This is a genomic window from Actinomadura latina NBRC 106108, from assembly GCF_001552195.1.
GTDB lineage: Bacteria > Actinomycetota > Actinomycetes > Streptosporangiales > Streptosporangiaceae > Spirillospora > Spirillospora latina.
Genome location: NZ_BCQS01000047.1, coordinates 1 through 52,805, shown reverse-complemented (window position 1 = coordinate 52,805; position 52,805 = coordinate 1). Strand labels below are relative to the sequence as shown.

The window sequence follows — 52,805 nt, the reverse complement described above, 5'->3', positions numbered from 1 at the left end:
GAGGAAGCTGTACGGCCAGCTCGACTGGGCCTCTCAGGTCCAGCTCTGGTACGACAAGCTCCGCGAAGTCATCGACGGCTACCAGCCCGACATCATCTACCAGGACTTCAACCTGGGCCGGATCGACGAGTCGCAGCGCCTCAATTTCCTGGCCCACTATTACAACCAGGCGATCTCCTGGAACAAGGAAGTGGTCGCCACCTACAAGGACGGGTTCAACAACAGGGGCGAGGTCTACGACTTCGAGCGCGGCGGGCCGGCCGACATCCAGGCTCCGTACTGGCTGACCGACGACAGCGTCTCCAGCTCCAGCTGGTGCTACACCGCGGGCATCGGCTACTACTCGACCAACGCCATGCTGCACTCGCTGATCGACCGGGTCAGCAAGAACGGCAACATGGTGCTGAACATCGCACCGATGGCCGACGGCACCATTCCGTCCGGGCAGCGGGACATTCTGCTCGGCATCGGGGACCACCTCAAGCGCTTCGGCGAGTCCATCTACGCGACCCGGGCCTGGACGGCCTACGGCGAAGGCCCCACGCAGATGGGCGGCGGCCCGTTCTCCACGCCGCGGGAGGGCACCGGCAAGGACATCCGGTTCACCCGCAGCAAGGACAACACCGTCCTGTACGCGACAGTACTGGGCTGGCCTGGCGGCACGCTCGGCATCACCACGCTGGCCTCGAACCGGATCAACCTGGGCTCGCTGACCTCGGTACGGCTGCTCGGCCCCGCGGCCGGGGAGTCCCTCGACCTGCCCGACCGCAGCCAGGACGGGTCCGGCCTGCGCATCGCGATGCCCTCGGCCACCGCCCCGTTCAGCGCCCGGGCGTATGTGGTCAGGCTGACCTTCTCCGGCCGGATTCCAGCCCTGGACTCGGGTCCGGCTCCGACCGGCTGGGTGCGGATCGCCAACGTCACCAGCGGTCTCGTCCTGGACGGCGGCGGCAACGTGGCCTCCGGAGCCGTGCTCAAGCAGTGGAACTACGACGGCAGCACCAACCTGCAGTGGCAACTGGTGGATGTGGGCAACGGCTACCACCGCATCGTCAACCGCACCAACGGAATGGTCGCCGACAGCTGGGGCGACGCCACCAACGGCGCATCCGCCCGGCAAGCGGCGTGGAACGGCGGCGACAACCAGCAATGGAGGCTGAACGATCTCGGCAACGGCCGCTGCCAGATCGTCAACCGCGGCACCGGCACGGCCTTGGACGGCGCGGGCACCACCACGGTCGGCTCGACCACGATCCTCTGGGCGCCCAACTCCAGCACCAACAACCAATGGACCATCACCGCGGTCTGACACTGCACGGCCTGAGCGGCGGAGCGAATCGGTTCGAGGGACCGTCAGGAGGGCGAGCTCCCGGGGCGTGCGGGGGCGGTCGTGTCGCGCAAGGCGATGGGTGGAGCGACGAGGACGTGGCGGTGCGGGGTGGAGGGGTCGGCGATGCGCTGGATGAGCATCTCGACGGCCTGGGCGCCGAGGTCGTCGGCGGGCACGTCCGAGGCCGTGAGGGGCGGGTGGAGGTTCTCCGCCAGGTCCTGCGCGGCGACGCCGGTGATGGAGAAGTCGCCCGGCACCGTCCGGCCCGCCTTGGCCAGCGCGTGGTACATGCCCGGGATGGCGGCCTCGTTGATGGTGGCGACGGCGGTCAGGTCGGGATGCTCGGCGAGAAGCCGTTCCACGCAGGCCATCCCGGACTGGGCGTCGTCGGCGCAGCAGGTCTGCGCACCGTCCAGACCGCGTTCGTCGACCGCGCGCGCGAAACCGGCCTGGGCGCGGTGACCGGGACCGTACCCCGCCGCCACCAGCTCCGCGGAGCGGTTGACCAGGGCGATGCGGCGATGCCCCAGGTCGGCCAGGTGATGGACGCATCGGGAGATCAGCGTTTCGTAGTCGATGTCGACCCAGGACATCTCCTCCGGGCGGGCGGTGCGGCCGATGCCGACGAACGGCAGTCCGGACTCGCGCAGGCGGGTGACCCGGTCGTCCTCCAACCGGATCTCCATGAGGACGACGCCGTCCACGCGCCGGCCGCCGACCACGCGCTCGAACGAACGGTCGTGCTCGCCCCCGGACGGCGACAGCAGCACGTCCAGGTCGGCGCGTGCGGCGGCGTCGACGACGCTGGCCACGAAGCCGAGCTGCATGTCGGTCAGGCGCCGGCCGGCCGGCGGGATGACCAGGCCGAGGGTGTGGGACCGGCCCTCCTTGAGCGCCCTGGCGGCGGCGTTCGGCCGGTAGCCGAGCTCGTCGATGATGGCCTGGATGCGCCGCCTGGTCGCCTCCGACACCGGACGCTTGCCGCTGAGGGCGTAGGAGACGGTGCTGCGCGACACGCCCGACCGCCTGGCGATCTCCCCGATGTTCACCGGCGCTCCTCACCTGATTCGACACGTCCAGCCACATGGTAAGTCGAATCGAGTGCGCCTGGGGGCATCTCCTGGACTCCACCGGCTTCCACCAGACCCCATTGACGTGTGCGATGAGCGCGTTTATGTTCAAGCGAATCGATTCGATGCGCAGTGCGGACAGCTCAGCGGGAGGGTCACAACCATGGGATCAGTGACAGCGAGCCGGTCCACGGCCGGCCTGATCCTCGCGGTCATGGCGGCCGCGGGCGGCCTGACCGCGTGCTCCACCTCCTCGGGCGGCGGCCCGGACGCGGCCCAGGGCGGCACGTACACCGTCTGGGATCCCTACCCGCAGTACGACAAGGGCTCCGGCTGGGTGAAGCTGCTGGACGAGTGCGGCGCGCAGGCCGGGGTCAGCGTCAAGCGCACCGCCTACGACACCAGCGACCTGACGAATAAGGCCCTGCTGGCCGCCCAGCAGGGCAACGCCCCGGACCTGCTCATCGAGGACAACCCCGTCGTCTCCACACTGGCGGAGGGCGGCGTCCTCACGACCACGGAGGAGACCAAGCTCGACACCTCGGCCATCGCGCCGAACCTGCTGGCCGCCGGGCAGCGCGGGGGCAAGACGTACGGCATCCCGATCGGCGCCAACACGCTGGCCCTCTACTACAACAAGAAGGTCCTCGCGAAGGCCGGGGCGGACATAGCCTCCGTCAAGGACTGGGCGTCGCTGACCGCCGTTCTCGCGAAGGTGAAGGCCGCGGGCAAGAAGGGCATCACGTTCTCCGCGATCGGCACGGAGGAGGGCAGCTTCCAGTTCCTGCCGTGGTTCTGGGGAGCCGGCGCACAGCTCACCAAGCTGGACTCCCCGGAGGGCGTCTCGGCGTTGGCGCTGTGGGCCGACTGGCTCAAGAAGGGCTACGCGCCCAGCTCGGTCATCAACAACACCCAGACCACGAGCTGGCAGCAGTTCGCCACCGGCGACTACGCCTTCGCCGAGAACGGCACCTGGCAGCTGGCCAACGCCAGGAAGGCGGGCCTCTCGTACGGCATCATCCCGGTCCCCGGCCGGAACGGCGGCACCGCGCCGGCGCCGACCGGCGGTGAGTTCGTGAGCATCCCCGTCCAGAGGGACACCGGCCGCTACGCCACGTCCCAGAAGCTGGTGACGTGCCTGACCAGCACCGGCAACTCGCTCACCACCACGACGACGCTCTCGTACATCGCCCCGACCGCGCAGGTGCGAGCCCAGCAGATCGCCGCCGATCCGGGGCTGAAAGTCTGGGCGGACGCGGTCGAGGCCGCCAAGGGCCGCACCAGTGGCGACCTCGGCACCAAGTACCCGAAGATCTCCGAGCCGATGTGGGGTGCGGTCCAGGCGGCCCTGAGCGGGGCGAAAGACCCGCAACGGGCGATGACCGCCGCGCAGGCCGCGGCCGAGAGCGCGACGCGGTAGGGCCGGGACGGCACAGGATGAACCGAGCCGCACCGACGGCCGCCCGGCCCGCCGCCCGGTCCGCGCCGACGGCGGGACGCGGCGGCCAGAGGGCACCGCGCCGACCCCGGTCCGGGCAGTGGGCGGCATGGGGCTTCCTGACCCCGGTCGCCGTCTACCTGCTGGCCTTCTACGCCTATCCGCTCTACCGGAACCTCGACCTGAGCCTGCGCGACTACACGGTTCGCTCGTTCGTCCAGGGCGACGCGCCCTTCACCGGCTTCTCCAACTACGCCGAGGTGCTGGACGATCCGACGTTCGGGCCCGCGCTGTGGCACACGGCGGTGTTCACTCTCGTGTCGCTGGCCTGCCAGTTCGCGATCGGGCTCGCGCTCGCCGTCTTCTTCCACCGGAACTTCCGGCTGTCGGCCACCCTGCGGGCGCTGTTCCTGATCCCGTGGCTGCTGCCGCTGATCGTGTCGTCCTCGACCTGGTCCTGGATGCTGGACAGCGACTCCGGCGTCGTGAACGCGGCGCTGGGCGCCGCCGGGGTCGGCCCGGTCGGCTGGCTGACCTCGCCGGACTGGTCGCTGTGGGCGGTGACCATCGCCAACATCTGGATCGGCGTCCCGTTCAACCTGGTCGTGCTCTACGCGGGTCTGCAGGCGATCGACCCGGCCCTCTACGAGGCGGCCGAACTGGACGGCGCGAACGGCCGGCAGCGGTTCTGGCACGTGACCTTCCCGCTGCTGCGCCCGGTCTCGGCGATCACCCTCCTGCTGGGGCTGGTCTACACGCTGAAGGTCTTCGACATCATCTGGATCATGACCAGGGGCGGGCCGAGCACGTCCTCCACCACGTTCGCCACCTGGTCGTACCGGCTCGGGTTCGGCAACCTGCTGCCGGCGTTCGGCCCGGGCGCGGCGGTCGGGAACCTGCTCATCCTCGCCGCCCTGGCCTTCGGACTCCTCTACATCCGCGTGCAGCGAAGGCAGGTCCCCACATGAGCGCGTCCCGCCGCCGGTGGAAGACCGTGATCGGACTGGCGCTGACCGGAGTGATGCTGTTCCCGGTCTACTGGATGATCAACGTCTCGTTCACCCGCGACCAGGACATGCGCAAGAGCCCGCCCTCGCTGGTCCCGGTCGGCGGCACCCTGGACGGCTACCGGGCGGTCTTCGACCAGCAGTTGCCCTACCTGGGCAACAGCATGCTCGTGGGGCTGGGCACCGTGGCGCTGACCCTGCTGCTCGCGGCGCCCGCCGCGTACTCGCTGGCCAAGCTGCACCCGCGGGGCGGCGGAGCGCTGAGCTTCGCGCTGCTGATCGCCCAGATGATCCCGGGGATCGTCATGGCGATGGGGTTCTACGCCATCTTCCTCCGCGCCGGGGTGCTCAACACCGTGCCCGGGCTGGTCGTGGCCGACTCCACGCTTGCCGTCCCGTTCGCCGTCCTCGTCCTCACCGCGTTCATGTCGGGCATCCCGGAGGAGCTGCTGCAGGCGGCCCGGGTGGACGGCGCGGGGAACCTGCGGACGCTCTGGTCGATCGTCCTGCCGGTCAGCCGGAACGCGCTCGTCACGGTGTCGCTGTTCGCGTTCCTGTGGGCCTGGTCGGACTTCATCTTCGCCAGCACCCTCGACGGCGGGGGCCGCCGCCGGCCGATCACCCTCGGCATCTACCACTACATCGGCAACAACAACCAGCAGTGGAACGCGATCATGGCCACCGCCGTCGTCGCGTCCGTGCCCGCCGCCGTCCTCCTGGTGATCGCCCAGCGCTATGTCGCCGCGGGCGTCACGGCGGGCGCGGTCAAGCACTGACCCCGCCACCGTGACAGACCACCGCGACAGACCACCGCGACAGACCACCGCGACAGAAGGGACCCGCCTTTCATGGCCGTCGCCGCAGACGAGGCGTTCTCCCTGGAGGAGATCCCCTTCAGCTTTCGCGGATCCTGGTTCGGCTTCTCTCCGGTGGTGAAGGAGAACACGTACGCGCGGGACATCCACCTGGTGTCCCACCAGAACGGCATGCATCCGATCCTGAGGCTGGTCCCCACCGTGGCGGACGCCCGTGCCGAGACGACCGTCGCCGCCACGCCCTACATGCTCACCTGGACCTGCGGCTCCGGCCGGATCGACCTCGCCTACGAGACCCCGGACGCGGTGCGCGTGCGCGGTCGGGGCCTCGGCCTGCGCCTGCTGGCGGCCGACAAGGTCCTGACACCGTTCAGCGGACCGTACTTCTACCGGGACCCCGGTGACGGCTCCTGGGTGTTCACCGTGTACCAGTCAGGACGCCGCTACCGCATCACACTGCTGGCCGGATCGGTTGTCGGGGAACTGGGAGTGCAGGCTCTCGGCGCCACCGAACGCGGCCTCGTGCTGCCGGGCGACGGCAAGCCGTGGGAGCTCGCCATCGAGGAGTACGAGACGGCGCGCGTCCCGTACACGAGCGGCATGCCCTTCACCGGGGCGGTCGAGGCCGCCCGGACGGAATTCGAATCGTTCCGCGACGCGGTGGCACCCTGGCGCAGCGACCGGACGCCCGCCGCCGGGCTCGCCGCCTACGTCCTGTGGTCCGCCACGGTGCGGCCGGCCGGCTTCGTGACCCGGCCGGCCGTCCTGATGTCCAAGCACTGGATGGACAAGGTCTGGAGCTGGGACCACTGCTTCAACGCGATCGCCCTCGCCGACGGCCTGCCGGACCTCGCCTGGGACCAGTTCCAGCTGGTCTTCGACCACCAGGACGCCGCCGGCGCCCTGCCCGACTCGATCACGCACTCCGAGATCCTCTACAACTTCGTCAAGCCGCCCGTCCACGGCTGGGCCCTGCGGCGGCTCGGCCCGCCGCACGAAGGCGAGCGAGAGGCGGTCTACCGGAGGCTGGAGCGGTGGACCGAGTTCTGGCTGGCCTCCCGGCGCGTCCCCGGCCACGAGCTCGCCCACTACCAGCACGGCAACGACAGCGGCTGGGACAACGCGACCACCTTCGACCCCGGACGCGTCGTCGAGACCGCCGACCTGGCCGCCTTCCTCGTCCTCCAGATGCGCGAACTCGCCCGCCAGGCGGCCGGGCTCGCGCGTCCCGGCGCCTCGGCCCGCTGGACCCGGGCGGCCGACCGCATGCGCGACGCGCTGCTCGCCGAACTGTGGGCCGATGACCGCTTCGTCGCCCGCGCCGCGCACTCCGGACGGACCTGGTCGAGCTCCAGCCTGCTCGACCTCGTGCCGATCGTCCTGGGAGACGAACTGCCCGAGACGGTCCGCGCGGCGCTCGCGGCGGCGGTCGAGGCGCATCTGACCCCCTTCGGTCTCGCGACCGAGCTGCCCGGCTCGCCGCACTACCGGGACGACGGGTACTGGCGCGGGCCGATCTGGGCGCCCGCCACGGTCCTCATCGAGGACGGTCTCCGCCGCGCCGGGTACCCGGGCCTGGCCGACGAGATCAGTGCGCGCTTCCGCTCCCTGTGCGAGAAGTCGGGGTTCGCGGAGAACTTCGACGCACGCGGCGGCACCGGCCTGCGCGACCGCGCCTACACCTGGACGGCCAGCGCCTACCTCATCCTCGCCGCCGCCCATGAGCGCCGGGCGACGACGACACCGGGCTCCTCGAACGGCTGACGCGTCCGGCCCGGCGGCGGGACGGCCTCGCCGCCGGGCCGGCTCGCCTCCGAGGACCTAGGCTCCTCTGCCCCAGAGCCGCCAGGTCTGGTTGAGCGGACTGCTCTGGCCGACAGGTCTGCAGGTCCACTGAATGACCGGGGCATGCGCGGCCGTCGAGACGCCGCTGACGTCGACGCACTTGCCACTGTGCCGGGCGACGAGCTGGTAGTCGCGGAGATCGCTGCCGGAGTAGGCGACCCTCCGCAGGGTGAACTGCTGGTTCGCCGCTCCGTTGAGACAGGTCCACTGCTGGACGGCGGCTCCGTCGGCCGTGGACGCGCCGTTGACGTCGAGGCACTTTCCCGTCTGCCGGTTGACGACGGTGTAGGCGCCCTCGGCTCCCTGGACGGGGCGGAAGTCCCACAGTTGCTGGTCGCCGCCCTCGCAGTAGTACTGCTGCTGCTGGTTGCCGTCGGCAGTGCTCAAGTTCGTGTTGTCCAGGCACTGCTGGGAGTGCTGGGCGACCGCGACGGACTGGAAGCCGCTATCGGCGGAAGGAGGCAGGAGCGTGAGCGTGAAGGTGTCGTCGGCGTTGCTGTGCGGCAGATTGATCGTCGTACCGTTGTTCGACAGGGTCACGACACTGTCCTGAACGGTGACCGGGCCCTGGACCGCGCCGCCGCCGTTGTACGGAATGCGCTGAGCGACGACCCGTACCTGGTTGTTCCGCACGATGCCGCTCGTGGAGTCGAGGCGCCGCAGGGCGACCGCGAGGTTGCCCGTCGTGCCCCCTCCGCCGACCAGGATTTTTGCGGCTCCGTCCGCCTTGGTGGCGAACGCGTCGTACGCGGAGCTGGGCGTCACGTCGACGATCCGGCCGGTCTGCGAGCCGTAGAAGCGGTAGACCCACCACTCGCCCCTCGGCAGATGCCGGCCCGCCGAGTCGCGGACGAGCAGGTTCGCCAGGTCGTTGTGCAGGTTCGCGCCGCCCGCCCAGTTGGCGCGCAGGCCGTCGGCTCCGGCCCGCTCCAGCCGCGCGATGTACCAGGCGCCGTCGCCCGGGTTCTGCTCGCTGGACGCCCCGTACTCGTTGATCTGGTACGGGCGCGGGTGCGGGATGCCCCTCGAATCGAGGGTGGTGTTCGCCGCCGCGACATTGGCCACCGGGTCGCCCGGCAGGGCGTGCCAGCTGACGATGTCGGGCACGACGTTGTCGGCGCGGACGAAGTCGAGGAACTGGTTCCACCACGCGTACGTCGTCGACGGGACGCACGCGCAGCTCGGGCCCACGATCGGATGCGCCGGGAAGGCCGCCCGGACGCGCTGGTACGCGCGCCGCCACAGCTCGAAGTACTGGGACTGGGGGCGGTTCCAGAAGAGCGTGATGTTGGGCTCGTTCCAGAGGTCCCACTGCACCGGCACGCCCGTCGCCCGCACATCGTTGATCACGCGCGTGAGGAAGGCGTCGTAGTCGGTCCAGTCGCCGTTGTCCCCGGGGAAGCGGGAGATCGGATAGCCGTCGGCCCCCCACAGGTCGTGGACGAGCAGGACGAACTGACCACCCAGCGCCCGCGTGCGCAGGATCTGCGCGCGGGTCGCGTCCCACCGGCGGTCGTACTTGCCGGACACCCAGCCGCCCGGGCTGTCGAGCTGCGCCCCGCCGGCGCGCATGAAGCGGAACCCGACGTCCCGGTAGAAGTGGTCGGCGGGCGCCGACGCGTCCTCCGTCATCCCGTAGATCCAGCCGGACGCCCGGTAGGCCGGAGCCCCGCCCGCTGTGGAGAAGTCGACGGCGACGGACTCGTCCGCCCCGCGGGCCGGTGCGGCGAGGACGCCGACGGAAGCGGCGACGAGCGCGCAGATGGCCAGTACGGCGGCGAAGACACGGCGCCGTCCGACGAGTGTGGTGTCCACGCGGGTGACTCCTTCGCGATGGGAGCGTGGTCGGATCACGGGGCAGGCGATGAGGCGCCCGGCGGCTCGGGAGCGATCGGGCAGGGGGCCGGTGCGGGCGCGGGCCGGCGGCACCTCGGGGAGCGCGCGGACGGGCGTCCCGTCCGATGGCGGACGATATCGAATCGATTCGAGCGAAGCGTAGGTCTGGGCCCGGGGGATGTCAATGGCTCGCATGCACCGAGTGGCCATAGGCAAAGGCGGAACGGCCTCATGTCCACGGGCGGCCATGAAACTTTCGCATGCTCCGGTCGTCCGGGCGGCAGGACCGCCGCGGGCGCGGGGTGCACCACCAGGCGCGTTTCCATCGGTTCGCGGGGGCCGGCCGAGTCCGGGAAGCCCGCCATTGACCGCTCCTCAACCTGGCCGTAGCATCCGGGCGGATCCGGCGAATCGATTCGACGGATTCGACGACGCCCTCCGCCCGCCCACGAACCCCTGGAGCCGGGTCGGCCTCCGGTAGCCGACGTCGGTCAGAGGCGGTTAGTGGCGACGCGGCTCCCTCTCCTGCTCCCCCCTCGAAGGAGTCCGCATGACCCCGGCAGCACGACATCACATCCCCCTCCTGGCCGTCCTGGTACTCCTCGTGAGCGCCCTGGCCGGTGTGACCGCGGCCCGCTCCGCGCACGCCGCGGTCTCCACGTCGATCACCCTGGACGGCACCGGCCCCGGTCTGGTCTTCGACGGCGTCGGCGCGATCAGTGGCGGCGGGGGAAACTCCCGGCTGCTCATCGACTATCCCGAGCCGCAGCGCAGCCGGCTCCTGGACTACCTGTTCAAACCGGGGTACGGCGCCTCGTTGCAGACCCTGAAGATCGAGGTCGGCGGGGACACCAACTCCACCGACGGCGCCGAGGCCAGCCACGAGCACGTGCGGGGCGCCGTCGACTGCGGCCAGGGGTACGAGTGGTGGCTGGCCGAGCAGGCCAAGGCCCGCAACCCCGGCATCCGGCTCTACGGCCTCGCCTGGGGCGCGCCCGGCTGGATCGGCGGCGGCAACTTCTGGTCCCGCGACATGGTCGACTATCTGATGACGTGGCTCGGCTGTGCCAAGCAGCACAACCTGGACATCGACTACCTGGGCGGATGGAACGAACGCGGCTGGAACGCCGGCTGGTACGAGCAGCTCAAGTCGGCCCTCGTCGCCGGCGGCTACGGATCCGTCAAGGTCGTCGCGGCCGACAGCGGGTGGGACGTCGCCGAGGCCATGGCCTCCGACCCGGCCTTCAGGAACGCGGTCGACATCGTGGGAACCCACTACCCGTGCGGCTACATGACCGCGTTCACCTCCTGCCCGAGCACGTCCACCGCCCAGGGCCTCGGCAAACCGCTGTGGGCCAGCGAGAACGGCTCGGAGGACGCCGACGGCGGCGCCCCCGCCGTCGCCCGCGCGATCAACCGCGACTACATCGACGGGCGCATGACCTCCTACATCAACTGGCCGGTCATCGCGGCGCTCTATCCGAACCTCCACTACAGCACCGACGGCATGTCGGTCGCCGCGCAGCCGTGGTCGGGCCATTACTCCATCGGCAAGACGACTTGGGTCACCGCGCACACCACGCAGTTCACGAAGCCCGGCTGGCGCTACATCGACTCCGCCGGCGGCTTTCTCGGCGGCAGCCGGTCGAACGGCAGCTACGTGACGATGAAGTCGACGAACGGCTCCGACTACACCACCGTCATCGAGACGATGGACGCCACTGCGGCGCAGACCGCGGCGTTCACCGTCACCGGCGGGCTGTCCACGGGCCAGGTGCACGTCTGGTCCACCAACGTGAACTCCTCCGACCCGGCTGACCACTTCGTGCACGCCATGGACGTCACGCCCTCGGGCGGCAGGTACTCCCTGACCCTGCAGCCCGGGACCGTCTACACCATCACGACGACGACCGGCCAAGGCAAGGGCACCGCGACGTCTCCGCCCGCCGCCGCGCTCGCCCTGCCGTACTCGGACGACTTCGAGACCGCGGCCGCCACCACCTCGCCCAAGTACTTCTCCGACATGAACGGCGCCTTCCAGAGGGTCGCCTGCGGCGGAGGCAGGTCCGGCTCCTGTGTGCGGCAGATGGCTCCCACCACCCCGATCCGCTGGACCAACGAGTCCTACAACGCCCCCTATACGATCATGGGCGACGGCTCGTGGGGCAACTACACGGTCGCCGCGGACGCGATGCTGGAGCAGTCCGGCAGCGTCGAGCTGCTCGGCCGCGTCAACCTCCAGGCGACCAACAACAACGGCCTCAACGCCTACCATTTCCGGGTCAGCGATTCCGGGGCATGGTCGATCGTCAAGAGCGACACCTCGTGGCGCTTCACGACGCTGGCGAGCGGGACCACCACGGCGCTCGGGCTGAACCGGTGGCACCGGCTCTCACTGAAACTCCAGGACACGACGCTGACCGGCACCGTCGACGGGGTGACCGTCGGCAGCGCCACCGACGCCTCGTACACGATCGGGCAGGCCGGACTCGGCGTCACCGGCTACCAGACCGACCAGTTCGACGACCTCGCCCTCACGCCGGGCAGCGCGTCGCAGCCGCACATCGGCCCGGTCAGGTCGGGGCTGGCCGGCAAGTGCCTGGACGACGACGCCGGCTCGGCGGCCAACGGCACGCGCGTCCAGATCTGGGACTGCAACGGCGGCTCAGCTCAGGTGTGGTGGTGGGGCAACGGCATGCTGCGCCTCGGCGGAGCGGGCGGCAAGTGCGTCGACGTCACCGGCCAGGGCACGTCCAACGGAACGCTGGTCGAGCTGTGGGACTGCAACGGCGGAACCAACCAGCTCTGGAGCCCGCAGCCGGACGGCTCGTTGAAGGGCGTGCAGTCCGGACACTGCCTGGACGTACCCAACTCCAACACGGCCAACGGCACCCAGCTGGTGATCTGGGACTGCAACGGCGGGACCAACCAGAAGTGGACACTCCCCTGACGATCGCAACGGGCACCTGGCTCTCCCCGGTCGCCGGTCCGCCGGCGGCCGCGTGCGGCAGCCCAGCGGGCCGGGCGGATTCGCCCGGCCCGCTGGGCGTGTGTGACGCCGCCTGCACCATCCGTCTCTTCGGCCTCAGCGGGGGACGAAGTCCTGGTTGGTGCCGGGGGCGTTCTTGCACGGCCACTGGTCGAGCTGCTGGCCGAGGTCGGCGCCCGCGCCGTAAACGTCCAGGCACAAGCCGCTGTTCTGGTTCTGGAACGCGAAAGAACCGTCAGACTGCGCGACCGGCCGCCACAACGTGCTGGGCGCCCCGGTACGGGACTGCTGGACGATGTCCGGCACACCCGCGGACGTGGAGCTGTTCGTCACCCCGACCACCTGGCCGGAGTTCTGCGCCTGCAGCTCGCCGTATCCATTGGAACCCGGCAGGAACTGGAACCGCTGATTGGCCTGCCCGTTGCAGGTCCACTGATCGATCGCCGCGCCCGGCGCGGTAGTGTTGCCGTAGACGTCCAGGCACAGCCCGTTGTTGCCGACGACCAACTGGTGATAACCACTCGGGAAAGCGCCGCTGTTACCCGGAGTCCCATAGCCGGCCGCCACCAGATTGGCTTGGACTTCATTCTCGGTCGTGTCCGACGGGTAACCGGCGACCATCGCGCCTTCGTAGAAGGTGCCCGCGCTGAGGTTGGCGCCACCGCCGGGTTTGCAGCAGTCACCGCCGCTTCCCAGGACGATGGCCCCCTGCTTCTTCATGGGGCTGTAACCGCTGGGCAGCGAGCCGTCCCACAACGTGGTCAGACCGCCGGACTGGGTGTTGCCGCCTTTCAGCGCGAACCGCGATGTCCCGTTGTTCTTCAGCATCGCCGTGACGAATTTGCTGGTGAAGGCCCGCTGGTTCGGGTTCCACGTCTGGCTGCCGCCGGGATAGAGGCCCCATTCGAGGTCCGCCTGCACCCACGGCCCCGTTCCTGAGCAACCCCCGAACCAGCACGAGGTGCTGAAGTTGATCGCGTCCATCGCGCCGGGGCCGTCGGCGTTCCTCGTCGTCTCGCTGTTGCCGTAGTCGAAGCAGCAGCCACCGTTGACGTGCGTGCCGCTGGTCACCATGTACATGCCCTCGGGGGCGGCGCCGGTCGGCACTCCCGTCAGATGGCCGTCCCGCCAATAGCTATTGCCGGAGTTGATGTACAGCGAGTAGGCCTTGCCGCCCCCGACCGTCAGCGACTCGGAGGTGGCCCTGGCGGGGCTGCTCTGGCTCGAACCGGGAACCACGCTCGATCCCTGGTACCACAAGTCGTTGCCATGCCCCGACTGGTCATAGACGACCGTGATCACACAGGTGGTCCCGGCGCAGAAGGAATCCTGCGCCGCCGCGTCGGCGACGCCGCCCGGGCCCAGCGCGCCGATGTCGCGCGTGCCGTTGTCCGACGAACGCCTGACCTGGTAGAGGTCGCCGCTGTACGTGCCGTACAGCGCCCGGGTCGTGCTGTGCGCGGCGACGCAGGGGGTGCCGCCCGACGCGTAGATGTCGCACGGGCCCGTGACGGCCGCCGACGCCGGCCATGGCGCGACCATGGCCGCCACCAGCGCGGCCACCACCGCCACCATGAATGCGGCGACGGTCGCCCGCGAGCGCCCGCCGGCCGCACGGCCCGGCAGGAGAACTGAGAAAGGACGCACTGTTCTGACTCCCTAAGTGGGATAGGACGGAAACCAACCCATCGGCCTGTGCCCGAAAGCCCTCCGAGGGCCGGTGTTACCGACGACCAACTGGCGACAACCACTCGGGAAAGTGCCGCTCTTACCCGGAGCCCATAGCCGGTCGCCACCAGACCGGCCTGAGTCGCATTCTCTGCCGCGTCCGGCGGATAACCGTCCGAGGTGGCCCTCTTGAAGAACTCCCCACGCCGCTGTTGCTGTTGTCGCCGCCGGTAACGAGCAGGATCGGCCTATCGGTCCGCATCGGAGAATATTCATTGGGCAGCGGACCGCACGGCCGGTGCCGGCGCGTCCGCCGAGCCGGCGGGCAGTGCCGCAGTAGATCGCCGACAGGTGACCTCCGTTCATCGCGGAAGCCGCTCACCTGGCGCGGGCCGCCACCGGGGGCGCCGGCCGGAAGGTGCCCAGGTTCGGGGGAGCTGGTCGGCGCGGTCGTGGCGGGATGGACGGGGTGAACGGATCATGTCGAATCGGTTCGGCGAATCGATTCGATGGGATCGTGACCGGGTTGGCGGACGGTGTCAAGGCCCGGTCGGCCGCCGTCGGGAGCGATCGTCGAGCAGTCCGACACCTGCCTGCCAGGCGTGACGCGGCGTGGTCGCCATGCCCGCAGGTATCCCGGCCGGCGTGAAACTTTCATCCGCAGGGCACGTGCACCGCGGAGAGCCCCAGCGGGGATGTCCCGCCTGACCTGCTACGGCCCGGGCGCTGGCCGAGAAGCGGCTCAGGCCCGGGCACGGCCGGTCAGCTGGCGGTGCAGGTGAGCGTTGGCGGGGGGTTGCTGCCGGAGTAGCCGCCTTGGAAGCCGAACGAGGTCGAGGCGTTCGGGGCGATCGTGCCGTTGTAGGACGCGTTGAGCGCGGTCACGGCGTTCCCGGCCTGGGTGAGTGCGGCGTTCCAGGTGGAGGTGATCTTCTGGTTGCCGCCGTACGACCAGGCGACCTTCCAGCCCTTGGTGGCGGCGGTACCGGTGTTGGTCACCGTCACCGAGGCGGTGAAGCCGCTGCCCCAGTCGTTGTCGACGTGGTAGCTCGCGCGGCAGCCGGAGCCGGAGCCCGGGTCGCCGTCTCCCCCGCCGTCGTTCGTGCCCTGGGTGGCGTTGAAGGAGAAGCTGTTGGTGGCCAGGCCCTGGCCGCCCTGCCAGATCTCGAAGCCCGCCTCGGCGTCGAGCAGATAGTGGGCGGGGTTGAGGGAGCCGCGGGCCACCGTGTCGTTGATCAGCGCCTTGACGTCCAGGTTCGACACCGAGGTCGCGCCGCCCTGCAGAACGTAGGAGATGATCTTCCAGGAGGTCTGGTTGCCGGTCCAGACGTCCCAGGTGTGGCCGGCGAGGTTGGCGGTGCCAGTCCGGGAGCCGAACGGCTGGACGCCGCCGCGGCTGTTCATCCAGATCATCAGCTCGGTGCCGTCCGGCTGCCCGCTGGTGGTCGGCGTGGAGTTGAACCAGAGGTCGTAGGCGACGTCGTACGCGCCGGAGGGCACCTGGGTGGTCGACCAGGAGCTGGTCGCGCTGCCCAGCTTGCTGACCTGGATCGGCAGACCGCTGTTCGCGGTGCAGGCGCCCCAGTGGCAGCCCTTGAAGACCGACGGGTACGTGGCGGGGGCGCCGTTGGTGGGCAGGCTGTAACCGGTCTGCGTGATCGTCCAGGCACCGCTCGAAGTGTCGACGTCGGCGCACTGTGTCGCGGTGGAGTTCCACTCGTTCTGCTGGTAGATGTACTCGCCGTTCTGCATCGTGACTGTGTCGTTGCCATTGCAGGTCGTCACGGCCGCCGCGTGCGCAGGGGCCGCGACCGACAACCCGGCCACGGTGGCGGCGAGCGCGATGAATATTCTCAGCCGCATGCGTACCTCCTAAGGTCGCTTGGGCGCCTTCCCCAGCAGACGTTAACGGCCGCCGAGGTCGCGAGAAAGCCCAGGTTCATCGTCTTTCACGCGATCCACGGGCGCCGATCGCGGACAATCCGTGAAGGCTTGCATCCACACGTCCACCCGGAACGCGACGGCGTGGTGGCTGAGCTGCGACAGTCCCCTCCGCGACGAGCAAAGCACTCGAACGGCTCTTGACGGCGGGCCCGTCACGCTATTTACTCCGGCCAACCACCGGCGATCGATCCCGCTAGAGTCCGCACCGAAATGTTAGCGCTAACAATCATCCTCAGCCGATCGAGAAAGGTTCCCGCTTCTCATGATCCTCTGGAGAAAGGCGCTGCTCGTCGCGGTCAGCGCGCTCGTCCTCGCCGCGGGTGAGTTGACCGGCTTCGCCGTCACCGGGGCCTCGGCGGCGGCATCGCAGCCCTGTGACATCTACGCCGCGGGCGGCACGCCCTGCGTGGCCGCGCACAGCACCACCCGGGCGCTGTACGGCGCGTACAACGGGCCGCTGTACCAGGTGCGGCGCTCCTCGGACAACGGCACGCGCGACATCGGCGTGCTGACTGCGGGCGGCTACGCCAACGCCGCCGCGCAGGACTCGTTCTGCGCCAACACGAACTGCCTCATCACCGTCCTCTACGACCAGTCCGGCCGAGGCAACCACCTCACCCAGGCGCCCCCGGGCGGATTCCCCGGCCCGGCTCCGGGCGGATACGACAACCTGGCGGACGCGAAGGCCGCGCCGATCACGATCAACGGCAACAAGGCGTACGGCGTGTACGTGGCCCCCGGCACCGGTTACCGGAACAACCGCACCAACGGGATCGCCACCGGTGACCAGCCAGAAGGTATGTACGCCATTTTCGACGGCACTCACTACAACGGCGGCTGCTGCTTCGACTACGGCAACGCCGAGACCAACAGCCGGGACAACGGCAACGGCACGATGGAGGCCATCTACTTCGGCAACATCAAGGTCTGGGGCTACGGCACCGGCCCCGGCCCGTGGGTCATGGCCGATCTGGAGAACGGCCTCTTCTCTGGAGTCAACGCGGGATACAACGCCAACGACCCGACCGTCAACCACCGGTTCCTCACCGCCATCGTCAAAGGCGAGCCGAACCACTGGTCCATCCGGGCCGGAAACGCCCAGTCGGGAAGCCTTTCGACCTACTACAACGGGCCGCGGCCCAACGTCCCCGGCTACAACCCGATGCGCAAGGAGGGCGCCATCATCCTCGGCACCGGCGGCGACAACAGCATCGGCTCGGCGGGCACCTTCTACGAAGGCGTCATGACCTCGGGCTACCCGTCGGAGGCCACCGAGAACGCGGTCCAGGCCGGCATCGTCGCCGCCGGCTACGCCACCGGCACCGGAGGCTCGCGGACCGGCCCGATCACGTCCGGAGTCAACAGCGCCAAGTGCATGGACAACAACAACGCCGCCGCGACACCGGGCAACAAGGTGCAGATGTGGGACTGCAACGGCTACGCCGCCGCGCAGAACTGGACGGTCAACAGCAACGGCACCCTGACCATCGGCGGCGGCTGCCTGGACATCACCGGCGCCAACTACAACGACGGCACCCTCGTCGATTGGTGGCCGTGCAACGACGGCGCCAACCAGAAATGGCAGGCGAACAACGGCCGGCTCGTCAATCCGGCCTCCGGCAAATGCCTGGACGACCCCAACTACAACACCGCCAACGGGACCCAGCTCGTCCTGTGGACGTGCAATGGCGGAAACAACCAGCAGTGGCATCTGCCCTAGTACTGCAGCCTGATCTGCAGGTAGGCGGCGGCGCTGGACGCCCTGTTCGCGCGGGCGCCCGCGGAGAGTGCCCCACGATTGGGCCCGGCCGGGTGTCGCATGTTGGCGCAACCAAGTGCGCGCCCAACAGGGCCTAATCGACGGTCTTGCCCGTCGTCATGAAATTTTCATGACGACGGGCGATTCCGCTTGGTCGTGAAGAAGTCTTTGACCTGGGATGACCCGGCTGATGAGCGAGACGTGAAACCGCGCCGCTATCCGGCCATTGATGTTCGGGCTAACGTCGTCGACATGATCAAGGGATGCGGACGTCTCGGCGCCGCTGGAGGCACGGATGACTTTCGCTTCGCCCATCCCGCCCGTTTGGAAGGTGAGCAATGCGTTCACATCGTCGGCGATGGGCAGGCATCCTGCTCGGCGCCGTCCTGACCGCCGCTCTTGCCGTGCCGGGCGCCGGCACCGCCCACGCCGAGTCCAACGGCGGCGTGCGGGTGATGCCGCTGGGTGACTCGATCACCGACGGGATCACGGTCCCCGGCGCGTACCGGACCGGCCTGTGGCGCCGTTTCGCGGACGGCGACTACCGCGTGGACTTCGTCGGGTCGCTGTCCGGCGGACCGGCCGAACTCGGCGACCACGACCATGAGGGCCACTCCGGCTGGCGCATCGACCAGATCGACGCCGGCGTCGTCGGCTGGCTGCGCGCGACCACCCCGCACACCGTCCTGCTGCACATCGGCACCAACGACATCCTCCAGAACCATGACCCGGCGGGCGCGCCCGCCCGGTTGTCGGCGCTGATCGACCACATCACCGCCACCGCACCGGCCGCCGAGGTGTTCGTCGCGACGATCATCCCGATCGCCTGGTCGGCGCAGGAGGCCGCCGTCCGGACCTACAACGCCGCGATCCCGGAGATCGTGCGGAGCAAGGTCAGCGCGGGCGGACACGTGCATCTGGTGGACATGCACGCCGCGCTGACCTCCGCCGACCTGGCCGACGGCGTCCATCCCAACGCCACCGGATACGACAGGATGGCCGCCGCCTGGTACACCGCGCTGCGGTCCGTGCCCGGAAGCATCGGCGAGCCCGGCGGCGGCACGGACCCCGGAACACGCGCCTGCGACGCGACCTACTCCGTGGTCGGGCAGTGGTCTGGCGGGTTCCAGGCGTCGGTCAAGGTCACCGCCGGGAGCGCCCCCATCACGGGCTGGACCGTCACGTGGCGGTACGCCGGCGGCCAGAGCGTCACCCAGGCGTGGAACGCCACGATCACCTCTTCCGGATCGGAGGTCACCGCACGCAACGCCGGCTTCAACGGTCCCCTCGGCACGGGCGCCAGTACCGAGTTCGGGTTCCTGGGCACCTGGACCGGCGCCAACGAGATTCCCGCGCTCACCTGCACCGCGTCCTGAGTGAAGCTGGGAAGTCCCGCCGGGCGGCTGCGTTCCCGTCGGCCATCGGATGCTCGGCGCCGAGATGGCCGGGGCGACGACCGGTCATGCGGGTCAGGCCGATTCACGGACGATCAACTTGGTCTCCAGCACGACACCGCGCTCGGCGGATGGCCGTCCGCCCATGCAGGCGCGCAACTCGCGGGCGAGCCGGGCACCGAGGTCCTCCGCGGGCTGGCGCACCGTGGTCAGTCGCGGCCGCACCCGCCGGGCCAGCGGGGAGTCGTCGAAACCGACGACGGCCACGTCGTCGGGCACCCGCCGCCCGGCCCGGCGCAGGGCCCGCAGCGCGCCGGCGGCCATCAGGTCGGAGGCGGCCAGCACCGCGTCGAGGTCGGGACGGCGATCGAGCAGCCGCTGCGTGGCGAGCTCACCGGACACGCGGCCGAAGTCGCCGTATCCGATCAGCCCGGTCACGTCCATCCCGGCTTCCTGGGCGCCGATCCGATACCCCTCCAGCCGGTCGGCACTCGCCGCGAGCCCCGCCGGACCGGCGATCGTGCCGATCCGGGAGCGTCCCGCCGTCACCAGGTGGCGGACGGCCGCGAGCGCTCCGCCCTGGTTGTCGGCGTCCACATAAGGCAGGCACACATCGTCGAGGGGGCGTCCCGCCAGTACCATCGGGACACCGGCCGCCGCGTGCATCACCGCCACCGGCCGGTCACGGTGCGCGCCGACGAGCAGAACCCCGCCGATGCGCCCACCGCGGAGGTAATCGGCGGTGGTCTCCCATTCCCTGGGATGACCGGCCGTCAAGATGACGAGCGGCCCGCCGGCGCCGAGCTCCCGCCGGACGCCCCACAGCAGCCGGGCATAGAACGGGTCACCGAAGACCCGCGAGCCGTCGTCGCACACCACGACCGCGACGGCGCCGGAGGACCTGGCATCCGGTGACCGCGAGCGCCGGCGTACGTAGCCCAGACGCTCCACCGCCGTCTCGACCTGGCGGCGCGCGTCGCGGCTCACCCGGGCCGAGCCCGTGAGCACGCGCGAGGCGGTCGCCGGCGACACGCCGGCGAGCCGCGCGACCTGCGCGAGGGTCGGTCCGCGGCCGCGCGGCTCCTCGGCGAACGGCGCCGCGGAGGGTTCGCTGATCGTCACGGGGCACTCCCTTCGGGGACCCCGGCCGGGCCGGGGAGGGAGCAGTGGGAGCGCTCCCGAGCATCCGATCGAGCGACGAGCGTGTCAAGAGGCTTGACACGGGTTCACCATCGGCAATCAAAATCATGAAAGCCGTGAAAGAGGGCTCGCCCAGCCATCCCGGACTGGTCTACGGTCTCGGCGAACCGAGGAGTGGGAGCGCTCCTAAAGACCGTGGACGCATTGGCATGGTCGATCAGTTGGTCGCTGGAGTGCGAAGCCTAATGGGTAGCCGCTTGCTTGGAAGTCAAACCGTTGCGCGCGCTATCCAGCGGGTGAGCCACTCGTTCGCACCGTGCCGCGCTTGATGAACGTTTCATCGCCGCACGCCCCTGCGACAAGCGCCACCGCATCCTGTTGGGCCAGGTGAGACAGCTCTCGCCGAGCGAAAGAGCCGTGGCAGGCAGCCGCGACGTCTTGACGGAACCTGCCTCGTCATATTCACTTCAGCCATCACCTCATCCTGTCCGAACGGAGAGGCGTCGACAAATGTTAGCGATAACATTACCCGGTCGACCCGACCGCGATCTGACCGACCCGGCCCGATAAGTTGCCGTCACCCCAGAGGGTCATCATGAAATTCGCCCACCTCCGCACACCCAGGCGTGTGATCGCCGTAATGGTGAGCCTGATCTGTGTCGCGGCGTTCTTTCCGGCTGCCGCCAAGGCCGACAACCCGATCGTCCAGCACATTTACACCGCCGACCCGGCACCGCTCGTGTACAACGGCCGGGTCTATCTCTACACCGGCCACGACGAAGACAACTCCACCTGGTTCACCATGAAGGACTGGCGGGTCTGGTCGTCGGACGACATGGTGAACTGGACCGATCACGGCTCTCCGCTGAGCCTCGCCACGTTCAGCTGGGCCAGCACGAACGCATGGGCCGGCCAGGTCGTCGCCAGAAACGGCAGGTTCTACTGGTACGTCCCCGTGACGAACCGGGCGACGGGCAGGTTCGCGATCGGGGTGGCGGTTTCGAACAGCCCCACCGGGCCCTTCAGCGACGCACTCGGCCATCCCCTGGTCGAGACCAACGAGATCGACCCCACCGTCTTCATCGACGACAACGGGCAGGCCTATCTGTACTGGGGAAACCCGAACCTGTGGTACGTGAAGCTGAACGCCGACATGACCTCCTACTCCGGAGGCCCGGCCCAGATCCCTCTCACCACGGCGGGGTTCGGCACCCGGACCGGTGACCCGAACCGTCCGACCCTCTTCGAGGAGGGGCCCTGGGTCTACAAGCGCAACGGCCTGTACTACCTCGTCTTCGCGGCGAAATGCTGCTCCGAATTCATCGCCTATTCGACGGCCCCCGGCCCCACCGGTCCGTGGACCTACCGGGGAACGATCATGCCCACGCAGGGCAGCAGCTTCACCAATCACCCCGGCGTCATCGACTTCAACGGAGCCTCCTACTTCTTCTACCACAACGGAGCGCTGCCAGGCGGTGGCGGTTTCACCCGATCGGTCGCCGTGGAGAAGTTCACCTACAACGCGGACGGCGGATTCCCCACGATCAACATGACCACCACGGGAGCGCCACAGGCCAGGACGCTGAACCCGTACGTGCGCCAGGAGGCCGAAACGATCGCCTGGGAATCCGGGATCGAGACGGAGCCGTCCAGCGAGGGCGGAATGAACGTCGGGTGGATCGAGAACGGGGACTGGATCAAGGTCAAGGGCGCCGCTTTCAGCGCCGGCGCCGGGTCCTTCACCGCACGCGTGGCCTCGGCCGGCAGCGGCGGAACTATCGAGTTGCGCCTGGACGGCCCCACCGGAACGGTCGTGGGCAGTTGCCGGGTGCCGGTCACCGGTGGATGGCAGACATGGACAAGCGTGTCCTGCCCGGTGAACAACGCGACGGGAACCCACGATCTGTACCTCCGGTTCACCGGCGGAAACGGCTACCTGTTCAACGTGAACTGGTGGCAGTTCAATGCCGCTTCCTAGTCTCTGAGCGGACCCGCTGACACGTGGACCGGCCTACGGAAAGGAGTATGCGGTGAGACGGATCACTCGACTGCTCGCCGGAATCGCCGCCGTGATCGTGGCCGCGGCACTGTGCGTGGCCACGGCGCCCGCGCCGCGGGCATCGGCGGCAGCATTGACGCAGGTGTCCAGCTTCGGGGCCAACCCCGGAAACCTGCAGATGTACGTCTACATCCCCGACAGCGTGCAGGCCCATCCGGGCATCCTGGTCGCGATGCACGGCTGCAACGGCTGGGCTCCCGGCTTCTTCCAGGGCACGGAGTTCGCATCGCTGGCCGACCAGTACGGCTTCATCGTCGTCTATCCGCAGGCATCGCACAGTGCCAACGGCATGTCGAACTGCTTCGACGTGTGGTCGGACGCGGCCCTGCACCATGGAGGCGGCAGCGACCCGGTGTCGATCGTGTCCATGGTGACCTACGTCGAACAGCACTATGGCGGCGACCCGCAGCGGGTGTTCGCCACCGGCTTCTCGTCCGGCGCGATGGAGACCAACAACCTGCTCGCGGTGAACCCGGACGTGTTCACGGCCGGCGCGCCGTTCTCGGGCGTCCCCTACGGATGCTTCGGGCCCAGCGGATGCGGCGGCAAGACGCCGCAGCAGTGGGGCGACCTCGCCCGCGCCGCCTACCCGGGCTACGACGGCCCCCGGCCGCGGGTGCAGGCCTGGCACGGCACCAACGACACCGTGCTGAACTACTCGAACCTGCAAGAGGAGACTGACCAGTGGACGAACGTCATGGGCCTCAGCCAGACGCCCACGTCCACCGACACCCCGCGGTCCGGGTGGACCCGGCAGCGTTTCGCCGACTCCTCCGGCACCCCGCGACTCGAAGCGTTCACCATCGCCGGAGCCGGCCACGACCTGCCGCATCCCGGAATGGCCGCCTACGCGATCCACTTCTTCGGCCTGGACGGCGACGACGGCACACCTCCCCCGCCGCCCCCGGCCTCCTGCCGCGTCGCCCCCACGGTCAGCGCCTGGCCCGGCGGCATGACCGAGAACATCACCATCACCAACACCGGCGACACGACGATCGACGGATGGTCCCTGGCGTTCACCCTGCCCTCCGGGCAGACCATCACCTCCGGGTGGAATGCGTCCTACAGCCCGAGCAGCGGCCAGGTCACGGCCGCCAGCGTGAGCTACAACGGGTCTCTCGCACCGGGCGCCTCCACCGGCATCGGGTTCCAGGCCACCCAGACCGGCAACGCGGCGGCGCCCACCGCGTTCACACTCAACGGCAGCACCTGCACAGTGAGCACCTCAAGATGAGTGACCGCCACTCGATATGAGAAGGGCCGGGTACCGCGTTCGCGGGCATCCGGCCCCCGGGCCCTGTCGCACGGCATGAGAACCGCGCGGCAGGGCCCCACTCGTTCGCGGTCGGGGCGCCGGCCGCGCTCACTACTGACTCGTCGTGCAGACGGTGCCGTTGAGGCTGAACCTGGTCGGTGCGGTGTTCGTTCCCCTGTAGGTGGCCTGGAGCCCGAAGGATGTGGCGGCTCCGGCGGAGATCGTGGCGTTGTAGGGGGCATTGCGAGCCGTGGCCTGGGCGCCGGACTGGGTCACGTCGGCGTTCCAGGCGCTGGTCACCTGCTGATCTCCCGGCCAGGCCCAGGTCAGGGTCCAGCCGTTGACGGTGGTCGTGCTGGTGATGCTGATGTCCGCGGTGAAGCCGTTGTTCCAGGTATTGCTGGTGTAGCCGACCTGGCAGGTGGAGTCGGACGGCGGGGGCGGAGTGGGGTCGCCGGAGGCGAGGCCGAAGAACTCGACGGCGTACTGCGCCATGCCGGTCATCGGCAGGCTGTGCCCGGCGCCGGAGACGCTGATCGCCTCGACCGGGACGGTGCCGGACGAGTCGGCGAAACGCTGCCGGGTCCAGCCGGACTGCGGGTTGTCGGTGGACGTGGGCGTGGCGCTCACACCGTGCACGTTGGTCCACTGTTCGATCTCTTCGGCCAGTTCCGCGTAGGAGACGACGGTGTCGGCGGTGCCGTGCCAGAGCTGCATCCGCGGCCAAGGCCCGTGGTAGCCGGGGTTCGCCTGGCGCACCAGGTCGCCCCACTGCTGGGCGGTCTTGCCGACGCACGGTGAGGGATTGCCTCCCGGCTGGTAGGCGCCCTCGTTCGGGAAGCACGCGAAGGGGACGCCCATGAATGCCGCGCCCGCCTTGAACACCTCCGGATACAGCGCGGCCATGGCGTTGGTCATCATGGCGCCCGAGGAGCTGCCGGTGACGAACACCCGACCCGGATCGCCGTGATAACGCTGCTCCGCATAAGTGATCATTGACATGAGCGAGACCGGGTCGGTGCGTCCGCCGCGCACCTTCGACGCGTCGGACCAGTTGTCGAAGCAGTTGGACTTCTTGTTCGACGCCGACGGGAAGATCACGACGAAGCCGTACCGGTCGGCCAGGGACGCGAACTCGCTTGAGGAAGAGAATCCCGGCCCCGAGCCACCGCACGGATGCAGCGCCATCACGATCGCCGGGGACGTCCCGGCCGAGTCGGGCACGTAGGCGTACATCTGCAGGTTGCCCGGGTTGTCGCCGAAGTCGGTCACCTGTGTCAGGCCGGCCGCGGCCGCGGGGTGCACCGGCAGCACGGCCGTCATGACCGCGCACAGCATCGCCGTGCAGGCGCCGGCCAGTATCGTCGTCAGTCGTTTCATTCGCCCTCCTCTGTTCGGGCGTGGGGCGTGGTGCCTCGATTTCATCGAGGCGGTGTCAATCGCCGAAACCTAAAGGGGGCGTCGATCAGCGTCAACGCTTTAGCGCGTCCGGCGGTCCGTCGAATTACGGGTAACGAGTTTGCGCTGGTATCAAGCGCCTTGATATCAAGATCCTTGCGATGTATTCGTGAAACTTTCATCGCTCACAGTTCCTGAGGCGTGCGGGGTATGGTCTTCCGGTGACCGACCGCCGTACCCCCTCATCGGCCCGGCCGGACGGTGCGCCGCAGCCGCGCGTGAGCTATCTGGTGTTCCGGTTGGAGCGACGTATCCGGGCCCGCCTGGACGATGAGCTCGCCCGGCACGGCGTCACCACGACCGAGTACATGGCGCTCAGCGAGCTGTGCCTGCGTGACGGGCCGTCGTCGGCGGAGCTGGCGCGCATCGCGTTCGTCACGCCGCAGGCGATGAACCTGGTCATCCGCGACCTGGAACGGCGCGGGCTGATCCGCCGCGATCCCCACCCGGACGGCGGACGCGTGCTGCGCGCCCGTGTCACCGGCGCGGGGCTGGACGTCCTGCGGCGCTGCGACCGGGCGCTGGACGAGATCGAAGCGATCATGTTCGCCGAGATCGACGCCGCCGCCCGTCGGTCGCTGGCCGAGGACCTCCTGCGGTGCGCACATGCCCTGCGATCCGGCCCCGTGCCCCCTTCACCGCCTCCGCGGAGCCGGTGAACGCGGCAGGCGACTCGGCGCGACCTAGCCGGCGGGAGAGAGCGGGGTCAGGAGCCGGTCCATGAGGACGTGCAGGTGGTGGCGGAAGGAGGCCACCGCCTGGGGGTTGTCGGCTCTGCGCATGCCCTGGGTGCGTTCCAGGACGCCCGAGCCCAGGAAGCCGTGGACGCACCACACCATGGTGCCGAGCAGGTAATAGGGGTCGACGTCCGGCGGGACCACGTCGCGGATCTTGCGGGCGGCGAGGTTCAGGAGCGGGCGGGCGTAGTGGTCTTCGAGTTCGGCGATGTCGGCGGCGTCGTCGACCCAGCGGTGGGCCCACAGGGAGCGGTTGTGCGGGTGCGCCAGGTGGAAGTCGAGGTAGGTGTCGACTATCTGGTGGACGGCGGTGCGGCCGGGTTCGGCCTGGGAGACGACGGCTTGGAGCATGGCGCGTTCGGCTTCGAAGGCACGGTGCATCACCTCCAGGTAGAGCGCGCGTTTGTCCCCGGCGACCTCGACGATCGCCGTGGTGGCGGCTCCCATGGCGTCCGCGATGAGTTGCAGCGACGTTCCGTCGTAGCCGAGTTCGCTGAACAGCCGGGTCGCCACGTCGATGACCTGCTGCCGTGAGATGGCATTCGCCATGCCGTCACGCTACGCAAGATCCGCCATGGCTTAATGCGCCTCCCGTCATGGGGAGGTCAAGTCATGGCAACCGTTGGCGTGCCGCTCAGTCGTAGGAGGTGAGGGTGCGGGCGTGGAGGGCGAGGACGTGGCTCAGGAGGGCGGGCGCGCGCGGGCCGGCGGCGTCCGGGAGGACGTCGGGGGTGAGCGTCCAGTCCGTGCCCACCCAGGAGTCGGCGATGGCGTCGTCGCTGGACGGCAGGTTGTTGCAGGACTGCCGGAGGCGGATCGTGCGCACGGATTCGGCGGCCGGGGTGTCGGTCTCCACCAGCAGGACCGGGACGCCGGCCGGCGGGCCGTCCTCGACCAGGCGCAGGAGCTGGTGCGCGTCCTCGCCGTCGAGGGCGGCGCCCGCGTCGAGGATCACCACCAGGCGGACGGGCGGGCCGCCGCCGGGCAGGTCCTCGTCGTTGCCGCCGATCAGGCGCAGGTCGACCAGGTCGAGCAGGCGGCGGATCCGCTCGGAGGCCCCGGTGCCGACGGCGACGCCGCCGCCCAGCAGCCGGGCGGACGTGCCCGGATCGAAGCCCTGCAGCCAGCCCGCCCCCGACAGGCCTGCCGCGTCGATTACCTCCAGGCCCACCAGCCCGGGCGGGGCGGCGGCCAGGAACCGGGTGGCGAGGGACCAGGCGTAGGCGGCGGAGTCGCCGGGCACCGTGCCCTGGGAGATCCACACGGCGCGCCGCCACGGCAGCCGCAGGACGAGCGGTATCCGCAGGTCGGGCAGCTCGGCGGTGGACAGCCGGCCGAGCAGGACGCCGTCGGCCAGGTCGGTGCGGGGCCGCCAGGTCAGCCAGGACGGCGCGTCGAACGGCGCGACCTCGGCCGGGACGTGCGGCTCCACCCGGGCCAGCTCGTCGCGGAGCTGGGCGGCGTCGGCGCGCAGGCGCTCGCCGGCGGTGGCCATGAGCTCGTCGAAGCGTCCGCGGGGGCGGCGTCCGGCGATCTCCTCGTTGCGGACGGTCAGCGCGTGCTCGGTGGCGGCGCGGAAGGCGGCGAGCGAGCGGCTCGCGTCCTCCCAGATCAGCCAGCAGCGTTCGAGGTAGTCGACTTCCGTGCTCGGAGGCGGCTGGGCGGGAGCGGGCTGAGCGGGCGGCGGCACGGTGGCTGCGGGCGGCACGGCGGCTGCGGGCGGCACGGCGGCCGCGGGCGGCGGCGTGGCCGGGGGTGCCGGTTCGCCCGGGTCGTCCACCTCGATGCCGTGGGCGGCGACCAGTTCGGCCAGGCCGCCGGCGTAGCCCTGGCCCACGGCGCGCACCTTCCACCGGCCGGCGCGGCGGTAGACCTCCAGGCCGATGATCGCCCTCTCCGGACCCAGGCCGGGGACGGCGAACTCCGCGACCGGGGCGCCGTCGGGGGTGGCGAGGCGGATCCGCGGCGGCGGCATCGTCCCGAACGCGGCCGTGCCGGTGAGGCTGACCGCGATCAGCACCGCGGCGGCGTCGGCGGGGACCGCGTCCAGGTCGAGGTCGATCCGCGGGCCGCCGCCGTCGGACCAGCGGACGCCCGGCGCCTCGGGGGCGTTGAAGAACACCAGGTCGGCGTCGGTGCGGACGCGCTGGTCCGGGCCGACGAGGAGGGCGCTGACGTCGACCGGCGCGGCGCAGGTCACGGTCGCGGTCACCCGCCGGGCGGGCAGCGCCGCGTTGGCGCCGCGGGTGAGTTCGGTCATCGCGGTCAGGCGTGGGCGGCGATCGCCGGCAGCATGTCCTGGAACGTGCGGCCGTGGCAGGGCTCCCCGATGGCGTTCATCTTCCAGCCGCCGTTGTGGCGGTAGATGCGGGCCATGACCATCGCGGTGTGGGCGCCGCCGCCGGTCAGCGTGTACCGGGCGAGCTCGCCGCCCTCCATCTCGTTGACCAGCCGGCAGAAGGCGTTCTCCACCTCGTTGAAGGTCTGGCCGTTGAACGAGCTGACGGTGAACACCAGCGAGGTGACGTGCACCGGGAGGCGGTTCAGGTCGACGATGACCGACTCGTCGTCACCGTCGCCCGCCCCGGTGAGGTTGTCGCCGGTGTGCCGGACGGAGCCGTCGTCGCTGACCAGCTTGCCGAAGTACACGACGTCCGCGAGAGCGGCGTCGGCGAAGAGGACGCAGGACGCGTCGAGGTCGATGTCCCGCTCGCGGGAGCCGAAGAACCCCTTCTTCTTCACCGCGTCCCAGCCCAGCCCCATCCGGACCATGTTCAGCGTCCCGCCGGGCTTCTCCAGCGAGATCCGCTGGCCCTTCACCATCGAGACGGTCACAGCCGTCGCCTCCTGTCCCCTGTGCCGCGCCGCCCTCCAGGGCGCGCCGGCCCCAACGCACCTGGTCACCACGAAAACGGCGGGTGCGTGCAAAGCCTGGCAGCCCGCCGCGCCGTTGTCACCTCGTTCCGCCGGCCGCGGGACGGCGGGTGAAACCGGTGGAAGGTTCCTTGTCCGCGCCGCGCGGGCGGCCGCATAGTGACGTTCGCCGGGCGGCTCGCAAACGGGAAGTGGTGGTCTTGTGAGGGCCTTGGGTGTGCTGGTGGCGGCTCTGGTCGCCGCGATGGCCGTTCTGGTGGGGCCGCCGGCGTCGGCGGCGTCGCTGACGGAGGTCACGGACTTCGGCACGAATCCGAGCGGGCTCCGGATGCATCTGTACGTGCCCGACCGGGTGCAGGAGCGGCCGCCGGTGCTGCTGGCGGTGCACTGGTGCACGGGGTCGGGGCCCGCGATGTACTCGGGGACGGAGTTCGCGCGCCTCGCCGACCAGTACGGGTTCATCGTGATCTACCCGTCGGCGACGCGCAGCGGCGCCTGCTTCGACGTCTCCTCCCCGCAGGCGCTGAAGCGGGACGGCGGGAGCGACCCGGTCGGGCTCATGTCGATGGTCCGCTACACGCTGCAGCGGTACGGCGGGGACGCGGCCAGGGTGTTCGTCGCCGGTGTCTCGTCCGGCGCGATGATGACGAACGTGATGCTGGCCGACTACCCCGACGTGTTCGCGGCGGGCGCGGTGTTCGCCGGGGTGCCGGACGGGTGCTTCGCCACGGCCGACGGCTCGGAGTGGAACAGCGCGTGCGCCAACGGGACCGTCCTGAAGACGCCGCAGCAGTGGGGTGACATCGCCCGCTCCGCCGACCCCGGCTACTCCGGGCCCAGGCCGCGGGTGCAGCTGTGGCACGGAACCGCGGACGACACGCTGCGCTACCCCAACTTCGGCGAGGAGATCGACCAGTGGACGAACGTCCACGGCCTGTCCACCGCGCCGACCGCCACCGACCAGCCGCAGCAGGGCTGGACCCGCACCCGGTACGGCGACAAGGTCGAGGCGTACTCCCTGCAGGGCGTCGGCCACAACCTGATGGCCTCGGGCATGGCTCAGCGGACGATCGAGTTCTTCGGGCTCGACCAAGGCGGCACGACCGAGCCCCCGGACGACGGTGGCGGGTCCGCGGACTGCGCCGTCGCGTACTCGGTCAACGCGTGGAACACGGGCCTGGTCGCGAGCATCACGATCACCAACACCGGGTCCACCGCGATCAACGGCTGGACGCTCGGCTTCACCCTGCCCGCCGGGCAGACGATCACGTCTGGGTGGGGCGCGGACTACCGGCCGGCGAGCGGCGCGGTCAGCGCGACGAACGTGTCCTACAACGCCGCGATCCCCGCCGGCGGCTCCGTCGGCATCGGCCTGCAGGCCACGCACAGCGGCGACACCGGCGCACCGGCCGGGTTCACCCTCAACGGGACCGCCTGCTCGACCGCGTGACCGCCCGTTCCCGTGCGGAGGCGTCCAGCGCGCCCCCGATCGGCGGGCCGCACCCGGAACGAGCCGCATCTGACCACGTGCCGCCGGCTCCACTGCGCACCAGGTGGCGCGGCATTCTGGACAACTCGTTGATCGCCGTGACAGACGTGCCTAGATTGGCAGGACCACGTCGTTTTTCGCGGGAGGAGCAAGTCTTGTCTCTGCGCACCGAGCCGCCGTTCCGCGGCGACCATGTCGGCAGCCTGCTACGTCCACCCGCGCTGCTGGCCGCCCGGGACGATCACGCCAAGGGCGTCATCGACGACGCCGCGCTGGCCGCGGCGGAAGACGCCGCCATCCGCGACGTGGTCGCCGTGCAGCGGGAGGCGGGGCTGCGGTCGGCGACCGACGGGGAGTTCCGCCGCACGTCCTGGCACATGGACTTCATCTACCGGCTCGGCGGGATCAGCCCCGCGGACGACAAGATCAAGGTGCGGTTCCACAACGAGCAGGGCGACATCGAGTTCAGCACGGCGGCGCTGCGGGTGCACGACAAGGTCCGGCTGGACGAGACGATCTTCGCCGACCACTTCGCGTTCCTGCAGCGCGCGACCGGCGAGGGGGTGACGCCGAAGCTGACGATCCCGTCGCCGAACATGGTGCACTACCGGGGCGGCCCGGCCTCGATCGACCCGAGGGTCTACCCCGACATCGAGGAGTTCTGGTCCGACCTCGCCGCCGCGTACGCCGAGCAGGTGCGGCGGCTCGGCGAGATGGGATGCCGGTACCTGCAGCTGGACGACACCAGCCTCGCCTACCTCAACGACCCGGCGCAGCGCGCCATGATCACCGAGCGGGGCGACGACGCCGAGCACCTGCACCTGCGCTACATCAGGCAGATCAACGCCGCGCTGGCGGGGCGTCCCGAGGGCATGAACGTCACCACGCACATGTGCCGGGGCAACTTCCGCTCGTCCTGGACGGCCGAGGGCGGCTACGACTTCGTCGCCGAGGCGCTGTTCAGCGAGCTGGACGTGAACGGGTTCTTCCTGGAGTACGACGACGCCAGGTCGGGGGGCTTCGAGCCGCTCCGGTTCGTCCCGCCGGGCAAGATGGTCGTGCTCGGGCTGGTCACGACCAAGCGCGGCGAACTGGAGTCCAAGGACGACCTGAAGCGCCGCATCGACGAGGCATCGCGGTTCGTGCCGCTGGAGCAGATCTGCCTGTCGCCGCAGTGCGGGTTCTCCTCGACGGTCGAGGGCAACGTGCTGACCGCCGCGCAGCAGGCGGCCAAGCTGCGCCTCATCGCCGAGACCGCCCAGGAGATCTGGGGGTGACGCGGCGCCCCCGCATCGACGATCTGACCGCCATCGCCGTCCCCGAGCGGCCCGCGCTGTCCCCCGGCGGCACGCAGGCCGTCTACGTGCTGCGCACCTGCGACACGGGCGCCGACCGGAACGCGCGGGCGCTCTGGCGGGTGGACGTGCCGGGCGGCCGGCCCCGGCGGCTGACCCGCGGCCCGTCCGACACCGCGCCCGCCTGGTCGCCGGACGGGACGCGGGTCGCGTTCCTGCGCGCGCAGGACGGCCCGCCGCAGGTGTGGCTGCTCCCGGCCGACGGCGGGGAGCCCGAGCCGCTCACCGGCCTGCCGCTCGGGGCGGGCGCGCCGGTGTGGAGCCCGGACGGCACGCGGATCGCGTTCACCGCCGCCGTGGACCCGGGCGGCGGGGGCCCGGTCGTGGCCGACCGGCTCGACTACCGGGCCGACGGCCTCGGCCTCGTGGGCGGCGTGCGGCGGCACCTGCACGTGGTCGACGTGGCGACCCGGCGGTGCCGGCAGGTCACCGAGGGGGACTGGCACGCCGGCGACCCGTGCTGGTCGCCGGACGGGACGAGGCTGGCGTTCGCCGCCGCGACGGCCCCGGACGCGGACCTGACGTCCCGCACGCCCGTGCACGTCATCGACGTCACGAAGGAGACCGCGTCCCCCCGGGTCGCGGGGCTCCCCGAGGGCTTCGCCGGCGCGGTCGCCTGGACGCCGGACGGCGGATCCCTGCTGGTCGCGGGCATGACCGGGGCGCGGGTGGGCCATACCGCGCTGCTGCGCGTGCCGCTGGACGGCGGGGCGCCCGCGAACCTGTCCGCCCCGCTGGACCGCAACGTCATGACGGGCGGCACGGCGTACCCCGGAGCCTCACCCCAGTTCGGCGGCGACGGGCGCACCGTGCTGTTCTGCGTCCGCGACCGGGGCTGCACGCACGTCTACTCCGTCCCGGTGGAGGGGGAAGAGCCGCGTCCGGTGGTCACCGGTGACGGACGCATCGTGTCCGGCATGTCGGTCGCGGGGGACACGGCCGTGATCGTCCTCGGCACGCCCACCTCGTACGGCGAGATCGTGGCCGTCGATCTCACGACCGGCACGGAGACCGTGCTCACCGAGCACGGCGCGGACGCCGCCGCCGTCCCGTTCGTCCGGGAGGAGCGCGAGTTCACCATCTCGGACGGGACGGTGGTCCAGGGCTGGCTCGTCCGCGACCCCGACGCGGCGGGCCCGCAACCCCTTCTGCTGGACGTGCACGGCGGCCCGCACAACGCGTGGAACGGCGCCGCCGACGACGTGCGCCTCTACCACCAGGAGCTGGCCGCCTCCGGCTGGACGGTGCTGCTGCTCAACCCGCGCGGCAGCGACGGCTACGGCGAGCGGTTCTGGCGGGCCGCCGAGGGCGCGTGGGGCGAGGCCGACGCGGCGGACCTGCTGGAGCCGGTCGACGACCTGGTCGCCGCCGGGATCGCCGACCCGGACCGGCTCGCCGTCACCGGCTACAGCTACGGCGGCTTCATGACCTGCTACCTCACCGGGCGGGACGGCCGGTTCAGGGCGGCGATCGCGGGCGGCGCGGTCACCGATCTGACGAGCTTAGGCGGCACCGCGCACGGGGGCCACGGCCTGAGCGAGTCCGAGCTGGGCGGCCCGTTCTGGACGCGTCCAGAACGGTATGCGGCGATGTCGCCGCTCGCGCGCGTCGACCGGGTGACGGCACCCACGCTGCTCCTGCACGGCGCGGACGACCTGGGCTGCCCCGCCGGCCAGGCCCAGCAGTGGCACACCGCGCTGCGGGAGCGGGGCGTCCCGGCCAGGCTCGTGCTCTACCCGGGCGCCTCGCACCTGTTCGTCATGGACGGGCGGCCGTCCCACCGGATCGACTACAACCGGCGCGTCGTGGAGTGGGCCGAGCGGTACGCGGGCCACGGGGCCGGCACCGCCGGGCCCCGCCGCCCGCCCGTCGACGCGGGGCACTGGCGGCGGCGGCTCGCCGCGCTCGCCGCCCGGTACCGCGTGCCCGGCGCCTCGCTCGGCATCCTGCGGCTGCGGCCCGGCCGCGAGGACGAGCTGGCCGAGGCGGCGTACGGCGTCCTGAACAAGGACACCGGCGTGGAGACCACGACCGACTCGGTGTTCCAGATCGGGTCGATCACCAAGGTCTGGACGGCGACCGTCGTGATGCAGCTCGTGGACGAGGGCCTCCTCGACCTCGACGCACCGGTCATCGAGGTGCTCCCCGAGCTGCGGCTGGCCGACCGCGAGGCCGCCAAGAACGTGACCATGCGGCATCTGCTCACCCACACGAGCGGCATCGACGGCGACGTGTTCACCGACACCGGGCGCGGCGACGACTGCCTGGAGAGGTACACGGCCGTCCTCGCGGACGTGGCGCAGAACCATCCGCTGGGAGCGACCTGGTCCTACTGCAACTCCGGCTTCTCGCTGGCCGGGCGGGTGATCGAGAGGCTGACCGGCCGGACGTGGGACGAGGCGATCCGGGAGCGCATCGTCGAGCCGCTGGGGCTGCGGCGCACGATCACGCTGCCCGAGGAGGCGCTGCTGCACCGCGCCGCCGTCGGGCATGTGAGCGCGGACGGGTCCGAGCCGTCCCGCGCCCCGGTGTGGCAGCTGCCGAGGTCCATCGGCCCCGCCGGGCTGATCGGCGCGTCCGCCGCGGACGTGCTCGCCTTCGCGCGCATGCACCTCACCGGCGGGCGCGCGCCCGACGGGACGCGGCTGCTGAGCGAGGAGGGCACCGCCGCCATGGCCGCCCGGCACGCGGAGCTGCCGGACACCCGCACGCTCGGCGAGTCGTGGGGGCTCGGCTGGATCCGGATGACCTGGGACGGGCGCCCGGTCATCGGGCACGGCGGCTCGACGATCGGGCAGAACGCCTACCTGCACGTGCTGCCGGACGAGGGCCTCGTCGTCGTCCTGCTCACCAACGGCGGCGACACCGAAGGGCTCAGCGAGGCGCTGAACCGGGAGGTCTTCACCGCTCTCGCCGGCGTCGCGCCGGATCCGCCGCTGCGACCGCCCGCCGAACCCGTCGCCGCGGGCTTCGAGCGGCACCTCGGGACCTACGAGCGGGCCGGCTCGCGGCTGGAGGTGCTCCGCGGCGAGGACGGGCCCGTCCTGCGGACGACGGCGACCGGCCCGCTGGCCTCGATGCTGCCCGACAGGGTGCGGGAGTACCCGATGGCGGCGATCGAGGAGGACGTGTTCGCCGTCCGGGAACCCGGTACGGACAACTGGATGGCCGTGACGTTCTACGCCCTCCCGACCGGCGAGCGCTACCTCCACTTCGGCCTGCGCGCCACCCCGAAGACCGGCTGAACCGGCGGCGGCGCGTCCGGTAACGGAACCTGGCCTTTCGGTTAATGGTGGGTGAAGTAATCTCCCTGAGCGGGGATCGCGCCCGGCGGGCGGCAGTAGGCTCGCGGCGGCCCCCGCGCAGGGCGGGAGCGGGGCTGGAGAGGAACCGGACCGTTGAGCGTGATCAATGTCGGGCAGGCCGTCGTCCTCGGGATCGTGGAGGGCCTGACCGAGTTCCTCCCGGTGTCCTCGACCGGGCACCTGAAGATCACCGAGGGCCTGATGGGCATCCCGGTGGACGACAAGGCCGTCGTCGGGTTCACCGCCGTGATCCAGGTCGGCGCGATCGCGGCCGTGCTGGTGTACTTCTTCCGGGACATCGTCCGGATCGTCGGCGCGTGGGGGCGCGGGATCGCCGACCCGTCGCAGCGATACCACCACGACTACAAGTTCGCCTGGTGGGTGATCTACGCGACCGTCCCCGTGGTCATCGTGGGCGTCGCCGCCAAGGACCTCATCGAGGGCCCGCTGGCCTCGCTGTGGGTGGTCGCCGGATCGCTGCTCGCGGGCAGCGTCGTCATGTGGCTCGCCGACCGGTTCGGCCGGCACAAGCGCGGCGAGGACGACACGTCCCTCACCGACGCGATGGTGATCGGGTCGTCGCAGATCCTCGCGATGCTGTTCCCCGGCTTCTCCCGGTCCGGCGCGACGATGTCGGTCGGGCTGATGCTCGGCCTCGACCGCGTCGCCGCGACCCGGCTGTCGTTCTTCCTCGGCATCCCCGCGCTGACCGGCGCCGGCGTCTACGAGCTGCCCACCGCGCTCGGCGCCGGGGTGGACGCGCTGCCGCTCGCCATCGGCACCGCCGTGTCGTTCGCGGTCGCCTACGCGTCCATCGCCTGGCTGCTCCGGTTCGTGGCGCGGCACAGCTTCACGTCGTTCGTGGTCTACCGGGTCATCGTCGGCCTGCTCCTGTTCGGCCTGCTGAGCGCGGGGACGCTGAACGCCTGAGTTCCCCCGGAGGGGAAGGCACAGATGCGAAAGGACTGGGCCGTTGAATGACGCGATGTGGGCCGGAACCGTCTCCATCACCGGGGACGGGGACGCCGAACTGGAGGCATATCTCGCGCGGCCGCTGAGCGACGCCCCGCGCGGCGGCGTGGTGCTGATCCACCACCTGCCCGGGTACGACTCCGGCACGAAGGAGTTCGCCCGCACGTTCGCCGCGCACGGGTACGCCGCGATCGTCCCGAACCTGTACTCGCGCGAGGGCGCGGGCGTCAGCCCCGACGACCAGGCCGCCGCCGTCCGCGCGAAGGGCGGCGTGCCGGACGAGCAGCTCGTCGGCGACGTCGCCGGGGCCGCCGCGCACCTGAACTCGCTGGAGCACGCCAACGGGAAGATCGGCGTGATCGGCCACTGCTCGGGCGGCCGGCACGCGTTCCTCGCGGCCTGCTCCCTGGACCTCGACGCCGCCGTCGACTGCTACGGCGCGTTCGTCGTCAAGGACCCGCCGGCCGACTCCCCGCTGAAGATGGGGTCGCTGCTGTCCAAGGCGCCGGAGCTGTCGTGCCCGCTGCTCGGCCTGTTCGGCGACGACGACCAGTTCCCCGCGCCGGACGAGGTGGCCGTGCTGGACGCGGAGCTGACCAGGCTCGGCAAGGAGCACGAGTTCCACAGCTACGCCGGCGCGGGGCACGCGTTCTTCGCCGTCGAGCGTCCCGCGTTCCGGCCCGCCGCCGCCAAGGACGGCTGGGCGAAGATCTTCGCGTTCTACGGTCGCCACCTGAGCGCCTGAGAGGAGACGCCATGTGCACCTACCAGACCGTGAAGGTGGCGCTGGACGGCGCGGCGAAGGGCGCGAACGGCTGGTTCACGCTCACCGGCGGCGCCGTCTACGTCGACCACCCGTACCACGCGTGCCACGAGCACACGGTGAACATCGACTTCACCAACCCGGGCGACGGCCCGTCCGCGCGCGTCGCCGTCGAGCTGACCGAGGAGGCGGCGCTGGCGCTGGTCGACGCCATCCAGCAGGCCCTGGCCGCGGCGCCGCCCGGCCTCGCGTCCTCGGTAGAGCGCCGGGTTCCCGTTCAGCGGGTGCGCGTGGCGTCGCTGCGGAAGTCGGTGTAGGTGTAGGGGTTGTCGAGGATCTTCGTCTCGGGGATGTCGGGGTTCATGCCGGCCGCCCACGCCTCCTCCCCCATCGACGAGCGCAGGTACTCGACGGTCGCCTCGACCTCGCGGCGCGCGGCGGCGAGGTCGGCGTCGAGCAGGCGGTGGTCGTGCTTGACCACGCGGCCGTCGACCAGGACGGTGTGGACGTCCCCGCGCTGGGCCTGGAACGCGACGTGCCCGTAGGGGTTGAGGACGGGGAACGAAACCGGCGAGTGGTCGTTCTTGATCAGGACGACGTCGGCCTTCTTGCCGGGTGCGAGGCTGCCGAGGTCGTCGCGGCCGAGCGTCCGGGCGCCGCCGCGGGTGGCCCAGTCGACGACCTGGTCGGCGCGCAGGGTGCAGTGGGTGACGGTGTCGCCCCTGCCGTGCGCCTCCAGGTGCATGCGGCAGCGGTCGGCGCCGAGCGTGGTGCGCATGGCGGAGAACAGGTCGCCGCTCCACCAGACGCTCGTGTCCATCGACAGCGACACCGGGATGTCGTGGTTGCGGAGCACCCAGGTGGGCGGGTAGCCCTGCCCGGCGCTCTGCTCGCTCTCGGTCGAGACGGAGATGGACCCGCCGGTGGCGGCGATGCGGTGGTAGGAGTCCGCGGACAGGGACGCGGCGTGCACGTACACGGTCTCGGGCGTCATGAACCCGTGGTCGTGCATCTGCTTGATGCCCTCGTCGCTGGTAGCGCCCCAGACGCCGGCGTGCGTGGTGACGGGCAGGCCGAGTTCGCGGGCGACCTCGAACGCGGGCTTCTCCGGGAAGGAGGGGTCGCCGACGACGTCGAACGCGACCTGGAAGCCGAGCATGTCGCCGCCGGTGAGCTTGCCGGCGAGGGCGCGGAACTCGGGCGTCGCGGTCCATTCGGCGGGCGGCGCCTGGATGTTGCCGTAGGCGAGGACGAACCGTCCGGGCACCGAGCGCAGCGCGTCCACGGCGGCGTCGGCGTGGTCGGGGGTCTGCAGGCCGTGCGACCAGTCGACGACCGTGGTGACGCCGGCGTCGATCGCCTCGATCGCCGCGAGGAGGTTCCCGGCGTGGACGTCCTCGGGCCGGAACCGCTTGCCGTGCTCCAGGTAGTACCAGACGAAGTACTGCGTCAGCGTCCAGTCGGCGCCGTAGCCGCGCATCGCGGTCTGCCACATGTGCCGGTGCGTGTCGATCATGCCGGGCATGACGATGCCGCCGGACGCGTCGATCTCGGCGGTGCCGTCCGGTACCGGGAGGTCCGGCCCGACCGCGCTGATGCGGTCGCCCTCGATGAGGACGTCGGCGCGGTCCAGGACCTCGCGCCCGTCGGTCATCGGCAGCACCATGCCGCCGCGCAGCACCAGGGGACGCCCCGGCTCGAACTCGCTCATCGTCGTTCTCCTCGTCTCGGGATCCGACCGCCGGGAGCAGTCACGGACCGATGTCCGCTGTACGGTCAAACCTGCATGTGGCCACTCTCGTCACCGGTAGTCAAAGTGTCAACCACTTGACCACGGCGGATATGGGCGTGCCACAATCGGATTGACGGACGAGTGTCCGTTGAACGGACGAGCATGCTTCGATCGAGGGAGCCGGATGACTGACGACACCACGCGCGGCGGGCCGCTCTCGGGGGTGCTGGTGGCGGACTTCTCCCGGATCCTGGCCGGCCCCTACGCGACGATGCTGCTGGCCGACCTCGGCGCGGACGTGGTCAAGGTGGAGGGGCCGAACGGCGACGACACCCGCACCTGGACGCCGCCCGCGCGCGGTGACGTCGCGACCTACTACCTCGGCGTCAACCGGGGGAAGCGCTCGATCGCCCTGGACCTGCGGGACGAGAAGGACGCGGCCGCCGGCCGCGAGCTGGCGCGCCGCGCGGACGTCCTGATCGAGAACTTCAAGCCGGGCGGCCTCGCCCGCTTCGGCCTCGACTACGACTCGGTCCGCGCCGCCAACCCCGGCATCGTCTACAGCTCGATCACCGGGTTCGGGTCGGGCGCCGGACGCAAGGTCCCCGGCTACGACCTGATGGTGCAGGCGATCTCCGGGCTGATGAGCCTGACCGGCGACCCGGACGGCCCGCCGTACCGGGCGGGCATCTCGGTGTTCGACGTGATGGCGGGCAACCACGCCGCCATCGGCATCCTGGCGGCGCTGCGGCACCGCGACGCGACCGGCCGGGGCCAGCTCGTCGAGGTGAACCTGCTGTCGTCGGCGCTGACGGGGCTCGTCAACCACAGCTCCGCCTACGTCGCGGGCGACACCGTCCCGTACCGGATGGGCAACGCGCACCCGAGCGTGTTCCCCTACGAGCCGCTGCCGACCGCCGACAACGACCTGATCGTCACGGCGGCGAACGACGGCCAGTTCCGCAGGCTGTGCGAGGTGCTCGGCATCCCGGACGTCCCGGACGACCCGCGCTTCGCGACCAACGCGGGCCGGACCGCCAACCGCGCGGAGCTGCGCCCGATCCTGGTGGAGCGGCTGAAGCTGCGGGGCGCCGTCGAGTGGTTCGAGCTGCTCGTGGACGCGGGCGTGCCGAGCGGCCCGATCAACACGATCGACGGCGGCTTCGCGATGGCCGAGCGCTTCGAGCTGGACCCGGTCGTGGTCGTCGGCGAGGGCGAGCACGCGGTGCCGACGACCCGGCACCCCATCCGCTTCTCCGAGACGCCCGCGACGTACCGGCTGCCGCCGCCGGGTCTGGACGAACACGGCGCCGAGCTGCGTGAATGGCTGTCCGAACCGCAGGAGGACGACCGTGGCTGACACCCCCGAGCACCCGCCCGAGTATCCGACGGCGCTGGGCGCGTCCAGCCGGGAGACGATCACGCTGCTGGGCCACGACCTCGCGCGGGACGTGATGGGCGAGGTCGGTTTCGGCGAGCTGGCGTTCTGGCTGGCCGCGCAGCGGCGGCCCGAGCCCGGCGAGACGCGGGTCTTCGAGGCGGTCCTCGCGGCGCTCGCCGACCACGGCTTCACCCCGACCGCGATCGTCACCCGGCTGACGTACCTGTCGGCGCCCGACTCCGTGCAGGGCGCGCTCGCCGCCGGGCTGCTGGGCGGCGGGTCCCGCTTCCTCGGCGTCACCGAGGACACGGGCCGCTTCCTGCACGACGTCCTGACCTCGGTGGACGGCGACCTGCCGGCCGACGACGCGGGCTGGGACGCGCTGGCGCTGCGGACCGTCCAGCGGGAGCGGGAGGCGAAGCGGTTCGTCCCCGGCCTCGGCCACCACGTGCACAAGGACGGCGACCCGCGCACTCCGCGGCTGATGCAGATCGCTACTGAGGAGGGCCTGTACGGCCCGCACCTGTCGCTGTTCGCCGCGATCGGCCGCATCCACCCCGAGGTGCTCGGCAAGACGCTGCCGCTGAACGGCGCCGGCGTGTGCGGCGCCGCGCTCGCCGACCTCGGCCTCCCGCTGGAGCTGCTGCGCGGGTTCGCGCTGCTCGCCCGCACCGCCGGGCTGATCGGGCAGCTCGCCGAGGAGCTCCGCAACCCCGTCGGCAACGAGATCTTCCTGTCGGTCGACCTCAACAACCGGTCCGTCGCCCCCGACCCCTACACCCCCGGAGACCGTCATGGCTGAACTGGTCGCTGTGATCGCTTCGACCCACCACCCCTTCTACCACCGCGCGAGCACGTCGACGGGCGAGGACCGTCCCGACTTCGCGGACGAGTGGGTCCGCAAGGTCGAGGCGTTCCGCGAGACGCTGACGAAGGCCCGGCCGGACGTCCTGGTGATGGTCGGCTCCGACCACTTCCACCAGCTGTGGCTCGACAACATGCCGCAGTTCCTCATCGGCAAGGCGCCCTTCTACGACGCGAACTGGTACAACGAGGAACGCGAGTTCGGGCTGCCGCGCATGCTGTTCACCGGGCAGGAGGACCTGTCGGAGTACATGCTGCGCGAGGGCCTGGACGCGGGCTTCGACCTGGCGTTCTCCAACGAGCTGCGCATCGACCACTCGATCACGTGCCCGATCATCACGCTGCGCCCGCAGAACGACCTGCCGATCGTCCCCGTCTACACCAACATCTTCGCGCCGCCGCTGCCGCGGCCGAAGCGGTTCGTCCAGCTCGGGAAGACGATCCGGGAGCTCGTCGAGTCGTGGCCCGGGAACCAGCGGGTCGCGGTCATCGGCACCGGGCACCTGTCCCTGGAGCTGGGCGGACCGCGCCAGTTCGGCCCGCACGGGCCCGACCCCGAGTTCGACGCTAAGGCCGTCGAGTGGATCTCGTCCGGCGACATCGAGGGCTGCCTGTCGGAGGTCACCCTCGACAGCCTGCACGCGCCGGGCAACGCCACCCACGGGTTCATGGACTTCATGCTGATGATGGGCGTCGCCGGCGAGGGCCGGAAGGCCGACTACGTCGACACCTACGACCTGTTCCACACGATGGAGGCCTACTTCACCTGGTACCCGAACGGAGCGGGCGAGTGAGCAAGTACCTGCTGAACAAGTTCCTCTACACCGTCGACCGCGACCCCGACCTCGTCGAGCGCTACCGGAACGAGCCGGAGGCGACGGTGGCGTGGTGGGAGGAGGAACAGGCCAACCGCATCATCAACTGCCACGGCGGCGAGTCGTCCACCTGGCTGAAGTTCGGCGACGAGGAGCGCGCCGCGCTCGCCGGGCACGACTACCCGAAGCTGTTCGAGCTGGGCGCGCACCCGTTCCTGACGCTGACGCTGTTCATCGCGATGTTCGAGCGCGACTACGACGAGCCGCTCGGCTTCCAGCTGGAGTACGCGGAGCGGCTCGGGCACTTCGCGCTCCCCTACCCCGACATCGCGACCTGAGCCGATGCGCGCCGCCGAGATCAGGGAATGCGGAGGCCCGCCCGTGGTGGCGGAGCGCAGGCCGCCCGTGCCGGGAAGCGGCGAGGTCCTGGTGGACGTGCTCGCCGCGCCGATCACGCCGCTCGACCTGCTGTGCGCGAGCGGGACGTCCTACTTCGGGAGGCCCGCGACGCCGTACGTGCCGGGCGTCCAGGGCGTCGGGACGTCCGGCGGCCGGACGGTCTGGTTCCCGAGCCCGGCCGGGATGGCGCCGGGCGACGGGAGCATGGCCGAGGTCGCCGCCGTCCCGGAGGCATCGCTCGTGGAGCTGCCGGACGGCGTCGACCCGGTGCAGCTGGCGGCGCTCGGGCTCTCGGCCGTCGCCGCGCACATGGCGCTGACCTGGCGCGGCGAGCTGGCCGCCGGGGAGCAGGTCATCGTGCTCGGCGCGGGCGGGGTCGTCGGGCAGGCCGCCGTGCGGCTCGCCCGGACGGCGGGCGCGCGGCGGATCATCGCCGGCGCCCGGTCGCCGGAGGCGCGGGCGCGGGCCGCGCGGGCCGGGGCGGACGCGGTCGTCGCGCTCGACACCGACGACGTCGGCGCGCTGGCCCGCCGGTTCGCCGACGCCGCCGCCGGGGCCGTGGACCTGGTGCTCGACCCGCTGTTCGGTGCCCCGGCGGCGGCAGCGGCCCGGACGCTGCGCGCCGGTGGGCGGCTCGTCAACCTCGGGAGTTCGGCGGACGAGACGTGCCCGATCGACTCCTCCACGATTCGCGGGAAGTCGCTGCGGCTGCTCGGCTACACGAACAACGAGCTGTCGGCGGAGCAGCGGGCGTCCTCGATCGCGTTCGTCGCGGAACAGGCCGCGTCCGGGAGGCTGGCCGTCGCCCACGAGACCGTGCCCCTGGCGGACGCGGCGGCGGCGTGGCGGCGTCAGGCCGAGGGAACGGCGGCGGGGCGGATCGTCCTCACCCCGCGGTGACCTGCGGGACGGTCTCCAGCCGCGCGAAGTCGGCGCTGATCTCCCCCGCCGTGTGCAGCAGCATCGGCAGGTACTCCTCGAGGAGCTGCTCGACGGGCGTCTCGGCGGCGTGCGTGTTGACGTTGATGCCCGCGATGACCGTGCCCGAGCCGTCCCGCAGCGGCGCCGCGACCGAGCGGATGCCGCGCGCGAGCTGCTCGTCGGTCAGCGCCCAGCCGCGCGCCCGCACCTCGCGCAGCTCCGCGTCCCGCTCGGCCTTGCCGAGCCGGACGCGGGGCTCCAGGCCGGAGCGGGTCGGCTCGGCGAGGATCCGGTCGACCTCGTCCGGGTCGAGCGCGGCGAGCTGCACCTTGCCGAGGGAGGTCTGCAGGGCCGGGAACCGGGTGCCGATCTGCACCGCCAGCGCGACGATTTTGGGGACGGCGACGCGCGCGACGTAGACGATGTCGGACCCGTCGAGCTGCGCGATCGAGCACGACTCGTTCGTCCGGGCGACGAGCCTCTCCATGTGCGGGCGCGCCACGTCCCAGAGCCCCATGGAACGGACGTAGGCGACGCCGAGGTCGAGCACGCGCGGGGTGAGGGCGTAGCCGCCGTCGCCGACCCGCACGTACCCGAGTTCCCGCAGCGTGAGCAGGATGCGGCGGGCGGTCGGCCGGGCCAGCCCGCTGGCCTCCGCGACCTGCGCGAGGGACATCACGGGCCGCCGCGCCTCGAAGGCGGTGATGACGTCGAGGCCCCGGGCCAGCGCCTCGATGAAATCAGGTCCGGTGCCTTCCCGTGGCATCGATCATCCCCTCGCCGGCCGTCCGCGTCACTCGGCTGTTCATCATACGGACGACTGACCGGAGCTCCGCGACCCGGGAGGGCTCAGGGATGGAAGCGGAAGATGGCCTGGAGGACGCAGGCGGGCTTGCCGTGGTTCTCGATCTCGACGACGAGGTCGGCGGTGACCTGGACGCCGCCGTCGATGTCCGCGACGTCCGCGAGGGTGCCGGAGAGGCGGACGCGGGAGCCGGCCGGGACGGGAGCCGGGAAGCGCACCCTGTTCAGGCCGTAGTTGACCTTGGTCGTGACGCCGGTGACGTCGAGCAGCTCCGTCCACAGCGGGATGACCAGCGACAGCGTCAGGTAGCCGTGCGCGATGGGGCCGCCGAAGGGGCCGTCCTTCGCCCGCTCCGGGTCGACGTGGATCCACTGGTGGTCGTCGGTGGCGTCCGCGAACGTGTCGATGCGGGCCTGGTCGACCTCCAGCCAGCGGCCGGTGCCGAGCGAGCCGCCGGCCAGGCTCTTCAGGTCCTCGAACGCGACGGTCGTGCTCATGCCTTCTCCTTGCTTCCCAGGCCGAGGACCCGGACGGCGTTGTCCTTGAGGATCTTGGGACGGACGTGCGGCTTGATCTCCAGCTCGTCGAAGTCCCTCCGCCACCGGTCCGGGGTGATCACCGGGTAGTCGGAGCCGAACAGGACCTTGTCCTGCAGGAGGCCGTTGGCGTACCGGACGAGCTGCGGCGGGAAGTACTTCGGCGACCAGCCCGACAGGTCGATGTAGACGTTCGGCTTGTGCGTGGCCACGGCGAGCGCCTCGTCCTGCCAGGGGAAGGACGGATGCGCCATGATGATCGTCAGGTCGGGGATGTCGACGGCGACGTCGTCCAGCAGCATCGGGTTCGACAGGCCGAGGCGGATGCCGCCGCCGCCCGGCATGCCCGCGCCGATCCCGGTCTGCCCGGTGTGGAACAGCGCCGGGACGCCGTGCTCGGCGGCGACCTCCAGCAGCGGGTAGGCGCTGCGGTCGTTGGGCGCGAAGCCCTGCAGGGACGGGTGGAACTTGATGCCGCGCACGCCGCGTTCCTCGATCAGCCGGCGGAACGTCCGGGCGCCGGCGCGTCCCTTGGCGGGGTCGACGCTCGCGAACGGGATGAGCACGTCGGGGTGCTCGGCGGCCCGGTCGGCGATCTCCTCGTTGGAGAGGGCGGGGTGCCCGGTGGCGTTCTCGATGTCGACGGTGAACACGACCGCGGCCAGGCGCCGCTCCCGGTAGTGGGACGCGATCTCGTCGATCGTGGGGGTCCGGTCGGCGTCCGCGCCGAAGTACTTCGCGGACGCCTCCATGAACTCGTCCGGCAGTGAGAGATGCCCGTGCAGGTCGGACTCCACGTGGACGTGGACGTCGATCGCCTCCAGCGCGTCCAGGTCGAGCCCGCTCACCGGGGCTGCTCCTCGGGCAGGTTCTCCCCCACGCTCTGCTCGTGCTCGGCGAAGATCGCGGGCCAGGCCGCGGCGACGTCGTCGGCGCTCCAGCCGCCGTCCCGGTAGGCGGCGGCGGCCTGGGTCGGATGCGTCCAGAGGGAGAGCCGGTCACCGCCGACGCCGATCGCCTGCCCGGTGATGCCGGCCGCGGCGTCCGAGGCGAGGAACGCCACCAGCCCGGCGGCGTCCTCCGGGGTGCCGAAGGCGAGGGCGCGGCGCGCGAACGGCGGCATCTCCTCACCTCGCCGCATCGCCTCGACGTACGGGGCGAGCGCGGGGATCGTCTCGGTCATCGCGGTCGCCGCGACCGGGACGACCGCGTTCACGGTGACGTTCGCGCGGGCCAGTTCCATCGCCCAGGTGCGGACGAACCCGATGATTCCGGCCTTGGCCGCCGCGTAGTTCGTCTGCCCGAAGTTGCCGCGCTGCCCGGCCGGGGAGCCGACCAGGATGAGCCGCCCGCCGCCGCCCTGCTCGCGGAACCGGCGCGCCGCCGCGCGGGCGCAGGTGAACGTGCCCTTGAGATGCACCTGGACGACGGTGTCGAAGTCGTCGTCGGTCATCTTCCACAGGACCCGGTCGCGCAGGACGCCGGCGTTGGTCACCATCACGTCCAGCCGGCCGAACTCCGCCACCGCCCGTCCGACCAGGGCGTCGGCGGTCTCGGCGAGGCCGACCGCGGCGGGGTGCGCGACGGCCCGTCCGCCCGCGTCGGCGATCTGCTTCGCCGCGGCCTCGGCCGAGGCCGCGTCCGCGTCGTTGACCACGACGGACGCGCCCGCGCGGCCGAGTTCCGCGGCGTAGGCGAGGCCGAGGCCGCGCCCGGCGCCGGTGATCACCGCCACCTTCCCGTTCAGCTCCATTGCCACCCTTCCTGGTCCGGCCTTGTCCCTAGAAGCTAGATTCTCTGATGTCGTGCGTCAATATTTAATCGAATAATCTGGATCGCGGCGGGAAGGCGTCACGGCATGGTGTGATGGCCACCGATCACGACGATGAGGGCGATCACGACGATGAGGGCGACGGGAAGGACGGGCATGACCGCCGAGCAGGACGCGCCCCCGAGCGCCCGGCCGCGCCGGCGCGCGCCGCAGCAGCTGCTGTTCAGCTTCCTCGGATCGCTCGTCCTCGACCGCGGCCACCCGCCGATCAGCTCCCGGGTCTTCCTGCACCTGCTGGACGACCTCGGGGTCGCGGAGGCGGCGGGCCGCGCCACGCTCGCGCGGATGACCCGCAAGGGCCTGCTCGCCCGGGTCCGGGAGGGCCGCACCGCGCGGTTCTCGCTCACCCCGTGGGCCGAGGAGCTGCTGCGCGAGGCGACGCCGCGGGTGCGGTCCGCGCATCCGTTCACCCACCCCGGCGGCGAGTGGACGCTGCTCAGCTACTCCATGCCGGAGAGCCGCCGCGACCTGCGCCACCAGATCCGCGCCCGGCTCATCTGGGCCGGGTTCGGCGGGCTGCGGGACGGGTTGTGGATCGCGCCCGGCCGGGTCGACATCGCCGCGATCTTCGCCGGTCCCGCGTTCGCCGGGCTGGCGGAGCTGGCCGACGCGTTCTACTCCGTCCCGGCGGAGGGCACCGACGTCCCGCGGCTGCTGCACCGGGCGTGGGACGTCGACGCGATCCGCGCCGAGCACGACGCGTTCCTCGCCACCTGGACACCGGACCGGGAGCGGCACGGACGCCCGCTCACCCGGCTGACGCTCCTCGGCGCCGACTGGCTGCAGCTGCTGCGCACCGATCCCGGCCTGCCCGCCGAGCACCTCCCCGGCGGCTGGCCCGCGTCCGCGTCCACCGCCCTGTACCGGGAGCGGTTCGCCGCCCTCGAACCGGACGCGACCGCGCAGCTCCGCAAGCTCCTCGCCGACGACGCCGGGCGCCGCTGAACCCCGCCCCGCACGGACGCGTACCGTCTTTCGTGTCAGCGGAGCCGATAGACCCGAGTGTGCTGCGCAAGAACGCGCACAGCCCGTCCTTCTTCGCCCTCCAGCGGGCCTCCTCCGGGCGCCGGGACCTGGTCGACTTCTGCATCCCGTGCAACCCGTACTTCCCGACGCCGGGCATGTTCTCCCAGCTCGCGGGCTCGCTGGAGGACATCCTGAAGTACTACCCGAGCGACGCCGACACGCTCACCGCGGAGCTGTGCTCGGCGCTCGGGCACAACCCGCAGACGGTCGTGATGGGCAACGGGTCGACCGAGCTCATCACCTGGATCGACCAGCTGCTCGTGCGGGAGTGCGGCAACAAGCTCGGGTCGACGAGCCAGTTCCTGCGGCTGGTCGTCCGGCCGCAGGCCGACGTGCAGCGGCTGCTGATCGGGCTCGGCTCCTACCTGTACGGGGCGGCCGCGGAGAGCCCGCCGGACAACGTCGTGTCGCCCGGCCACGGCTGGGGCGAACCGGCCGGCCACGGCGCCGAGCCGGACGCGGCGGGACGCCTCACCGACCCCCTGCACAGCGGCTCCCGTACCGAGGATTTCCGGGCCGCCATTTAAGGAAAGCCGAAAAAGGGGGATCACCCGGTAAGTCGGCGAGATGATCTGGCGGGCGGGCGCGGTGCACCGTACGTTGGCTGCATTGTTCATCCGGGAGCCGCCCCCCTTTACGGGTGTGCTCCGACGCGTTCGCAGAGAGGCCCGCAATGGAGAATCCGCTTGTCATCGACCCGTCCGGCAGCGATGTCCAGGGGGAGGCCGCGAAACTGCGGACGCGGGGCCCGGTGACGCCCGTGGAACTGCCCGGCGGCGTCGTGGCGTGGGCGGTGACCGGCCAGGAACAGCTCAAGCGGCTGCTGGCCGACCCGCGGGTCTCGAAGGACCCGAATCTGCACTGGACGAAATGGATCGACGGGGAGGTCGGTGAGGAGTGGCCGCTCAGCCTGTGGGTCTCGGTGAAGAACATGTTCACCGCCTACGGCGAGGAGCACCGGCGGCTCCGCAACATCATCTCCCGCGCGTTCACCCCGCGCCGCACCGAGGTGCTCCGGCCGGACGTCGAGCAGATCACCGCCGGCCTCATCGAGGGGCTCGCCGCGTCCCCAGGCGGGCGCGCCGACCTGCGCGAGGCGTTCGCCTACCCGCTGCCGATCGAGGTGATCTGCCGGCTGTTCGGCATCCCCGACGAGACCCGGCCGAGCCTGCGGCGCTGCGTGGACGGCATCTTCAACACGGCGCTGACGCCGGAGGAGGCCCTCGCCAACCAGATGGAGATGTACGGCATCCTGCAGGAGTTCGTCGCGTTCCGGCGCCGCGAGCCCGCCGACGACCTGGCCGGCGTCCTCATCGCCTCCCGCGACGAGGACGGCTCGCAGCTGGGCGAGAACGAGCTGGTCGACACGCTGATCCTGATGATCTCGGCCGGGCACGAGACCACGGTGAACCTGCTCGACCAGGTGATCACCGCGCTGCTGACGCACCCGGAGCAGCGCGCGCTCGTCCGGTCCGGCGAGGTGCCGTGGACGGAGGTGATCGAGGAGGCGCTGCGCTGGCAGGCGCCGGTCGCGAACCTGCCGCTCCGCTACGCGGTAGAGGACATCGACGTGGACGGCGTCACGATCGGGAAGGGCGAGGCGATCCTCGCCGCCTACGCGGCGGCCGGACGCGACCTTTCCCTGCACGGCGACGACGCCGACCTGTTCGACATCACCCGGGCGAGCAAGGAGCACATCTCCTTCGGTCACGGCGTGCACTTCTGCGTGGGTTCGCATCTCGCGCGGATGGAGGCCGAGATCTCGCTGCCCGCCCTCTTCGGCCGCTTCCCCGAGATGGAGTTCGCCGTCGACCCGGCCGAGCTGCGCCCGGTCGAGTCGTTCATCTCCAACGGCCACCGGTCCTTGCCGGTCAAGCTGAATTCCTGAGCCTTTGTCGCGCCTTTCCCCGGCCCGCTTCCGAAAGCCGGGGAAAGGCGCGGCGCCGCCCGGTGAATCGTCAGCCCGCGTCGCGGCGCGCCCTGGCGCGGCGCTTTCCCTCGTGCATCGCCTGGACGCGCGCGATCGGAATCGCACGGCCCTGCTCGATCAGGTCGGCGGGCAGCGCCTGCGGTTCCGGCAGGAGCTCCGACCAGGAATCGCGGCCGGCGAGGACGCCGAGCGCGGTCTTGATCGTGAAGTCGGCGGGGGCCACGCCGTCGAGGTCGTCCCAGGCGACGGGGAACGAGACGGGCGTCCCCGGGCGGATGCGCGGGCTGTAGGCGGCGACCACGGTCGCGCCGCCGGCGCGGGTCGAGTCGAGGAAGACCTTGCCGCCCCGGTCCTCCCGGATGAACGCCGTCGTCGCGAGATCGGGGTCGAGCCGCTCGGCGCGGACGCCGAGCGCGCGCGTGGCGGCGGCGACGTCCTCGGCGGGCGTCCGGCCGTCCAGTGGCACGAACACGTGCACGCCCTTGGCGCCGCTGGTCTTCACCGCGCCTCGCAGCCCGGAGTCGTCCATCGCCCGCCGGACGAGGTGCGCGGCGCGGACGGCGGCGCCGAACGCGTCCGCTCCCGGCGGGTCGATGTCGATGACCAGGTGGACGGGCCGGTCCGGCGCGTCCGCGCGATAGAGCGGCGGGTGGTACTCGACGGCGCGCTGGTTGGCGAACCACAGCAGCGTGCGGCGGTCGTCGCACAGCGCGTAGGACACCTCGCGCCGGGACGTCTCCGCCCACATCCGCACCCTCCGCACCCACTCGGGGGTGTACTTCGGAAGGTTCTTCTGCATGAACGGCTTCTGGCCGCGCAGCACGCGGATCACCGACAGCGGACGCCCGGCGAGCTGCGGGACGATGCGCCCGGCGACGGCGTCCAGATAGTCGACCAGGTCGCGCTTCGTCGCGTCCGCCCCCTCGAACAGGGGCTGGTCCAGGTTGGTCAGCCGGACCCCGTCACGCTCCTCTTCGGCGCTCACCCCACCACCTTGGCACACGCGTCCGACAAGGCGATCGCGGCGCCGTCAGCCGAGCGGGTCCAGGGTCGTGGTCACGCGCGGCTCGTGGCCCGCGTCGCAGGTGTGGGACGCGAGGTGGGCGCCCACTCCCAGCGCGGTGGGGATGAGGCGGTTCGTCCGGAACGCGATGCCCGGGTCGCGCAGCATCGGGTTGGCGCCCGGGATCACCTCCGCGAGCAGCACGAACGTCGGGTCGATGACCTTGGTGACGCCGTCGTCGTCCACGACCTCCACCCAGGCGTGCACGAGGTCGGGCAGGCCGACGAGCCAGCCGATCCGCGTCGTCGCGGGGATGCCCTCCTCGCGGCACAGGCGGGCGATGTAGCGGCTGGCCGAGCCGCAGCTCGCGAACCCTTGCGGGATGAGGGACTCGTCGTTCCGCATCGCCTCGGGGAGCCGCAGCCAGCGCAGCTCCGCGCCGACGAACTCGCGCAGGATCGCGCGCAGCGCGGGTGAGCGCAGCACCGGGCAGTCCCCGACCGTCCGCAGGACGGCGGACAGGGTCAGCGCCGGGCCCGCCGCGCGGGCGGTGGCCGCCGTCCCGGCGTGGACGTTCCGCGCCGCGCCGGCCGGAAGGGCGCGGACCTGGCGGACCCTCCCGCCGTAGGCGCCGGTCCGCGGCCGGGCGAGGGTGTTGCGGGCGCCGGGAGCGCAGCCGTCCGGGGCGCCGCAGGCGACGCGCAGCTCGAACCGGGACATGCGGGGCGCGATGAGGTCCTCGCAGGACGAGCGGGTCCAGCGCAGCGCGGCCGAGACGCCCCGCTCGACCGCCGTGCGCCCGGAGCCGGAGTACAGGGCGAGGTTGAAGAGGTCCCGGGAGTCGAACCGCTCACGGCCGCGTGCGCCGGTGGCCGGGAGCCCGTGCCCGGCGAGGGCGGACAGCGTCTCCTGGTCGCAGGCGAGCGCCGAGGCGGCGCCGGCCCGGTCGACGTCCGGCCGGTGGTGCTCCGGAGGGATGACGAGGATCCCTTGGAGCGTGCGCAGCAGCGGGTGAGCGGCGGCCCGGGCCATCTCAGCGTTTCACGCAGCGGTAGCCGGACGAGCGGTAGCCGGACGGGTCGAGGCGGCGCTGGAGGCGCTCACCGAATGCGGACAGCACGCCCTCGCGGACGTCCATGTACAGCACCTCCGGGTCGCGCAGCACACGAATGGCCTGCACGATGTAGGGGATCTGACTCTCCAGCATGTGTACCACCGACCGGAACCGACGTTGGTGTCGGGTCCGTAGCGGGGCGGCCCATGGCGACGTCCCTTCAGCTCCCGCGCCAACAGTAGCCGCTCATTGGCGTTACGCCTATAAGCGCCTCAGCGGGGACGCCAGGGCGATTCCGGCGACGTGGGACGCGGGTCGGCGGTCACCCGGAGGGCGTAGGTGGGAGCCGGCGCCCGCTCGACGGGACCGAGGTAGGCGTGGCCGGTCAGATGGCACCAGGCGGGGAGGTCGATGGGCGCCGCCGGGTCGCTCGCGATCAGGTGGACGACGGTGCCGGGCGCGAGGCCGGCGAGATGTCCGCGCAACTCCAGCAGGAGGCGCACGCAGGAGCGGTCGCCTCCGTCGATGACCACTGGGTCCGCGCTCACTCCCACACCCCTGGTTCTAGCAGCCCGCCGGGTGAAATATATGGCTTTGTCACCACAAGCCCACCAGCGAGGGCCCGTCGGGGCACCGCGCGGAACGTCGCCGCGACTGGCGCGCGGGCGCGGTGCGGCCGGGCCGCGGCGGGACGAGCGAGCGGAGTCTCAAAAGTGACAAAATGGGACGAAACACGAGTGAACGAGTACGGCGGCGATATGGGCGAGGGACGTCCTAGACTTGACTCTTTCTTTCAGGTTTCGTCCAGGATCGAGGCTTACAGTCGCAGTGAAGTCCCCCCCGTTGTCATCCAGGTGAGGAAACCGACTTTGGGGCGAACCATGGAGCTCGGAGTAGCGCGGGTGGAGATCACGGAGACCTGCGGGACGCTGACGTTCCCCGACGAGGTCGACCTGAGCAACGGCGAGGAGATCCTGGCCCAGGCCGTGCGGCTCCTCGACTCCGGGACACCGGCCCTGATCCTCGATCTCACCGGCTGCGCGTTCTGCGACTCCAACGGGCTGAACGTGATCACCCGTTCGCAGATGCGGGCCAGCGAACTCGGCGTCCCCATGTGGGTGGTGCTGCCGCCGCGCGGCCTCGTCCGCCGGGTGTCGGACGTGGCGGGGCTGCAGCGCCGCGTCGCGATCGCGCCGGACGTGGCGACCGCCCGCGAGGCGCTCGCCGCTCACCGCTAACCGTACGGCTGGCGCTCCAGGACGCGGTCGATCCACGCGTCGGACATGTCGAGCGGCGGGCAGCGCTCGTAGTCGCGCCTTCCCGGCCCCGGGCCATGGGTGCTGGGTGCAGGGCGTCAAAAGGACATTGCTCCCTTGGCGCGGCAGTTCTTTGCGTGATCTTGTGGTGGCGGGGATGGCCGGACGTTGCGGACGGGGCATGGATGTCTGGGACCGAAGCCGGGGGACGGCGCCGACGAGCGGGAGCGGGCACATGCAGGTGAAGCTGGAGGGCGAGCTCGGTCGCATTCCGATTCTGGACGTGGCGCCGGTGGTGGGGTGCGGCCGGTGGCCGGCGAAGGCCGTGGTGGGTGAGACGGTCGAGGTGTCGGCGACGGTGTTCCGGGAGGGGCACGAGATGCTGGGCGCGGCGGTGGTGCTGCGCACGCCGGACGGTGAGGAGCTGCCGGGGCAGCGGATGTCGGAGGTCGGGGTCGGCCTTGACCGGTGGTCGGCGCGGGTGACGCCCACGGAGATGGGGTCGTGGTCGTTCCGGGTGGAGGCGTGGGGCGATCCGATCGCGCACTGGTGGCACGACGCGCAGATCAAGGTGCCGCGCGGCCAGGACGTCGAACTCATGCTCGCGGACGGCGTGGCGCTGTTCACGCGGGCCGGCCGCGAGGTCCCGCCGAAGGGCCGGCGCGTCCTGGCCCGGCTCACCCGTCTCATGTCGGACGAAGACGTGGACGCGCTCGAACGGCTCGCCGCCGCCGGAGACCCCACCGTGCT

At 71.1% G+C, this 52,805-nt stretch carries 46 protein-coding genes; 27 read left to right on the top strand and 19 right to left on the bottom strand.

Features of this window, described 5'->3' with window-relative positions; all coding sequences use genetic code 11:
* The coding region (locus AL2_RS35075; RefSeq protein ID WP_067641485.1) for an alpha-L-fucosidase at positions 1 to 1,309 on the top strand (1,309 nt) is incomplete at its 5' end.
* Positions 1,310 to 1,353: 44 nt separating this feature from the next.
* Here AL2_RS35075 and AL2_RS35070 read toward each other — a convergent pair.
* Complete coding sequence (locus tag AL2_RS35070; RefSeq protein ID WP_067641484.1) at positions 1,354 to 2,379, bottom strand: LacI family DNA-binding transcriptional regulator; 1,026 nt, start codon at positions 2,377 to 2,379, stop codon at positions 1,354 to 1,356.
* Positions 2,380 to 2,563: 184 nt separating this feature from the next.
* On the opposite strand from AL2_RS35070, the gene AL2_RS35065 reads away from it, so the two are divergent.
* The 4 genes from AL2_RS35065 to AL2_RS35050 all read left to right on the top strand — a co-directional run bounded on the left by AL2_RS35065 (position 2,564) and on the right by AL2_RS35050 (position 7,424).
* The gene (locus AL2_RS35065; RefSeq protein ID WP_067641482.1) at positions 2,564 to 3,820 is read left to right on the top strand and encodes a sugar ABC transporter substrate-binding protein; all 1,257 of its coding nucleotides are present in this window, start codon (positions 2,564 to 2,566) and stop codon (positions 3,818 to 3,820) included.
* A gap of 17 nt (positions 3,821 to 3,837) precedes the next feature.
* Positions 3,838 to 4,806, top strand: coding sequence for a carbohydrate ABC transporter permease (locus AL2_RS35060; protein ID WP_067641480.1), 969 nt, complete (start codon positions 3,838 to 3,840; stop codon positions 4,804 to 4,806).
* Positions 4,803 to 5,621, top strand: coding sequence for a carbohydrate ABC transporter permease (locus AL2_RS35055; RefSeq protein ID WP_067641478.1), 819 nt, complete (start codon positions 4,803 to 4,805; stop codon positions 5,619 to 5,621). Before AL2_RS35060 ends, AL2_RS35055 begins: the two co-directional genes overlap by 4 nt.
* 72 nt (positions 5,622 to 5,693) lie before the next feature.
* Positions 5,694 to 7,424 (top strand): amylo-alpha-1,6-glucosidase, encoded by a 1,731-nt coding sequence (locus AL2_RS35050; RefSeq protein WP_067641476.1) that lies wholly within the window; start codon positions 5,694 to 5,696, stop codon positions 7,422 to 7,424.
* Between the two features lie 57 nt (positions 7,425 to 7,481).
* On the opposite strand, the gene AL2_RS35045 is transcribed toward AL2_RS35050, so the two are convergent.
* Complete coding sequence (locus AL2_RS35045; RefSeq protein ID WP_067641474.1) at positions 7,482 to 9,320, bottom strand: RICIN domain-containing protein; 1,839 nt, start codon at positions 9,318 to 9,320, stop codon at positions 7,482 to 7,484.
* 571 nt (positions 9,321 to 9,891) lie between these two features.
* Here AL2_RS35045 and AL2_RS35040 point away from each other — a divergent pair.
* Positions 9,892 to 12,291, top strand: a complete 2,400-nt coding sequence (locus AL2_RS35040; RefSeq protein WP_067641472.1) for a ricin-type beta-trefoil lectin domain protein — start codon at positions 9,892 to 9,894, stop codon at positions 12,289 to 12,291.
* A 135-nt stretch (positions 12,292 to 12,426) separates the two neighbouring features.
* Here the strand turns inward: AL2_RS35040 and AL2_RS35035 are convergent, their stop codons facing one another.
* Positions 12,427 to 13,905, bottom strand: coding sequence for an arabinofuranosidase catalytic domain-containing protein (locus AL2_RS35035; protein WP_083947231.1), 1,479 nt, complete (start codon positions 13,903 to 13,905; stop codon positions 12,427 to 12,429).
* An 855-nt stretch (positions 13,906 to 14,760) separates the two neighbouring features.
* The gene (locus tag AL2_RS39945) at positions 14,761 to 15,861 is read right to left on the bottom strand and encodes a glycoside hydrolase family 12 protein (protein WP_067641469.1); all 1,101 of its coding nucleotides are present in this window, start codon (positions 15,859 to 15,861) and stop codon (positions 14,761 to 14,763) included.
* Positions 15,862 to 16,204: 343 nt separating this feature from the next.
* Between AL2_RS39945 and AL2_RS35025 the strand changes: the two genes are divergently transcribed.
* A complete protein-coding gene (locus AL2_RS35025; RefSeq protein WP_067641467.1) occupies positions 16,205 to 17,662 on the top strand; it encodes an arabinofuranosidase catalytic domain-containing protein in 1,458 nt (485 codons plus the stop codon).
* Positions 17,663 to 17,818: 156 nt separating this feature from the next.
* Here the strand turns inward: AL2_RS35025 and AL2_RS37910 are convergent, their stop codons facing one another.
* Positions 17,819 to 18,049, bottom strand: a complete 231-nt coding sequence (locus AL2_RS37910; protein ID WP_157438568.1) for a hypothetical protein — start codon at positions 18,047 to 18,049, stop codon at positions 17,819 to 17,821.
* Between AL2_RS37910 and AL2_RS35020 the strand changes: the two genes are divergently transcribed.
* Complete coding sequence (locus AL2_RS35020; RefSeq protein ID WP_067641465.1) at positions 18,040 to 19,077, top strand: cellulose binding domain-containing protein; 1,038 nt, start codon at positions 18,040 to 18,042, stop codon at positions 19,075 to 19,077. The two genes, AL2_RS37910 and AL2_RS35020, sit on opposite strands and share 10 nt — an antisense overlap.
* Positions 19,078 to 19,170: 93 nt before the next feature.
* Here AL2_RS35020 and AL2_RS35015 read toward each other — a convergent pair whose 3' ends face one another.
* Positions 19,171 to 20,217 carry a LacI family DNA-binding transcriptional regulator gene (locus AL2_RS35015; RefSeq protein WP_245667127.1) on the bottom strand — a complete coding sequence of 349 codons (1,047 nt, stop codon included), beginning with the start codon at positions 20,215 to 20,217 and terminating at the stop codon, positions 19,171 to 19,173.
* Between the two features lie 658 nt (positions 20,218 to 20,875).
* Here AL2_RS35015 and AL2_RS35010 point away from each other — a divergent pair.
* Both AL2_RS35010 and AL2_RS35005 read left to right on the top strand, forming a co-directional pair.
* Positions 20,876 to 22,213 (top strand): glycoside hydrolase family 43 protein, encoded by a 1,338-nt coding sequence (locus AL2_RS35010; protein WP_245667126.1) that lies wholly within the window; start codon positions 20,876 to 20,878, stop codon positions 22,211 to 22,213.
* Positions 22,214 to 22,265: 52 nt separating this feature from the next.
* A complete protein-coding gene (locus AL2_RS35005; RefSeq protein ID WP_083947230.1) occupies positions 22,266 to 23,528 on the top strand; it encodes an extracellular catalytic domain type 1 short-chain-length polyhydroxyalkanoate depolymerase in 1,263 nt (420 codons plus the stop codon).
* Between the two features lie 132 nt (positions 23,529 to 23,660).
* Here the strand turns inward: AL2_RS35005 and AL2_RS35000 are convergent, their stop codons facing one another.
* A complete protein-coding gene (locus AL2_RS35000; protein ID WP_067641459.1) occupies positions 23,661 to 24,929 on the bottom strand; it encodes an extracellular catalytic domain type 1 short-chain-length polyhydroxyalkanoate depolymerase in 1,269 nt (422 codons plus the stop codon).
* Between the two features lie 239 nt (positions 24,930 to 25,168).
* Here AL2_RS35000 and AL2_RS34995 point away from each other — a divergent pair, with 239 nt between their 5' ends.
* Positions 25,169 to 25,666 carry a MarR family winged helix-turn-helix transcriptional regulator gene (locus AL2_RS34995; protein WP_245667125.1) on the top strand — a complete coding sequence of 166 codons (498 nt, stop codon included), beginning with the start codon at positions 25,169 to 25,171 and terminating at the stop codon, positions 25,664 to 25,666.
* A 24-nt stretch (positions 25,667 to 25,690) separates the two neighbouring features.
* Here the strand turns inward: AL2_RS34995 and AL2_RS34990 are convergent, their stop codons facing one another.
* The 3 genes from AL2_RS34990 to AL2_RS34980 form a co-directional block, all read right to left on the bottom strand.
* Positions 25,691 to 26,293, bottom strand: coding sequence for a TetR/AcrR family transcriptional regulator (locus AL2_RS34990; RefSeq protein WP_067641455.1), 603 nt, complete (start codon positions 26,291 to 26,293; stop codon positions 25,691 to 25,693).
* An 85-nt stretch (positions 26,294 to 26,378) separates the two neighbouring features.
* Complete coding sequence (locus AL2_RS34985; RefSeq protein WP_067641453.1) at positions 26,379 to 28,004, bottom strand: TerD family protein; 1,626 nt, start codon at positions 28,002 to 28,004, stop codon at positions 26,379 to 26,381.
* A 5-nt stretch (positions 28,005 to 28,009) separates the two neighbouring features.
* Positions 28,010 to 28,579, bottom strand: coding sequence for a TerD family protein (locus AL2_RS34980; protein ID WP_067641451.1), 570 nt, complete (start codon positions 28,577 to 28,579; stop codon positions 28,010 to 28,012).
* Positions 28,580 to 28,820: 241 nt separating this feature from the next.
* Here AL2_RS34980 and AL2_RS34975 point away from each other — a divergent pair, with 241 nt between their 5' ends.
* The 6 genes from AL2_RS34975 (at position 28,821) to AL2_RS34950 (ending at position 36,819) form a co-directional block, all read left to right on the top strand.
* Positions 28,821 to 30,068, top strand: coding sequence for an extracellular catalytic domain type 1 short-chain-length polyhydroxyalkanoate depolymerase (locus AL2_RS34975; protein ID WP_245667124.1), 1,248 nt, complete (start codon positions 28,821 to 28,823; stop codon positions 30,066 to 30,068).
* 194 nt (positions 30,069 to 30,262) lie between these two features.
* Positions 30,263 to 31,384, top strand: coding sequence for a 5-methyltetrahydropteroyltriglutamate--homocysteine S-methyltransferase (locus AL2_RS34970; protein ID WP_067641447.1), 1,122 nt, complete (start codon positions 30,263 to 30,265; stop codon positions 31,382 to 31,384).
* Positions 31,381 to 34,707 carry a serine hydrolase gene (locus AL2_RS39625; protein ID WP_067641445.1) on the top strand — a complete coding sequence of 1,109 codons (3,327 nt, stop codon included), beginning with the start codon at positions 31,381 to 31,383 and terminating at the stop codon, positions 34,705 to 34,707. Before AL2_RS34970 ends, AL2_RS39625 begins: the two co-directional genes overlap by 4 nt.
* A gap of 159 nt (positions 34,708 to 34,866) precedes the next feature.
* A complete protein-coding gene (locus tag AL2_RS34960; protein WP_245667128.1) occupies positions 34,867 to 35,697 on the top strand; it encodes an undecaprenyl-diphosphate phosphatase in 831 nt (276 codons plus the stop codon).
* 43 nt (positions 35,698 to 35,740) lie between these two features.
* Positions 35,741 to 36,484: a dienelactone hydrolase family protein gene (locus tag AL2_RS34955; protein ID WP_067641441.1), complete on the top strand. Its 744-nt coding sequence runs from the start codon at positions 35,741 to 35,743 to the stop codon at positions 36,482 to 36,484.
* Between the two features lie 11 nt (positions 36,485 to 36,495).
* Entirely contained in the window at positions 36,496 to 36,819 is a 324-nt protein-coding gene (locus tag AL2_RS34950) for a DUF6295 family protein (RefSeq protein WP_067641438.1), read from the top strand.
* Here AL2_RS34950 and AL2_RS34945 read toward each other — a convergent pair.
* Complete coding sequence (locus tag AL2_RS34945; RefSeq protein ID WP_067641436.1) at positions 36,780 to 38,213, bottom strand: amidohydrolase family protein; 1,434 nt, start codon at positions 38,211 to 38,213, stop codon at positions 36,780 to 36,782. The two genes, AL2_RS34950 and AL2_RS34945, sit on opposite strands and share 40 nt — an antisense overlap.
* Before the next feature lie 205 nt (positions 38,214 to 38,418).
* Between AL2_RS34945 and AL2_RS34940 the strand changes: the two genes are divergently transcribed.
* Genes AL2_RS34940 through AL2_RS34920 form a run of 5 tightly spaced genes read left to right on the top strand, consistent with a single transcriptional unit; the run spans position 38,419 to position 42,593 of the window.
* On the top strand, positions 38,419 to 39,594 hold the full coding sequence (locus AL2_RS34940; protein ID WP_067641434.1) for a CaiB/BaiF CoA transferase family protein: 1,176 nt from the start codon (positions 38,419 to 38,421) through the stop codon (positions 39,592 to 39,594).
* Entirely contained in the window at positions 39,587 to 40,417 is an 831-nt protein-coding gene (locus AL2_RS34935) for a citryl-CoA lyase (RefSeq protein ID WP_067641432.1), read from the top strand. The genes AL2_RS34940 and AL2_RS34935 overlap by 8 nt, the downstream gene beginning before the upstream one ends.
* Complete coding sequence (locus AL2_RS34930) at positions 40,410 to 41,273, top strand: DODA-type extradiol aromatic ring-opening family dioxygenase (protein WP_067641430.1); 864 nt, start codon at positions 40,410 to 40,412, stop codon at positions 41,271 to 41,273. Before AL2_RS34935 ends, AL2_RS34930 begins: the two co-directional genes overlap by 8 nt.
* The gene (locus tag AL2_RS34925; protein WP_067641428.1) at positions 41,270 to 41,632 is read left to right on the top strand and encodes a hypothetical protein; all 363 of its coding nucleotides are present in this window, start codon (positions 41,270 to 41,272) and stop codon (positions 41,630 to 41,632) included. The genes AL2_RS34930 and AL2_RS34925 overlap by 4 nt, the downstream gene beginning before the upstream one ends.
* A 4-nt stretch (positions 41,633 to 41,636) precedes the next feature.
* Positions 41,637 to 42,593, top strand: a complete 957-nt coding sequence (locus AL2_RS34920) for a quinone oxidoreductase family protein (RefSeq protein ID WP_083947229.1) — start codon at positions 41,637 to 41,639, stop codon at positions 42,591 to 42,593.
* Here the strand turns inward: AL2_RS34920 and AL2_RS34915 are convergent.
* The 4 genes from AL2_RS34915 to AL2_RS34900 all read right to left on the bottom strand — a co-directional run bounded on the left by AL2_RS34915 (position 42,580) and on the right by AL2_RS34900 (position 45,708).
* The gene (locus AL2_RS34915; RefSeq protein WP_067641426.1) at positions 42,580 to 43,380 is read right to left on the bottom strand and encodes an IclR family transcriptional regulator domain-containing protein; all 801 of its coding nucleotides are present in this window, start codon (positions 43,378 to 43,380) and stop codon (positions 42,580 to 42,582) included. The genes AL2_RS34920 and AL2_RS34915 overlap by 14 nt on opposite strands.
* 83 nt (positions 43,381 to 43,463) lie before the next feature.
* Complete coding sequence (locus AL2_RS34910) at positions 43,464 to 43,916, bottom strand: MaoC family dehydratase (RefSeq protein ID WP_067641424.1); 453 nt, start codon at positions 43,914 to 43,916, stop codon at positions 43,464 to 43,466.
* Positions 43,913 to 44,803: an amidohydrolase family protein gene (locus AL2_RS34905; RefSeq protein WP_067641422.1), complete on the bottom strand. Its 891-nt coding sequence runs from the start codon at positions 44,801 to 44,803 to the stop codon at positions 43,913 to 43,915. The genes AL2_RS34910 and AL2_RS34905 overlap by 4 nt, the downstream gene beginning before the upstream one ends.
* Positions 44,800 to 45,708: an SDR family NAD(P)-dependent oxidoreductase gene (locus AL2_RS34900; protein WP_067641420.1), complete on the bottom strand. Its 909-nt coding sequence runs from the start codon at positions 45,706 to 45,708 to the stop codon at positions 44,800 to 44,802. The genes AL2_RS34905 and AL2_RS34900 overlap by 4 nt, the downstream gene beginning before the upstream one ends.
* 174 nt (positions 45,709 to 45,882) lie before the next feature.
* Here AL2_RS34900 and AL2_RS34895 point away from each other — a divergent pair, with 174 nt between their 5' ends.
* From AL2_RS34895 to AL2_RS34885, 3 genes are all read left to right on the top strand, one after another.
* Complete coding sequence (locus AL2_RS34895) at positions 45,883 to 46,731, top strand: PaaX family transcriptional regulator (protein ID WP_067641418.1); 849 nt, start codon at positions 45,883 to 45,885, stop codon at positions 46,729 to 46,731.
* Between the two features lie 59 nt (positions 46,732 to 46,790).
* Complete coding sequence (locus tag AL2_RS38875; RefSeq protein WP_067641416.1) at positions 46,791 to 47,339, top strand: hypothetical protein; 549 nt, start codon at positions 46,791 to 46,793, stop codon at positions 47,337 to 47,339.
* Positions 47,340 to 47,485: 146 nt separating this feature from the next.
* Positions 47,486 to 48,700, top strand: coding sequence for a cytochrome P450 family protein (locus tag AL2_RS34885; RefSeq protein ID WP_067641414.1), 1,215 nt, complete (start codon positions 47,486 to 47,488; stop codon positions 48,698 to 48,700).
* 70 nt (positions 48,701 to 48,770) lie between these two features.
* On the opposite strand, the gene AL2_RS34880 is transcribed toward AL2_RS34885, so the two are convergent.
* The 4 genes from AL2_RS34880 to AL2_RS34870 form a co-directional block, all read right to left on the bottom strand.
* Positions 48,771 to 49,727, bottom strand: a complete 957-nt coding sequence (locus AL2_RS34880) for a DNA polymerase domain-containing protein (protein WP_067641412.1) — start codon at positions 49,725 to 49,727, stop codon at positions 48,771 to 48,773.
* 45 nt (positions 49,728 to 49,772) lie between these two features.
* Positions 49,773 to 50,777 (bottom strand): transglutaminase-like domain-containing protein, encoded by a 1,005-nt coding sequence (locus AL2_RS34875; protein WP_067641410.1) that lies wholly within the window; start codon positions 50,775 to 50,777, stop codon positions 49,773 to 49,775.
* Position 50,778: 1 nt separating this feature from the next.
* On the bottom strand, positions 50,779 to 50,952 hold the full coding sequence (locus AL2_RS37905; RefSeq protein ID WP_157438567.1) for a hypothetical protein: 174 nt from the start codon (positions 50,950 to 50,952) through the stop codon (positions 50,779 to 50,781).
* A gap of 119 nt (positions 50,953 to 51,071) precedes the next feature.
* A complete protein-coding gene (locus AL2_RS34870; RefSeq protein WP_067641408.1) occupies positions 51,072 to 51,347 on the bottom strand; it encodes a sulfurtransferase TusA family protein in 276 nt (91 codons plus the stop codon).
* A 333-nt stretch (positions 51,348 to 51,680) separates the two neighbouring features.
* Between AL2_RS34870 and AL2_RS38240 the strand changes: the two genes are divergently transcribed.
* Together AL2_RS38240 and AL2_RS34860 are read left to right on the top strand one after the other, a co-directional pair.
* Complete coding sequence (locus AL2_RS38240; RefSeq protein WP_067641406.1) at positions 51,681 to 52,037, top strand: STAS domain-containing protein; 357 nt, start codon at positions 51,681 to 51,683, stop codon at positions 52,035 to 52,037.
* 253 nt (positions 52,038 to 52,290) lie between these two features.
* A partial coding sequence (locus tag AL2_RS34860) for a maltotransferase domain-containing protein (protein WP_245667123.1) occupies positions 52,291 to 52,805 on the top strand: 515 nt, incomplete at its 3' end.

Excerpts from the sequence above, each read along its gene's own strand:
- AL2_RS34940 (WP_067641434.1), top strand. The coding sequence starts at position 38,419 with ATGACTGACGACACCACGCGCGGCGGGCCGCTCTCGGGGGTGCTGGTG.
- AL2_RS34885 (WP_067641414.1), top strand. The coding sequence starts at position 47,486 with ATGGAGAATCCGCTTGTCATCGACCCGTCCGGCAGCGATGTCCAGGGG.
- AL2_RS34985 (WP_067641453.1), bottom strand. The coding sequence starts at position 28,004 with ATGACCGAACTCACCCGCGGCGCCAACGCGGCGCTGCCCGCCCGGCGG.
- AL2_RS37905 (WP_157438567.1), bottom strand. The coding sequence starts at position 50,952 with ATGCTGGAGAGTCAGATCCCCTACATCGTGCAGGCCATTCGTGTGCTG.
- AL2_RS35050 (WP_067641476.1), top strand. The coding sequence starts at position 5,694 with ATGGCCGTCGCCGCAGACGAGGCGTTCTCCCTGGAGGAGATCCCCTTC.
- AL2_RS35065 (WP_067641482.1), top strand. The coding sequence starts at position 2,564 with ATGGGATCAGTGACAGCGAGCCGGTCCACGGCCGGCCTGATCCTCGCG.
- AL2_RS39945 (WP_067641469.1), bottom strand. The coding sequence starts at position 15,861 with ATGCGGCTGAGAATATTCATCGCGCTCGCCGCCACCGTGGCCGGGTTG.
- AL2_RS34875 (WP_067641410.1), bottom strand. The coding sequence starts at position 50,777 with ATGGCCCGGGCCGCCGCTCACCCGCTGCTGCGCACGCTCCAAGGGATC.
- AL2_RS35025 (WP_067641467.1), top strand. The coding sequence starts at position 16,205 with ATGATCCTCTGGAGAAAGGCGCTGCTCGTCGCGGTCAGCGCGCTCGTC.
- AL2_RS35020 (WP_067641465.1), top strand. The coding sequence starts at position 18,040 with ATGCGTTCACATCGTCGGCGATGGGCAGGCATCCTGCTCGGCGCCGTC.
- AL2_RS34915 (WP_067641426.1), bottom strand. The coding sequence starts at position 43,380 with ATGCCACGGGAAGGCACCGGACCTGATTTCATCGAGGCGCTGGCCCGG.
- AL2_RS35010 (WP_245667126.1), top strand. The coding sequence starts at position 20,876 with ATGGTGAGCCTGATCTGTGTCGCGGCGTTCTTTCCGGCTGCCGCCAAG.
- AL2_RS34930 (WP_067641430.1), top strand. The coding sequence starts at position 40,410 with ATGGCTGAACTGGTCGCTGTGATCGCTTCGACCCACCACCCCTTCTAC.
- AL2_RS34920 (WP_083947229.1), top strand. The coding sequence starts at position 41,637 with ATGCGCGCCGCCGAGATCAGGGAATGCGGAGGCCCGCCCGTGGTGGCG.
- AL2_RS34950 (WP_067641438.1), top strand. The coding sequence starts at position 36,496 with ATGTGCACCTACCAGACCGTGAAGGTGGCGCTGGACGGCGCGGCGAAG.
- AL2_RS38240 (WP_067641406.1), top strand. The coding sequence starts at position 51,681 with ATGGAGCTCGGAGTAGCGCGGGTGGAGATCACGGAGACCTGCGGGACG.
- AL2_RS34910 (WP_067641424.1), bottom strand. The coding sequence starts at position 43,916 with ATGAGCACGACCGTCGCGTTCGAGGACCTGAAGAGCCTGGCCGGCGGC.
- AL2_RS35055 (WP_067641478.1), top strand. The coding sequence starts at position 4,803 with ATGAGCGCGTCCCGCCGCCGGTGGAAGACCGTGATCGGACTGGCGCTG.
- AL2_RS34900 (WP_067641420.1), bottom strand. The coding sequence starts at position 45,708 with ATGGAGCTGAACGGGAAGGTGGCGGTGATCACCGGCGCCGGGCGCGGC.
- AL2_RS35040 (WP_067641472.1), top strand. The coding sequence starts at position 9,892 with ATGACCCCGGCAGCACGACATCACATCCCCCTCCTGGCCGTCCTGGTA.
- AL2_RS35060 (WP_067641480.1), top strand. The coding sequence starts at position 3,838 with ATGAACCGAGCCGCACCGACGGCCGCCCGGCCCGCCGCCCGGTCCGCG.
- AL2_RS34990 (WP_067641455.1), bottom strand. The coding sequence starts at position 26,293 with ATGGCGAATGCCATCTCACGGCAGCAGGTCATCGACGTGGCGACCCGG.
- AL2_RS34945 (WP_067641436.1), bottom strand. The coding sequence starts at position 38,213 with ATGAGCGAGTTCGAGCCGGGGCGTCCCCTGGTGCTGCGCGGCGGCATG.
- AL2_RS35035 (WP_083947231.1), bottom strand. The coding sequence starts at position 13,905 with ATGGTGGCGGTGGTGGCCGCGCTGGTGGCGGCCATGGTCGCGCCATGG.
- AL2_RS34895 (WP_067641418.1), top strand. The coding sequence starts at position 45,883 with ATGACCGCCGAGCAGGACGCGCCCCCGAGCGCCCGGCCGCGCCGGCGC.
- AL2_RS35000 (WP_067641459.1), bottom strand. The coding sequence starts at position 24,929 with ATGAAACGACTGACGACGATACTGGCCGGCGCCTGCACGGCGATGCTG.